62 protein-coding genes and 1 pseudogene (1 of these 63 cut by a window edge) are annotated in these 57454 nt (G+C 39.0%); 30 read left to right on the top strand and 33 right to left on the bottom strand.

Annotated features, from left to right (window positions below):
- Positions 1-1316: the 3' portion of a DEAD/DEAH box helicase gene (locus tag O5635_RS05165; RefSeq protein WP_036900550.1), read on the top strand. Its footprint begins 1471 nt before the window's first position; only the last 1316 of its 2787 coding nucleotides appear in the window; its start codon lies off the left edge, out of view; its stop codon occupies positions 1314-1316.
- Between the two features lie 5 nt (positions 1317-1321).
- Here the strand turns inward: O5635_RS05165 and O5635_RS05160 are convergent, their stop codons facing one another.
- From O5635_RS05160 to O5635_RS05150, 3 genes are all read right to left on the bottom strand, one after another.
- On the bottom strand, positions 1322-2722 hold the full coding sequence (locus O5635_RS05160; RefSeq protein ID WP_036900548.1) for a class II fumarate hydratase: 1401 nt from the start codon (positions 2720-2722) through the stop codon (positions 1322-1324).
- Between the two features lie 65 nt (positions 2723-2787).
- Positions 2788-4083 carry an adenylosuccinate lyase gene (gene purB, locus O5635_RS05155; protein ID WP_036900546.1) on the bottom strand — a complete coding sequence of 432 codons (1296 nt, stop codon included), beginning with the start codon at positions 4081-4083 and terminating at the stop codon, positions 2788-2790.
- 44 nt (positions 4084-4127) lie between these two features.
- Positions 4128-4388 (bottom strand): hypothetical protein, encoded by a 261-nt coding sequence (locus O5635_RS05150; RefSeq protein ID WP_332299659.1) that lies wholly within the window; start codon positions 4386-4388, stop codon positions 4128-4130.
- 97 nt (positions 4389-4485) lie between these two features.
- Between O5635_RS05150 and O5635_RS05145 the strand changes: the two genes are divergently transcribed.
- Positions 4486-5289: a TlyA family RNA methyltransferase gene (locus O5635_RS05145; protein WP_036900545.1), complete on the top strand. Its 804-nt coding sequence runs from the start codon at positions 4486-4488 to the stop codon at positions 5287-5289.
- On the opposite strand, the gene O5635_RS05140 is transcribed toward O5635_RS05145, so the two are convergent.
- Both O5635_RS05140 and O5635_RS05135 read right to left on the bottom strand, forming a co-directional pair.
- Positions 5286-5624 carry a P-II family nitrogen regulator gene (locus O5635_RS05140; RefSeq protein ID WP_036900543.1) on the bottom strand — a complete coding sequence of 113 codons (339 nt, stop codon included), beginning with the start codon at positions 5622-5624 and terminating at the stop codon, positions 5286-5288. The genes O5635_RS05145 and O5635_RS05140 overlap by 4 nt on opposite strands.
- 41 nt (positions 5625-5665) lie before the next feature.
- The gene (locus tag O5635_RS05135) at positions 5666-5893 is read right to left on the bottom strand and encodes a hypothetical protein (RefSeq protein ID WP_036900542.1); all 228 of its coding nucleotides are present in this window, start codon (positions 5891-5893) and stop codon (positions 5666-5668) included.
- Positions 5894-6034: 141 nt separating this feature from the next.
- On the opposite strand from O5635_RS05135, the gene queF reads away from it, so the two are divergent.
- Positions 6035-6421 carry a preQ(1) synthase gene (queF, locus tag O5635_RS05130; RefSeq protein ID WP_036901032.1) on the top strand — a complete coding sequence of 129 codons (387 nt, stop codon included), beginning with the start codon at positions 6035-6037 and terminating at the stop codon, positions 6419-6421.
- Position 6422: 1 nt separating this feature from the next.
- Here the strand turns inward: queF and O5635_RS05125 are convergent, their stop codons facing one another.
- From O5635_RS05125 to O5635_RS05115, 3 genes are all read right to left on the bottom strand, one after another.
- A complete protein-coding gene (locus tag O5635_RS05125) occupies positions 6423-7712 on the bottom strand; it encodes a cytochrome c biogenesis protein ResB (protein ID WP_036900540.1) in 1290 nt (429 codons plus the stop codon).
- A 4-nt stretch (positions 7713-7716) separates the two neighbouring features.
- Positions 7717-8385 (bottom strand): cytochrome c biogenesis CcdA family protein, encoded by a 669-nt coding sequence (locus O5635_RS05120; RefSeq protein ID WP_420063649.1) that lies wholly within the window; start codon positions 8383-8385, stop codon positions 7717-7719.
- Between the two features lie 99 nt (positions 8386-8484).
- On the bottom strand, positions 8485-9657 hold the full coding sequence (locus O5635_RS05115) for an FtsW/RodA/SpoVE family cell cycle protein (protein WP_241462923.1): 1173 nt from the start codon (positions 9655-9657) through the stop codon (positions 8485-8487).
- 446 nt (positions 9658-10103) lie between these two features.
- On the opposite strand from O5635_RS05115, the gene O5635_RS05110 reads away from it, so the two are divergent.
- The 10 genes from O5635_RS05110 (at position 10104) to O5635_RS05065 (ending at position 17350) form a co-directional block, all read left to right on the top strand.
- The gene (locus tag O5635_RS05110) at positions 10104-10586 is read left to right on the top strand and encodes an ATP synthase subunit I (RefSeq protein WP_241462916.1); all 483 of its coding nucleotides are present in this window, start codon (positions 10104-10106) and stop codon (positions 10584-10586) included.
- An 86-nt stretch (positions 10587-10672) separates the two neighbouring features.
- Positions 10673-11398, top strand: a complete 726-nt coding sequence (atpB, locus tag O5635_RS05105) for a F0F1 ATP synthase subunit A (RefSeq protein ID WP_036900534.1) — start codon at positions 10673-10675, stop codon at positions 11396-11398.
- 164 nt (positions 11399-11562) lie between these two features.
- The gene (atpE, locus tag O5635_RS05100) at positions 11563-11811 is read left to right on the top strand and encodes an ATP synthase F0 subunit C (protein WP_011125758.1); all 249 of its coding nucleotides are present in this window, start codon (positions 11563-11565) and stop codon (positions 11809-11811) included.
- An 87-nt stretch (positions 11812-11898) separates the two neighbouring features.
- Positions 11899-12360 (top strand): F0F1 ATP synthase subunit B', encoded by a 462-nt coding sequence (locus O5635_RS05095; protein WP_036900532.1) that lies wholly within the window; start codon positions 11899-11901, stop codon positions 12358-12360.
- Entirely contained in the window at positions 12357-12872 is a 516-nt protein-coding gene (locus O5635_RS05090) for a F0F1 ATP synthase subunit B (RefSeq protein WP_036900530.1), read from the top strand. Before O5635_RS05095 ends, O5635_RS05090 begins: the two co-directional genes overlap by 4 nt.
- Positions 12872-13420: an ATP synthase F1 subunit delta gene (gene atpH, locus O5635_RS05085; RefSeq protein WP_036900528.1), complete on the top strand. Its 549-nt coding sequence runs from the start codon at positions 12872-12874 to the stop codon at positions 13418-13420. The genes O5635_RS05090 and atpH overlap by 1 nt, the downstream gene beginning before the upstream one ends.
- Positions 13421-13490: 70 nt before the next feature.
- Positions 13491-15008 (top strand): F0F1 ATP synthase subunit alpha, encoded by a 1518-nt coding sequence (atpA, locus tag O5635_RS05080; protein WP_036900526.1) that lies wholly within the window; start codon positions 13491-13493, stop codon positions 15006-15008.
- Between the two features lie 30 nt (positions 15009-15038).
- Positions 15039-15989 carry a F0F1 ATP synthase subunit gamma gene (locus O5635_RS05075; protein ID WP_036900524.1) on the top strand — a complete coding sequence of 317 codons (951 nt, stop codon included), beginning with the start codon at positions 15039-15041 and terminating at the stop codon, positions 15987-15989.
- A gap of 33 nt (positions 15990-16022) precedes the next feature.
- The gene (locus tag O5635_RS05070; RefSeq protein WP_036900522.1) at positions 16023-16217 is read left to right on the top strand and encodes a hypothetical protein; all 195 of its coding nucleotides are present in this window, start codon (positions 16023-16025) and stop codon (positions 16215-16217) included.
- 20 nt (positions 16218-16237) lie between these two features.
- The gene (locus tag O5635_RS05065; protein ID WP_241462915.1) at positions 16238-17350 is read left to right on the top strand and encodes a DUF3326 domain-containing protein; all 1113 of its coding nucleotides are present in this window, start codon (positions 16238-16240) and stop codon (positions 17348-17350) included.
- Between the two features lie 10 nt (positions 17351-17360).
- On the opposite strand, the pseudogene O5635_RS05060 reads toward O5635_RS05065, so the two are convergent.
- The 5 genes and pseudogenes from O5635_RS05060 to O5635_RS05040 form a co-directional block, all read right to left on the bottom strand.
- A pseudogene (locus O5635_RS05060) lies at positions 17361-17702 on the bottom strand (alanine dehydrogenase); the annotation flags it as partial.
- Complete coding sequence (locus O5635_RS05055) at positions 17687-19399, bottom strand: NAD+ synthase (RefSeq protein ID WP_036900520.1); 1713 nt, start codon at positions 19397-19399, stop codon at positions 17687-17689. The pseudogene O5635_RS05060 and the gene O5635_RS05055, both read right to left, overlap by 16 nt.
- A gap of 9 nt (positions 19400-19408) precedes the next feature.
- The gene (locus tag O5635_RS05050; RefSeq protein ID WP_081934250.1) at positions 19409-19981 is read right to left on the bottom strand and encodes a nicotinate-nucleotide adenylyltransferase; all 573 of its coding nucleotides are present in this window, start codon (positions 19979-19981) and stop codon (positions 19409-19411) included.
- Positions 19978-21300 (bottom strand): GTP-binding protein, encoded by a 1323-nt coding sequence (locus tag O5635_RS05045; RefSeq protein WP_036900518.1) that lies wholly within the window; start codon positions 21298-21300, stop codon positions 19978-19980. The genes O5635_RS05050 and O5635_RS05045 overlap by 4 nt, the downstream gene beginning before the upstream one ends.
- Positions 21297-22283: a CNNM domain-containing protein gene (locus tag O5635_RS05040; protein ID WP_036900516.1), complete on the bottom strand. Its 987-nt coding sequence runs from the start codon at positions 22281-22283 to the stop codon at positions 21297-21299. The genes O5635_RS05045 and O5635_RS05040 overlap by 4 nt, the downstream gene beginning before the upstream one ends.
- Positions 22284-22386: 103 nt before the next feature.
- On the opposite strand from O5635_RS05040, the gene O5635_RS05035 reads away from it, so the two are divergent.
- Entirely contained in the window at positions 22387-23706 is a 1320-nt protein-coding gene (locus O5635_RS05035) for an aminopeptidase P N-terminal domain-containing protein (RefSeq protein WP_036900514.1), read from the top strand.
- A gap of 8 nt (positions 23707-23714) precedes the next feature.
- Here O5635_RS05035 and O5635_RS05030 read toward each other — a convergent pair whose 3' ends face one another.
- Positions 23715-24509: a TIGR01548 family HAD-type hydrolase gene (locus tag O5635_RS05030; protein WP_036900512.1), complete on the bottom strand. Its 795-nt coding sequence runs from the start codon at positions 24507-24509 to the stop codon at positions 23715-23717.
- Positions 24510-24574: 65 nt separating this feature from the next.
- On the opposite strand from O5635_RS05030, the gene O5635_RS05025 reads away from it, so the two are divergent.
- A complete protein-coding gene (locus O5635_RS05025) occupies positions 24575-25051 on the top strand; it encodes a 30S ribosomal protein PSRP-3 (RefSeq protein WP_036900509.1) in 477 nt (158 codons plus the stop codon).
- 55 nt (positions 25052-25106) lie between these two features.
- On the opposite strand, the gene atpC is transcribed toward O5635_RS05025, so the two are convergent.
- A complete protein-coding gene (gene atpC, locus O5635_RS05020; RefSeq protein WP_036900507.1) occupies positions 25107-25514 on the bottom strand; it encodes an ATP synthase F1 subunit epsilon in 408 nt (135 codons plus the stop codon).
- Between the two features lie 101 nt (positions 25515-25615).
- Positions 25616-27082 carry a F0F1 ATP synthase subunit beta gene (gene atpD / locus O5635_RS05015; protein WP_036900504.1) on the bottom strand — a complete coding sequence of 489 codons (1467 nt, stop codon included), beginning with the start codon at positions 27080-27082 and terminating at the stop codon, positions 25616-25618.
- 229 nt (positions 27083-27311) lie between these two features.
- On the opposite strand from atpD, the gene groES reads away from it, so the two are divergent.
- Complete coding sequence (gene groES / locus O5635_RS05010; protein WP_036900502.1) at positions 27312-27623, top strand: co-chaperone GroES; 312 nt, start codon at positions 27312-27314, stop codon at positions 27621-27623.
- Positions 27624-27691: 68 nt separating this feature from the next.
- On the top strand, positions 27692-29323 hold the full coding sequence (gene groL, locus O5635_RS05005; RefSeq protein ID WP_036900500.1) for a chaperonin GroEL: 1632 nt from the start codon (positions 27692-27694) through the stop codon (positions 29321-29323).
- A 569-nt stretch (positions 29324-29892) separates the two neighbouring features.
- Here groL and secG read toward each other — a convergent pair.
- Positions 29893-30123, bottom strand: coding sequence for a preprotein translocase subunit SecG (gene secG / locus O5635_RS05000; RefSeq protein ID WP_036900493.1), 231 nt, complete (start codon positions 30121-30123; stop codon positions 29893-29895).
- A 10-nt stretch (positions 30124-30133) separates the two neighbouring features.
- Entirely contained in the window at positions 30134-31756 is a 1623-nt protein-coding gene (gpmI, locus tag O5635_RS04995; RefSeq protein ID WP_036900491.1) for a 2,3-bisphosphoglycerate-independent phosphoglycerate mutase, read from the bottom strand.
- 160 nt (positions 31757-31916) lie between these two features.
- On the opposite strand from gpmI, the gene pyrR reads away from it, so the two are divergent.
- On the top strand, positions 31917-32474 hold the full coding sequence (pyrR, locus tag O5635_RS04990; RefSeq protein WP_036900488.1) for a bifunctional pyr operon transcriptional regulator/uracil phosphoribosyltransferase PyrR: 558 nt from the start codon (positions 31917-31919) through the stop codon (positions 32472-32474).
- A gap of 19 nt (positions 32475-32493) precedes the next feature.
- Here the strand turns inward: pyrR and O5635_RS04985 are convergent, their stop codons facing one another.
- Positions 32494-34218 carry an Hsp70 family protein gene (locus tag O5635_RS04985; RefSeq protein ID WP_269607113.1) on the bottom strand — a complete coding sequence of 575 codons (1725 nt, stop codon included), beginning with the start codon at positions 34216-34218 and terminating at the stop codon, positions 32494-32496.
- Between O5635_RS04985 and O5635_RS04980 the strand changes: the two genes are divergently transcribed.
- The 3 genes from O5635_RS04980 (at position 34181) to O5635_RS04970 (ending at position 35383) form a co-directional block, all read left to right on the top strand.
- On the top strand, positions 34181-34408 hold the full coding sequence (locus O5635_RS04980) for a DNA-directed RNA polymerase subunit omega (protein WP_036900485.1): 228 nt from the start codon (positions 34181-34183) through the stop codon (positions 34406-34408). The two genes, O5635_RS04985 and O5635_RS04980, sit on opposite strands and share 38 nt — an antisense overlap.
- A complete protein-coding gene (locus O5635_RS04975; RefSeq protein WP_036900482.1) occupies positions 34405-34779 on the top strand; it encodes a DUF1818 family protein in 375 nt (124 codons plus the stop codon). The genes O5635_RS04980 and O5635_RS04975 overlap by 4 nt, the downstream gene beginning before the upstream one ends.
- Positions 34780-35137: 358 nt before the next feature.
- A complete protein-coding gene (locus O5635_RS04970; protein ID WP_052042624.1) occupies positions 35138-35383 on the top strand; it encodes a DUF2811 domain-containing protein in 246 nt (81 codons plus the stop codon).
- A gap of 20 nt (positions 35384-35403) precedes the next feature.
- On the opposite strand, the gene O5635_RS04965 is transcribed toward O5635_RS04970, so the two are convergent.
- Complete coding sequence (locus O5635_RS04965) at positions 35404-35865, bottom strand: EVE domain-containing protein (protein ID WP_036900479.1); 462 nt, start codon at positions 35863-35865, stop codon at positions 35404-35406.
- A gap of 118 nt (positions 35866-35983) precedes the next feature.
- Positions 35984-39274 carry a CHAT domain-containing tetratricopeptide repeat protein gene (locus tag O5635_RS04960; protein ID WP_269607109.1) on the bottom strand — a complete coding sequence of 1097 codons (3291 nt, stop codon included), beginning with the start codon at positions 39272-39274 and terminating at the stop codon, positions 35984-35986.
- 379 nt (positions 39275-39653) lie between these two features.
- Between O5635_RS04960 and O5635_RS04955 the strand changes: the two genes are divergently transcribed.
- Positions 39654-40136 (top strand): hypothetical protein, encoded by a 483-nt coding sequence (locus O5635_RS04955; RefSeq protein ID WP_036900261.1) that lies wholly within the window; start codon positions 39654-39656, stop codon positions 40134-40136.
- 241 nt (positions 40137-40377) lie between these two features.
- On the opposite strand, the gene O5635_RS04950 is transcribed toward O5635_RS04955, so the two are convergent.
- Positions 40378-40608, bottom strand: coding sequence for a hypothetical protein (locus O5635_RS04950; protein ID WP_152557234.1), 231 nt, complete (start codon positions 40606-40608; stop codon positions 40378-40380).
- 71 nt (positions 40609-40679) lie between these two features.
- On the opposite strand from O5635_RS04950, the gene O5635_RS04945 reads away from it, so the two are divergent.
- A complete protein-coding gene (locus O5635_RS04945; RefSeq protein WP_269607108.1) occupies positions 40680-44375 on the top strand; it encodes a CHAT domain-containing tetratricopeptide repeat protein in 3696 nt (1231 codons plus the stop codon).
- Between the two features lie 52 nt (positions 44376-44427).
- Complete coding sequence (locus O5635_RS04940) at positions 44428-45150, top strand: neutral zinc metallopeptidase (RefSeq protein WP_269607107.1); 723 nt, start codon at positions 44428-44430, stop codon at positions 45148-45150.
- Positions 45151-45168: 18 nt separating this feature from the next.
- Here O5635_RS04940 and O5635_RS04935 read toward each other — a convergent pair whose 3' ends face one another.
- Positions 45169-45570 carry a hypothetical protein gene (locus tag O5635_RS04935; protein ID WP_152557235.1) on the bottom strand — a complete coding sequence of 134 codons (402 nt, stop codon included), beginning with the start codon at positions 45568-45570 and terminating at the stop codon, positions 45169-45171.
- A gap of 164 nt (positions 45571-45734) precedes the next feature.
- Positions 45735-46022 carry a hypothetical protein gene (locus tag O5635_RS04930; RefSeq protein ID WP_269607105.1) on the bottom strand — a complete coding sequence of 96 codons (288 nt, stop codon included), beginning with the start codon at positions 46020-46022 and terminating at the stop codon, positions 45735-45737.
- Between the two features lie 119 nt (positions 46023-46141).
- Between O5635_RS04930 and O5635_RS04925 the strand changes: the two genes are divergently transcribed.
- A complete protein-coding gene (locus O5635_RS04925; protein ID WP_036900267.1) occupies positions 46142-47458 on the top strand; it encodes a hypothetical protein in 1317 nt (438 codons plus the stop codon).
- Positions 47451-48677 (top strand): hypothetical protein, encoded by a 1227-nt coding sequence (locus O5635_RS04920; RefSeq protein WP_036900270.1) that lies wholly within the window; start codon positions 47451-47453, stop codon positions 48675-48677. Before O5635_RS04925 ends, O5635_RS04920 begins: the two co-directional genes overlap by 8 nt.
- A gap of 240 nt (positions 48678-48917) precedes the next feature.
- On the opposite strand, the gene O5635_RS04915 is transcribed toward O5635_RS04920, so the two are convergent.
- Entirely contained in the window at positions 48918-49379 is a 462-nt protein-coding gene (locus tag O5635_RS04915; RefSeq protein ID WP_193741980.1) for a YbjN domain-containing protein, read from the bottom strand.
- A 142-nt stretch (positions 49380-49521) separates the two neighbouring features.
- Between O5635_RS04915 and O5635_RS04910 the strand changes: the two genes are divergently transcribed.
- The gene (locus O5635_RS04910) at positions 49522-49908 is read left to right on the top strand and encodes a hypothetical protein (RefSeq protein WP_269607102.1); all 387 of its coding nucleotides are present in this window, start codon (positions 49522-49524) and stop codon (positions 49906-49908) included.
- Between the two features lie 40 nt (positions 49909-49948).
- On the opposite strand, the gene O5635_RS04905 is transcribed toward O5635_RS04910, so the two are convergent.
- The 5 genes from O5635_RS04905 to O5635_RS04885 form a co-directional block, all read right to left on the bottom strand.
- Positions 49949-50542: a rhomboid family intramembrane serine protease gene (locus O5635_RS04905; RefSeq protein WP_036900279.1), complete on the bottom strand. Its 594-nt coding sequence runs from the start codon at positions 50540-50542 to the stop codon at positions 49949-49951.
- A 203-nt stretch (positions 50543-50745) separates the two neighbouring features.
- On the bottom strand, positions 50746-52512 hold the full coding sequence (locus O5635_RS04900) for a type IV pilin protein (RefSeq protein ID WP_269607099.1): 1767 nt from the start codon (positions 52510-52512) through the stop codon (positions 50746-50748).
- A gap of 294 nt (positions 52513-52806) precedes the next feature.
- Positions 52807-52998, bottom strand: a complete 192-nt coding sequence (locus O5635_RS04895) for a hypothetical protein (RefSeq protein ID WP_241462914.1) — start codon at positions 52996-52998, stop codon at positions 52807-52809.
- Between the two features lie 214 nt (positions 52999-53212).
- The gene (locus O5635_RS04890) at positions 53213-53662 is read right to left on the bottom strand and encodes a cupin domain-containing protein (RefSeq protein ID WP_332299658.1); all 450 of its coding nucleotides are present in this window, start codon (positions 53660-53662) and stop codon (positions 53213-53215) included.
- 195 nt (positions 53663-53857) lie between these two features.
- The gene (locus tag O5635_RS04885; protein ID WP_269607096.1) at positions 53858-54076 is read right to left on the bottom strand and encodes a hypothetical protein; all 219 of its coding nucleotides are present in this window, start codon (positions 54074-54076) and stop codon (positions 53858-53860) included.
- A 370-nt stretch (positions 54077-54446) separates the two neighbouring features.
- On the opposite strand from O5635_RS04885, the gene O5635_RS04880 reads away from it, so the two are divergent.
- Entirely contained in the window at positions 54447-54626 is a 180-nt protein-coding gene (locus tag O5635_RS04880) for a hypothetical protein (RefSeq protein WP_193741986.1), read from the top strand.
- A gap of 113 nt (positions 54627-54739) precedes the next feature.
- Here O5635_RS04880 and O5635_RS04875 read toward each other — a convergent pair whose 3' ends face one another.
- Positions 54740-55735 carry a class I SAM-dependent methyltransferase gene (locus O5635_RS04875; protein WP_036900422.1) on the bottom strand — a complete coding sequence of 332 codons (996 nt, stop codon included), beginning with the start codon at positions 55733-55735 and terminating at the stop codon, positions 54740-54742.
- Between the two features lie 30 nt (positions 55736-55765).
- Positions 55766-56065, bottom strand: coding sequence for a hypothetical protein (locus O5635_RS04870; protein ID WP_193741985.1), 300 nt, complete (start codon positions 56063-56065; stop codon positions 55766-55768).
- Between the two features lie 228 nt (positions 56066-56293).
- On the opposite strand from O5635_RS04870, the gene O5635_RS04865 reads away from it, so the two are divergent.
- Positions 56294-56485, top strand: coding sequence for a hypothetical protein (locus O5635_RS04865; RefSeq protein WP_036900410.1), 192 nt, complete (start codon positions 56294-56296; stop codon positions 56483-56485).
- Between the two features lie 7 nt (positions 56486-56492).
- Entirely contained in the window at positions 56493-56696 is a 204-nt protein-coding gene (locus O5635_RS04860) for a hypothetical protein (protein WP_036900407.1), read from the top strand.
- A gap of 194 nt (positions 56697-56890) precedes the next feature.
- Here the strand turns inward: O5635_RS04860 and O5635_RS04855 are convergent, their stop codons facing one another.
- The gene (locus O5635_RS04855; RefSeq protein ID WP_036900404.1) at positions 56891-57214 is read right to left on the bottom strand and encodes a hypothetical protein; all 324 of its coding nucleotides are present in this window, start codon (positions 57212-57214) and stop codon (positions 56891-56893) included.
- Positions 57215-57454: the final 240 nt, after the last annotated feature.

Here is a 57454-nt window from a genome sequence, read left to right as displayed (position 1 = left end):
AGTTGAAAAAGCAGTTAGAAAAATTACAAGAAATTGCTGGAGAGATTCCTTGGAATGACTTCGAAACTTATGAGAAAAGAAAAGGTCACCTTAAGGAAGAAAGGCGACTCCTGCGCATTCTTCAGAAGCAAGCAGCAGAAATTCTAGCTAATGAGCTTACGTTGGCTTTGCAATTTGCAAGTATAGGCTCACTTGTAACTTTGAAAGCACCTCCTTTTCATGGACGTATTACACCTGCTGTGATCGTTAAAAAACAAAATGGACCTGGTCAATTTCCATTGCTTTTATGCCTCACAGATGAAAATGTTTGGACTTTAATCTCCTGTAAATCTGTAGTGAGCCTGCATGCAGAATTAACTTGTCTAGAAGTGAGTACCTGTGATTGCCCTAGTCTTTGGAAGTTAAATGAAATCACTCATGGGAATCAAGAGAGTTCTCAATTGGCATTCGCAATCAAAACGGTTTCCAAGTCTCATGATATGAGAACCCCTCAGTATGATTTAGCTGGTGAGGTTCTTTCCCAAGCAAAGCTTGTTAAAACATTAGAAGAAGAATTGGAATTGCTCCCAGCACATAAATGGGGAGATCGTAAAAAATTAAAAAAACATCGCAAACGTATGAATGAGTTGGAATTGGAGATAAACAATCGACAACAATTAATAGCACATCGTGCTAGTAGGCATTGGAATACTTTTCTTGCTTTAATGGAGATTCTTCAGCATTTTGGATGTTTAGATGAATATGACTCTACTGAAATAGGCAGAACAGTTGCCTCTTTAAGAGGGGATAATGAACTATGGCTAGGTCTATCTTTAATGAGTGGGCATTTAGATGAGTTGAAACCATCAGCTCTTGCAGCTGTTTTAGAAGCAATTAGTACAGATGTTAATCGCCCTGATTTGTGGAGTGGTTACTCTGCTTCGAGTCAATCTATAGAGGCTTTAAATGATCTGGCGGGAATACGTCGGGAATTAACTCTTCAACAGAAACAAAAGCACATTGATATACCGCTTTGGTGGGAGTCAACATTAATGGGCTTGATTGAAGCTTGGGCGAATGGAGTACATTGGACAGACTTAATTGCTAATACTTCTCTGGATGAAGGAGATATCGTACGAATTATTCGACGTACTATTGATTTATTGTCACAAGTGCCTCATTGTGAGGCTATTAGCAAGCAACTAAGAAATAATGCAAGACAAGCGTTAAAAGCAGTAAATCGTTTTCCTGTGTGTGATGCAGAAGATCTTCTAATAGATGGTGGGAACAAGGATGCGTACAACCCTGCTACTGAAAGAATTAGCTCATCAAAATAGTGCTTTTAATCAGAATGTGGATTTGCCATTAATTTTGGATTAACTAACTCGTCAAATTCATCTGCACTGACATATTTAAGTTCGATAGCTGCTTCCCTTAAACTTACGTTTTCCTTGTGTGCGAATTGTGCAATCTTGCAAGCTTTTTCATATCCAATCTTGGGGGACAAAGCTGTTACTAACATTAGTGATTGATTTAGATCATTGTCTATTCTTGATTCGTTTGCTTGAAGGCCTTCAAGCATGAATTTCCTGCAACTTTGGCAAGCATCGTTTAGTAATCGAATGCTTGTTAGAAGATTGAAGCCCAGCAATGGTTTGTAGACATTCATCTGTAGCTGACCACCACTACCACCCATAGTTACGGCAGAATCCAAACCCATGACTTGCATGCATACCATTGACATCGCTTCGCATTGGGTTGGATTGATTTTCCCAGGCATGATAGAACTTCCTGGTTCATTCTCAGGGAGCTTTAGCTCAGCCAAGCCCGCTCGAGGACCACAAGAAAGCAAACGAATGTCATTAACAATCTTTAAGAGTGATACTGCTAGCAGTTTTAGTTGACTCATTGTATTGACTAAGCCATCGTGACTAGCCATAATTGAGAACTTATTTTTTGCGGGCTTGAAGGGTAAATTAGTTAATAGTGAAACTTCAGATACAACTTCTTTATCAAAATACTTAGGAGCATTTAATCCAGTCCCTATTGCCGTACCACCCAATGGAAGGGAATAGAGTTCACTTAGGCTTGTTTCTATTCGATTCTTTGCAGTATCTAATTGATTTTGCCAGGCTGATACCTCTTGTCCCAGGGATAGAGGGACAGCATCTTGAAGGTGAGTACGACCAATTTTGATGATGTCACTCCAAGCAATACTTTTTTGGATTAGTACTTTGATTAGGCTCTCTAGTTCAGGTATTAAGCTGGCTTTAATCTCCTCAATAGTAGCTATATGAATAGCTGATGGGAATACATCATTAGTTGATTGTGAACAATTAACATCATCATTCGGATGCAGGGGTATATGGCTCCCTAAGGGGTTGCCGGTAGCCCTTGCACCAATATTGCTAATAACCTCATTTATGTTCATATTAGTTTGTGTGCCGCTACCTGTTTGCCAAACCTTTAAAGGGAATTGAGAATTATGCTTCCCTTTTAGTATTTCAGTACATGCTTGGATAATTAATGTTTTTTTCTTATCACTTATAAGACCGAGACGATTATTTACTATTGACGATGACAGCTTGATCTTTGCTAAGGCAAATATAAGATTTAAAGGGATTTTCTCTTGTCCAATAGCAAAATTTAGTAGACACCTTTGAGTTTGAGCTCCCCACAATGCATTCGTTGGGACTTCAATTGCCCCAATGCTGTCATGTTCTACTCGGGATGGCATGGACATATATTTTTTGAGTAGTAGATAGTCTTTTCAAAAAGGTACATAATTGCTGAATAGCATTGATGTTTTTAAACGTCTAGTCTATTCCAAATAGTATCAAGATTAGCCTGGTGCAATTTAGTGCTAAAACACTTATCTAATTCTTCTGTAGTAAGCATTTTTGTAATTGCATCATCATTTTCAAGATTAGCGCGAAAGTCACCTGACTCAGTATTCCAGGCAGAATGGGCGTGCTTTTGAACTAGTTGATAGGCTTTTTCTCTAGTGAGACCACTATTTATAAGTGCTAACAGAACCCGTTGACTAAATACCACACCTCCGTAAATATTCATATTCATACGCATGTTTGCAGGGTAAACGCCAAGTCCATCAATTACTTCAGTCATTTCCCTCAACATAAAATGAAGTGTTATTGAAACATCTGGAAGCATCATTCTTTCAGTAGAGCTATGAGTAATATCTCTTTCATGCCAAAGAACAACATTTTCTAATGCTGCTAAAACATAACTCCTAAGTACTCTAGCTAAACCACTAATACGTTCGCTACGTATGGGATTCCTTTTATGTGGCATAGCAGAGCTTCCTTTTTGGCCTTTTGCAAAACTTTCTTCTACTTCGAGTAAATCAGTCCGCTGTAAATTTCTTATTTCAGTTGCAAATCTATCTAATGAAGATCCTACTAGGGCAATAGTTTGAACGTAATCTGCATGCCTATCTCTTGAGATAACTTGTGTACTTGCTGTATCAGCTTTTAGACCTAGTGTCTCGCATGTAAGCTTTTCTATTTGAGGATTTGTATTTGCATAAGTACCCATCGCCCCACTGATTTGTCCTACAGAAATATCGTTTTCCAGTCTTTCCAGCCGTATTAAATTGCGGTTGGTTTCTGCTAACCAACCAGCCAGTTTAAATCCAAAAGTAATTGGTTCGCCATGGATGGCATGGGAGCGACCAATCATTGGAGTTTGCTTGTGACTTTTTAGTTTTAATTGAATTGCATTTTTTAGACTCTTTATTTCTTGGATCAATAACTTTGTTGAGCTTTTTAATTGCAATGCTAAGCCAGTATCTAAAACATCACTACTTGTCATTCCAACATGAATAAATCGCCCTGAGTCTCCAACAAATTCATTTACGTTCGTTAGGAAAGCAATTACATCATGACGAACTTCTGATTCTATCTCAAGAATTCTTCTGCTATCAAAGCTTGCTTTCTCACGTATTTCTTTTATTGCAATATCAGGAATTTCCCCAAGCTTCCAATTTGCTTCGCAAGCGGCAAGCTCAACATCTAGCCATGTTTGATATTTGGCATCATCTGTCCAAATATTTCCCATTTCCGGCAGTGTGTAGCGATCAATCAAAGCTTTATAGAGTTTTAATAAGTACTGAATTTAGACCTTTTTGATCAAGCTGACTTCAGTCTGTGATGATCAACTTCCCAATGAACATATTTCCCCCATGATTGTTGTCTCACTAAGCACCTGCCTCCTTTGCAATTGATAATTTCAAAAGGAGGCAAATCATGTGGCTGATTTTTTAGTTTTACAAAACTACCAGGTGGAAGCAAGTCAAGTATCTTGGTACTTTGCTTTCCAGGCAGCAATCTGAGATGGTTGTATTTGGTACAACTCCTCAAATTTGATGGCTTGGTGCGATCTTTAGACACATTTTTCTCTATTGCATAAGTAGATCTTCTAGGCAATTTTGAAAATTCCCTTACTTCTACAGTTTTTATTCCGTTTCATGTTTGCTTTTATGAAGATATGGCTTCAAAAATCAGACTAGATCTTCACATGCTAACTCAAGGATATGTTGATTCACGTCAGCAAGCTCAAAGGTTAATTAGGGCTGGCAAAGTTCGTGATGTGTCTGGCAAGATATTAGATAAGCCTGGCTTTGAGGTCTCTAAAGATCTGAAATTAATAATTAAAGAGTCAAGACGATTTGTCTCTCGAGGTGGTGATAAACTTCTGGCTGCTTTAGATCGATTCCCAATAAATATTTCTGGGAGAATATGTCTTGATGGAGGTATCTCGACAGGCGGTTTTACGGATTGTTTGTTGAAGCATGGAGCTTCTTTGGTGTATGGGATAGATGTTGGATATGGTCAAACAGCCTGGAGTCTTAGGGAAGATCCAAGAGTTGTTTTAAAAGAACGAACAAATTTGCGTTATTTAAGACCCGAGGATTTATATAAAGAAAATGATGCATGGGCTAATTTTGTAGTAGCAGACTTATCCTTTATTTCTTTAAAACTTGTTCTTCCATCTATTAAAGCTTTGCTAATGCAGGAAGGAGCAGAGGCACTACTTTTGATTAAACCGCAATTTGAGGTTGGAAGAAGCAGAGTAGGGAAAGGTGGAGTTGTTAGAGATGCCAAAGCTCATTTGGATGCATTAAAAGAAGTAATTAATTTTTCATGTGAAGAAGGTTGGAAACGAAAAGGAATTTTGGCTTCTCCAATTACTGGACCTGCAGGGAACAATGAGTATTTACTTTGGTTAGGTATCGATGGAGAGGAAGAAGTTTTCGACTTAGAAGAACTTGTTAAGCAAACTCTTGCTTAAAGAGCAGAACTATCTTTCTCGCCTGTTCTAATTCTTACTACAGATTCCACAGGGGAAATAAAAATTTTCCCATCTCCAATCTCCCCAGTTTTAGCTGCCTCAGAAATAGCTTTTAAAACTGTTTCTACGCTTTCATCGGAAACAACTATTTCAATTTTTAGTTTTTGTAAAAATTCGACTGTAAATTCGGATCCCCTATATCTTTCAACTTGCCCTTTTTGCCTGCCAAAACCCCTTACTTCACTTACTGTCATTCCTACTATTCCAGAATTGACTAAAGCGACTTTGACATCTTCCAGCTTGAATGGTCGAATAATAGCTTCTATTTTTTTCATGAGATCGCTTAAGTTGCTTTTTAGATAATACTTATTTTTTGTTAGAAGTTCTTGGAAACTAAGATTGATGGAATGAAATTAATTGAAAGGCCTGCATCTGATGCATCATTTGCTAGCAATTCCGCCTGTTCTTGAGGTATTTGAACAAGGTCTGATGCAAGTGCTTCCCAGTGCGAATTTTCAAAATGAGTTTGTAGCCAAAGCATCCCATGAATGGTAGTTGGTCGAATATGAGTTAATTCTTGTGTGCGTGAAAGGCAGATGTCCATGCAGAAAAAAATTTATATCTCTATTAGGGGGGCTAATAGGATTTGTTTTTGTTATTGATGTTACCGATTTCTTTTTTAATATGAATCTATATTTGATTTATTAGCTTGACCAAACGAAAATTGCCCAATCAACAATCAGATATAGACAACCTTTTTTACGGTGAAAGGGCAATCAATAATGCAAATCTAATAACTTTTCCGAACCCTAGGAAAGGACGAACTTACAATATCTCCATTGAATTACCCGAATTCACCTGCAAATGTCCTTTCTCTGGCTACCCAGACTTTGCAATTTTAAGACTTGACTATCAACCAGATAGCAAGGTTATAGAACTTAAATCAATTAAACTCTATATTAATAGCTATCGTGACAAGAAAATCTCTCATGAAGAAGTTGCTAATAAAATTTTGGATGATTTAGTCTCTTCATGTGAGCCAACTTGGATGCATTTAGAAGCAGATTTCAGCCCTAGGGGTAACGTTCATACAACTATTAGAATTGGTCATGGTGTGAAGCAAGGGCAATAATTTATTGCCTTTGTATTGCTTCTATAAGTGTAATAAATTCATTTTCTAATCCAGAAATATTACGGTTACTGAGACCTCCAATATATAAATACCTATTACTTTCCTCAACTATTATCCAAAGTAATTTTGTTGATATTATGCTCATTATTGAGCCAATCATTGTTATTGCAAAACCTAAATATACCAATGGTATTCCAGGATCATATTTTATAAGTAACCCACTAGTTGGCAAAATATCTATTATATTTATATCTAGCCCATTAACCATTTCAGGCTTGCCACCTGGCGTCATTTGCTTTATAAGATTTCCCTCTTGGTCAAAAAAGCTTACGGGCCCTTTTTCATTTGAAACTGTCAGAAGTATTTGCTTGTTTGCATTGTCATTATCTGGCAAAGATAAACCCCATACTTGCTCTCCAATTTCTGGAATTGATTGTAAGGGAAGTTGTATCTTGGGGCTATTCCCAAATTGTGTATATACAGCTGCTAGCGACCAATCAGCTTGATATATTGTCAAACCTTTGTATCTCAAGGGATGATTAACACTTATTTGCTTGCTAAGAACATTATTTTCAAATTTATCATTTAACTCAAGCGAAGATAGAAATTGCTCTGGTTGCCCATTTGGTGATCTTTCAATTTCAAACTTCTTTAATTGAATCTTTAATTTGCTTTCTCCATCAGGGCTTATCAAATCTATTGATCTCCCAGGTATTACAAAGTTTTCTATGCGTTTACCTTGAATGGCTCCATAACTAGCTCCAATCATTAGAAATATTAATCCTAAATGAACTAAAGGAGGGCCAAACCTTCCTAAAACTCCTTTTCTAGCAGCAATTCTATTATTGTTGTCTTGAATATTCCACCCTTGACTAGTTAAATACTCTTTTAGATTTTTAAGTGAAGAAGAATTCTGATTAAGAGTTATTTTTCTTGAGATTGCTAATCTTTCTATTTGGTTAGGCTTTTTGTAGTCAACCCAATTCAAGGCTGCCTTGAGTGCTGGTAATTGTCTTCTTAAGCTGCATATGATTAAAGCAATTCCAAGCCAAGCAAGTAATACTAAGAACCAATAGCTTGAGTAGACATGATTTAATTGAAGTGATAGTAAAAGCTCCCCTTTGATCAATCCTAGCCAGGGAGTTTTATTATAATTTTCTATATAGCTTTGTGTTGACTCCCCTTGAGGGATTGCCGTTCCAATAGTGCTTGTTAATGCAATTGCAAATAAAAGTAAAATGGCAACTTTGAGGCTCGATAACCAATTAAGAGTTCTTATTAGTCCTTTCATCTATTTAGATCAACCTACTTGCCAGAGTCAAACACCCAGTAGTTAGAAAAATCACTCCACTGATTGCAGGGATCCATTGGCTTATAGGACGTAGTGCTAATAATTTTGGAATACTCCCAGCAACAGTACCTGCCAAAAGAAGTGGCATCACTTGGCCTGAACCAAAACATGCAAGGAAAATAATTCCTTTTAGAGGTGTTCCATTTTGAGCTATCCAAGTTAATAAAACAGCTAATACTGGAGTAGTGCATGGCGAGGCAGCTAATCCAAAGGCAATACCAGCAGCCATGGGAGCAAGAGGTGGAGGTATATGCTTCGCCCATTTATCTGGATTTGGCCCATTTGGAAGTCTTAATTTGACAACTCCTAGAAGATTTAAGCCCATAAAAATTGCCACTAGAGCAACTAAAACATTGAACCCCTCAGGTAGTTGCCCGTAAATTTTCCCAAAAAGACCACTAAGACTTCCAAGGATTACTAAAGAGAAAACAATTCCGCTAGAAAAAATTAAACTTCGTTGATATGGTTTTTGCTTACCTTTAAAACCAGCTAAATATGCAACTGTTATTGGTAATAGCGATAACGAGCAAGGCCCTAAGCTAGTTAAAAGACCACTGAAAAATATTATTACTAAAATTAGAGGTGTTGACTCATTTAAGCCATTTCGAATGATTAGCTCACTGTTCTGAGCAAGGTCAGAGATGGCAAGGTTTAGGAAATTAATAATTCTTTTTTGAGGTTTTTTTTTACATTAATAGATTTTGAATGCCCATTAGCTAAGTTTCTTCTTGATTTCCAACCCACCTATGAGCCCTGTGGATTCTAGGGCGCATCTAATTAATAAGCTGCTAATTAATAGACTTGAAATTAACGAATTGCCACCATAGCTAATCAGTGGGAGAGGAAGACCAGTTGTAGGCATGGAACCAGAAGCTACTGCTAAATGCATAATTGCTTGACCTATAAGCAGTGTGCTGCATCCACTTGCAATCAGCTTTGAATAATTGTTTCGGCAACGGAGCGATATTCGTAACCCTATAAATGCAATTAATAAGAAGAACAAAATCATCATCACTGAGCCAATAAAACCAAACTCTTCAGCAAAAACTGCAAAGATGAAATCTGTACTTAGGAATGGAAGATAAAGAAGCTTTTGTGTTGACAGTCCATACCCTTCTCCAAAGAATCCACCTGAGCCAATTGCTAAAAGACTTTGTATGAGTTGATATCCATTCCCCTCAGCGTCTTGCCATGGATTTAAGAAGGAAATGACTCTTAGTTTTTGATATTCATTTATAAAAATACTTAATGAACCCATTGCCCCACCTAGTAAGGCTGTTGTAAATAAGGACCTGAATTTTACCCCTGCTGAAAGAGCCATGAGCCAAATCAAAATTCCTATAAGTGCCGCTGTACTGAGATTTGGCTGTTTAAGTATTAATAAAATCAATCCTCCAAATATTCCAAAACTGAAGATTTTTTGATCTGTGTGAATTCTTTTCCATTGCGCAAAAATATTTGCAGCCTGAAGGATTACAAAAGGTTTAACTAATTCAGACGGTTGTAATCGGATTGGTCCAAGTATTAGCCACCTAGAGGAACCATTTACCGTACTTCCAAAGAAAAGTGTTGCAACTACTAAAAACAAGCAAATTAACAAACAGGTTCTTGAAAGTTTGAGCCATCTCCTTAGATTTATTGAAATTGCTACCCAAGCAATACCCCAACTTGTAAAGAGCCATATAATTTGGCGTTTTACAAAATAAGTTCCATCTCCCATTTCTTTATTTGCTACCCACCAACTTGCTGAACCAAGAATTAAAAGACCTGCAACACTCCAAAACCCAACTAATGCTAATAATAATCTTGCTTCAGCTGGCCAAATATCCCAAGGGATAGGTAGCAGTCTTTGCAATAGGGAAACTTTATTTCTTTTTGGCAATATTGCTCCATTTGAAGTCCTATATACGACTTGTTTAGGATTGACAGTTTTTATAGACTGACTTCTCAAAGGTTGAGAAAAATAGTTTTACCTATTGAGCCGTTTAATAGCCAATCTGCCAAGTCTTTTTATAAGGAAATGTGGCTTTACTCTGGATTCAAAAAATGTAAAAACTAATTTTGGGAAATTATTTTCGTTAACTTTTAGCTTGGAATGCCTAGCTTTCAATTGTAACGGTCAAGTTTATATTTTGCTTATAGGAATTTTTTCAGGGATTGAATTTTAGCAATTTATCCACTATCTAAATGCTCTTTGCAACTGGTTAAAAGCCTCCCATTCGGTAAAAACCATCTCATTGAAATAAAATTTTTGGATGATCTGGTACCTCAAAAGGCGTATTTATACCTGCTGCATGGTAGATTCCGCGGGCCTTTGAAGCATAAGAACCTTTGCTGGTATCTCCACTGCTTAAGACTTTAAATAAACCTCCATCAGGAGGGGCATCTGAAGTGCAAAAGCATATGGAAGTCAGCGAAACAAATGAGACAGTAACTAGTTCTGCACCTTCGAAGAACTCTTTAAAAGGTGCAACTAATGAGTATGTTCAGCTTCAACGCCGCGTATTCAAGTTAACTCTTGTCGCCACAGCCATTTCGGTTTGCTTGACGACCATTTTTGTTGGATTTCATAGCTCTATCAGCCTTTTGATAGGTGCATTGTCTGGATTGCTTTACTTGCGATTGCTTGCTCGCAGTATTGGCCGTCTCGGTGTGGGTTCAACTTCAGTTAGCAACTTTCAGTTACTTGTCCCAGTAATACTTTTCTTGGCAGTCACCAGATTGCCTCAGCTAGAGTTATTACCATCCTTGTTAGGTTTTTTGCTTTATAAGCCGTCTTTAATAATTCAATTTCTTCTCGAGCCTAGAGCTTGAGAGGTTTCTGATTCTTTATTTTTGTTGGCTTGAAGGCTTGATCAAGAGCACAAATTCCGCTGTAGCGGCTTTTAATTCCAATCGCAATGGGTTCCTCGATATTCTTTCTACCTTTTGCTGAATTAGAGGTGGGTCAACACCTCTATTGGCAACTGGGAAATCTCAGAATTCACGGCCAAGTTTTCATGACTTCTTGGCTCCTTATTGGTGCATTACTTACTCTTGTAGTTATTGGCACCAAGAAAATGGAACGTGATCCTAAAGGTGTTCAGAATCTTCTTGAGTTTCTATGGGATTACATACGTGATTTAGCAAGAACTCAGATAGGAGAAAAAGTTTATCGAGACTGGATGCCTTTTATTGGCACCCTATTTTTGTTCATTTTTGTGAGCAATTGGGGAGGAGCTTTAGTCCCTTGGAGACTTATTCGTCTTCCAAGCGGAGAACTAGGAGCCCCAACTGCTGATATAAATACCACTGTTGCATTGGCTCTTTTAGTTTCTCTTTCCTATTTCTATGCGGGATTGAGCAACAAAGGACTGCGTTACTTCGAGTATTACGTTCATCCAACTCCAATAATGCTGCCATTTAAGATTGTGGAAGACTTTACTAAGCCCCTTTCGCTTTCTTTCCGTTTATTTGGGAATATTTTGGCAGATGAATTAGTTGTTGCAGTACTAGTTTTTCTAGTACCACTTGTTCTACCAGTTCCTGTGATGTTCCTTGGCTTGTTTACAAGTGCTATACAAGCCCTGATCTTCGCAACTCTTGCTGCTTACTACATTGGTGAAGCAGTAGAAGAACACCATTAATTTTTATTGCCAGAACTTCATGAAAATTCTGGCAAACCCCTTGCAAGCAGGTCTGAATTCTTTCTGACCTATCAATATGAACTATGAGATTTACCCTCGCAGGTATAAACTCTCGGTTCAATTCTTTATGCGCTTAGTAAGCGTTTTTTTCCCTTAGTTCAATTATGGATTCCATTACCACCGCCGCTTCAGTTGTTGCCGCTGGTTTAGCTGTAGGACTTGGCGCTATCGGCCCTGGTATCGGTCAGGGTAGTGCTGCTCAAGGTGCAGTAGAAGGCATTGCCCGCCAACCTGAAGCTGAAGGCAAAATTAGAGGTACTTTGCTTCTTTCTTTCGCTTTCATGGAGTCACTAACTATTTATGGCCTTGTGGTTGCATTGGTACTTCTTTTTGCTAATCCATTCGCAGGTTGAAGAAAATCTAATTTGACTTTCTTCCCTTTTTAAAAAGTTTAACTACGTTTTCTGGCTCGCTGTAATAGCTAGCTAGCCCCCTGCTATATGACAAGTTTGCTTCTGTTTGGTGCTAGTGAGGGAGGTCTATTTGACTTCGATGCAACCCTCCCTCTGATGGCTGTTCAGGTTGTTCTCCTCACATTCATTCTCAATGCACTTTTCTTTAAGCCTGTAGGACAGGTTGTTGAAGAGAGGGAGGATTATGTGCTTTCTAGTTTGGCAGAGGCTAAAAACAAACTCTCTCAAGTAGAAAAGCTTGAGTCAGATTTGAAGAGTCAACTTAAAGAAGCTCGTCAAGCTGCCCAGGCAGTAATTAATGAGGCTGAAACTGATTCGGAAAATCTTTATAAAGAAGCACTTGCTTTGGCTACAGCAGAAGCCAATGCTTCAAGGGAAGAAGCAAGACGAGCAATAGATTCTCAAAGAGAATCTGCATTAAATCAACTTCAATCTGATTCAGAAAAGCTTGGAGATTTGATAGTTGAACGATTATTGGCATCAAAATGACTTCTTCTCTACTTCTCGCAACTGAAGGATTTGGTCTCAATCTTAATTTGTTTGAGACAAATATCCTTAATTTGGCAGTTGTTATTTTTGGACTTTATAAATTCCTTCCGGGTTTTTTAGGAGGGATTCTAGAAAGACGACGAGCAGGAATTTTGGCAGATATAAAAGATGCCGAAGAGCGTTTAACAAAAGCATCAAAAGCGCTTCTTAAAGCTAAGGAAGAACTTCAATCAGCTGAGCAAAAAGCTTCAAAGATTCGCAGTGATTGTCAATTGCGTGCAGAAGCCATTCGTTTGGACAGTGAAAAGCGAACTGTTGAAGAAATGGCTCGAATCAAACAAGGCGCAGCTTCTGACCTTAATTCTGAGGCAACAAGGGTTAGTGCTCAATTGAGAAAAGAAGCCGCAAAACTTGCTATTGAAAAGGCATTAGCATCTCTTCCTCAAAAGCTTGATGAAGATGCACAGGCAAAATTCATTAGCCAATCCATTCAAAATATAGGTAAGGGTTGATGCCTCTTCTAAATACGATCACTACTCCATATGCTGAGGCCTTTCTTCAAGTTGCAGAGAGCAGCAAAGAAGTTAAAAAGGTCATTTCTCAAGCTAAAGCTATCTTGCAAATATGGAATGATTCTCCCGAGTTAAGGGAGGCAATGGCTTCCCCAGTACTTGAAATTGAGTCTAAAAAAGTAGCTTTGGAGAAGATTTTCTCTGGCAAAGTCACATCGTCTTTCTTGAATTTCTTAAAATTATTAGCTGAACGTCAACGTATTGGTTTTTTGGATGCTGTTCTTGAAAGATTGTTAGAGCTCTATCGTGAACAACGCAACATAGCTCTTGCGACAGTTACTTCTGCAACTGCTCTGGATGAAGAGCAAGAGGCTGCAATTCTTAAAAAGGTTCAAGCTATTGCTGGTACTGATAACTTGGAACTCAATTTAAAAATCGATCCGGCGTTGATTGGTGGCTTTGTAGTAAGAGTTGGTTCAAAGGTTATTGATGCCAGCCTTTCTGGTCAGGTCCGTCGAATGGGCCTTTCACTAGCACGGGTAAGCTAGTGAACTAACTCTCTGTACCAGCTTTCAATTCTTTTCCCATTCCTTATTCCCCCTTCTTCATCTTCCAACCATGGTTTCAATACGCCCCGACGAGATCAGCTCAATCCTGAAGAAACAGATTGCTGATTACGATAAGTCTGTTTCTGTTAGTAATGTAGGAACAGTTCTGCAAATTGGAGACGGTATAGCAAGAATTTATGGCCTTGAACAGGTAATGGCTGGTGAATTAGTTGAATTTGAAGATGGGACTGAAGGTATTGCTCTGAATCTAGAAGATGACAATGTTGGAGCGGTCCTCATGGGTGAGGCTTTAGGTGTTCAAGAAGGAAGTACCGTCAAATCTACTGGCAAGATTGCATCAGTTCCAGTTGGACAAGCGATGCTGGGCAGAGTAGTCAACCCTCTTGGACAACCAGTTGATGGCAATGGTGATATAGCAACAAGTGACTCTCGGCTAATTGAGTCTTTGGCTCCTGGGATCATTAAAAGAAAGTCTGTTCATGAGCCAATGCAAACTGGAATAACTTCTATTGATGCAATGATTCCTATTGGTAGAGGTCAGCGTGAATTAATAATTGGAGATCGTCAAACAGGTAAAACAGCAATCGCTATAGACACTATTATCAACCAAAAAGGACAAGATGTTGTTTGTGTGTATGTAGCTGTTGGGCAGAAATCCGCTTCTGTAGCTCAAGTAGTTGAAGTTTTGCGTGAGAGGGGCGCACTTGACTACACAATTGTTGTTAATGCTAGTGCTTCGGAAGCTGCAGCATTGCAGTACTTAGCCCCTTATACAGGAGCTGCTATTGCTGAACATTTTATGTATCAAGGGAAAGCAACATTAGTAATCTATGACGACTTAACTAAACAGGCACAAGCTTATCGTCAAATGTCCTTGCTTTTGCGTCGCCCACCAGGTCGTGAGGCATATCCAGGAGATGTTTTCTATTGTCATAGTCGTTTGCTTGAGAGAGCTGCCAAGCTTTCTGATGACATGGGGAGTGGGTCGATGACTGCGCTTCCTATAATCGAAACACAAGCAGGGGACGTTTCGGCTTATATTCCAACCAATGTGATATCAATTACTGATGGTCAGATTTTCCTCAGTGCAGATTTGTTTAACTCGGGTTTAAGACCAGCAATTAATGTTGGCATTTCTGTTAGTAGGGTAGGCGGTGCAGCTCAGACAAAAGCTATCAAAAAGATTGCAGGTACTCTGAAGCTTGAGTTGGCTCAATTTGATGAATTGGCAGCTTTCTCTCAGTTTGCTTCTGATCTTGATGAAGCCACACAAAAACAATTAGGAAGAGGTAAGCGTTTAAGAGAGCTTTTGAAACAAGCTCAGTTTGCACCTCTTAACCTTGCAGAACAGGTTGCAGTTGTATATGCAGGTGTTAAAGGCTTGATTGATGAAGTGCCTGTTGAACAGGTAACACAGTTTGCAAGTGAGCTCCGTGAATACCTAAAAACCAGTAAGCCAGATTTTATAACCCAAGTGCTTAAAGAGAAAAAGCTGAATGAAGAAATCGAGGCTGTTCTTAAAGAATCCATCAACGAGGTTAAGTCCTCGATGTTGGCAACTGTTTAATCCTTTCGGTAATCAAGGAGATTCCTATTCATGGCAAACCTTAAGGAGATTAGAGACAGAATTGTTTCTGTCAAAAACACAAGGAAGATTACAGAGGCAATGCGCTTGGTTGCAGCTGCCAAGGTTAGAAGGGCCCAGGATCAGGTCTTGAAAAGTCGTCCTTTCGCTGATCGCTTGGCGAGGGTCCTTGAAAACATTCAATCTCGGATGCAGTTTGAAACAGCTGATTCCCCTCTCCTTCAAACTCGTGAGGTGAAAAAAATCACTTTACTTGCAGTTACTGGTGATCGAGGGTTATGTGGAGGCTATAATACAAATATAATTAAACGGACAGAACAACGTTATAACGAATTAAAAAATCAGGGTTATCTACCTGATTTGGTTCTCATTGGTAGAAAGGCAATTACTTACTTTCAAAACCGTAGTTCTCAGTATAAAGTACGCGCTTCATTTCAGGATCTAGAACAAGTACCTACATCTACAGATGCTGAATCTGTTACAAGTGAAGTTTTGGCTGAATTCCTCTCCGCAAGTACAGACAGAGTCGAGGTTATTTATACCAAGTTTGTAAGTTTAGTTAGTTGTAACCCTGTAGTTCAAACTCTTTTACCATTAGATCCTCAAGGTATAGCTGAGGAAGACGATGAGATTTTTAGATTGACTACCAAAGATAGTCGCTTGGTTATTGAGAAGGATGCAGCCCCTTCTAATGAACAGCCAAAGCTTCCTTCCGATGTGCTTTTCGAGCAAAGTCCAGATCAACTCTTAAATTCTTTGTTACCGCTTTATTTGCAAAATCAATTACTACGTGCACTTCAGGAATCTGCAGCTTCAGAGTTGGCTAGCAGGATGACTGCTATGAATAATGCAAGTGACAATGCTAAAGAGTTAGCAAAAACCCTAAACCTTACTTATAACAAGGCAAGACAGGCTGCTATTACTCAGGAAATCCTTGAGGTTGTTGGTGGTGCAAGTTCTTAAGGCTACATTTGTAACTTTCATAAACATCAGAAGGTGAGACTTCAAACTTTAGAATTCTCAGTTAAATGGCCAAATAATTTGCCAATCTCTGATTTGAGAGAGTATCTAATAAATTTAATCAATAAAGAAGGTGAGCCATTACGCTGGGCAATCACTAACGTTAAACATACACGTAATACCAAGGAGGGTTGTGAATTAGATATTGAAGCAGTAGTTATCATTATTTGATTTCTTGGTATCTAAAGGTAATGCAGAGACATTCTGAATTTCACATCTCATCGGTTACAGCTTCAATGCCTTCATTGTTACTCATCCCAACTGGGATAGGGTGCTCGATTGGTGGCTACGCTGGTGATGCAATCCCTTACGCTCGGTTATTAGCATCTGCGAGTGGCTGTCTAATAACGCATCCGAACGTTATGAATGGGGCTACTCTGTATTGGTCTGATAGACGGATCCAGTATGTAGAGGGATATGCAATAGATCGTTTTGCTACAGGAGAGGTACTTCTAAACCCTGTGCGAAAACAAAAGCTTGGTTTGATATTAGACAAAGGGATTGAAAAGGATTTGAGGGAACGTCATTTGCAAGTTGTCGATGCATGCAAAACTAGTTTGGGGATAGATATAGGACCTATATTAATTACTGATAATCCTTTAGGGATCTCTTTAACTCAAGGGACTAGTGGTTCAAGCTGGGGGGGGATAGAGAATCCTGACTCCTTGTTAAGAGCAGGAGACAAGTTAAAGAGTCAAGGCGCAACTGCAATAGCAGTCGTAACTCGATTCCCTGATGATTTAGACAGTGAAGATTTAGAGGCATATCGAAAAGGTAAAGGAGTAGACCCACTTGCGGGGGCGGAGGCAATTATTAGTCACTTGTTGGTTAAACATTTAAATCTCCCATGTGCTCATGCACCTGCTTTAAATGCATTGCCGTTGGAAAACTTTGTAGACCCTAGATCTGCTGCTGAAGAGTTGGGCCATACATTTTTGCCTTGTGTTTTAGTTGGTCTAAGTCGTGCACCTAGCCTGGTAGAGATTGATAGAACGCAAGGGATAGATAGTTGCCTTGGTAGAGATTTAATTAGTATTGATCATGTAGGTGCTGTTATTGCTCCTGACGGTGCCCTTGGTGGAGCTGCAGTTTTGGCATGTATTGAAAGAAATATTCCGCTGATAGTTGTTTCTAATCGAGGAGTCCTGAATGTGACTGCAAGCTCTTTAGGCTTGGATACCTTAAATCAAGTTGCGAATAATCCGATAATTTATACAGCAAATAATTATTTGGAAGCAGCTGGGTTGATAAGTGGTTTACGTGAAGGTATAGCTATTCAATCGTTAAGAAGGCCAATTAAATAGGACTTGATTTTCATTTTAAACATGACATCGGATGCCTAACGGGGATATTTAGAGCTTTTGCCACCCCAGGGTGACTCACTGAACCATTTATGGTGTTTAAGCCTGAGAGTAGTTCAGTATGCTCTGTCAGTGCACTCTCTAGCTCTCGACCTGCAATCCCTAGGATATAAGGAAGGGTAACGCTTTCAAGAGCTTTAGTGGAAGTGAAAGATACTGCGCCAGGCATATTCCCAACCGCATAATGTTCAACTCCATGAATACTGTTTGTAGGGTTTGTATGCGTAGTTTCTATACTTGTCTCTACACAACCGCCTTGGTCTATAGCTACATCTACGATTACAGATCCTTTTTTGAATATGTCGCGGCTATTGGCACTCTCCAACCACTGCCAAAAGCTTGACGGCTGACTTTTAACATTGGAGGCGCTTGACGTCTTTTGAATTCAGATTGTTTTAACAACTTTTGTATTTTTATTAATAAATCTTTTTTAAAGCCTTGCTTTAAAAGCTCTTTAAGACTGCAACGATCTTCGATTAAAGCTTTGAGAATTTGATCAAGAATTGTATAGTCGGGTAATGAATCACTGTCTAGTTGATCTGGTCTTAGCTCGGCGCTGGGGGGTTTTAAACGAATTGCCTTGCCAATTAGTTCCTTGCTGTTAGGAAGGCCCAAATTTTCTTTGCAAGCAGATGCAGCTTCACTATCAATCCACCTGCACAAATTAAATACACTTGTTTTATAAAGATCACCTATGACTGCAAGTCCACCATTCATATCTCCATAAAGTGTGCAGTAACCTACTGCAAGCTCTGACTTGTTTCCTGTTGCAAGAAGAAGGTGTTTTTGCTCATTAGCAATCGCCATAAGGATTGTTCCTCTAATACGAGCTTGTAGATTCTCTGCTGTTAAACCAGTTGGCTTTTCTCCTAATGATTCCTCTAGTGAATAGTCGTATCTTTTCATAATAGGTGTTATAGGAATTGTTGTTGTTTTTACCCCTAGTCTTTCTGCGAGATCAAGAGCATCTTTGATAGAATTATCTGAACTGAAGGGTGAAGGCATCAAGACTCCGTAAACGTTCTTGCTCCCTAATGCCGCTGTGGCAATTACTGCTACCAATGCTGAGTCTATACCTCCACTTAGTCCAATTAAGACACTGTTGAAATCACATTTTTGTGCATAATCTTTTACTCCTAGGACAAGCATCTTTAAGAGCATTTCCTGGGCATGTATTGGGTCTTCATATACACTTTTTTGATTTAAACTAGGTTCCCAAACCTCTGTACCCTCCTTACATCTGGGTAATGAGAAGATTACTTCCCCTTGAGGGCTCATTACAAAACTTGCTCCATCAAAAACAAGTTCATCATTACCACCAACTTGGTTGACATAAACAACTGGACAATGAAGTCTTTCAGCTGCTTTGGCCGCTAATTTATGACGCAGAAACTCTTTCTTGTGACTAAATGGCGATGCAGAAAGATTTAATAGCATGTCTACATTGGAGCTTATTAATTTAGTAATTGGGTCCGGTCCTTTAATTCGCTCGTTTTGAAGACTTTCTTCAACCCAAAGATCCTCACATATGGTTAGTCCTATATGCCAAATCTTATTTTTGACTGAGAGCTTGAAGGTCCCAGGTGTTGTTGATGATCGGAAGTATCTTCTTTCATCAAATACATCATATGAAGGAAGTAGTTGCTTCCTTGCAACAATTTCCCAACCTGTCCTTTGTAGAAGTGCGACTGAATTAAAAAGTTTTGGAAGTTGCATGTCGGGTGTTGGCTCAGCAATCCCAACGAGTAAAGATAAAGTAGGAACTTCTTTTGATATAACGTCAACGATTTTATCCAGTATGCACCATTGATCGTCCAAAAGCTGAGGGTTGAGGAGTAGATCTCTAGGTGGGTAACCCCATAATGAAAGTTCTGGTGTGGCTAAAAGGTTAATGTTTGATTGAGATGTCTTTAGGCATGCATCCAATATCATTTCGCTATTACCTTTTAAGTCACCTATGACCGGGTTGAGTTGTGCTATAGCAAGTCTCATATCCTGACCTTATAAGCCATAAAGTTTTTCTTGAAGAATAATAGGTAATATTGCTTGTGGAATTTGTGAAACATCTGGTTTGACCCTGATGTCCGAACTAGCTGTTGCTGGAATTTTTAGAGGTAATATATCAATTTCAGCTCCCATGCTTCTAAGTACCTTCAAGTCATCCTGATTAACAGGCCAACCTTCTCGTGGTGCAATCCCAAGACGAGCTTTGACAAGTAACTCTTTAGCCTTAAACCATTTTGGAATCTGGCCAACCAGGTCACTGCCGATAATGAAAACGAGGTCAGATTTTGGCCAAGACTCACTTGCGATTTCCAAAGTTTTGATTGTTTGAGGGCTACTTAATTCTTGTCTAATTTCTACTTGTGGTAACTTTAGCTCTTGGACTAGTATTTCTAGTAGATGATGTCTTGTATTTAGCGATGCATAATGTTCCTTCATTGGATTATCACTAGCCCAAGTCACAACTTTAGGGAATAAACAGCAAAGACTTTTTAAAAGGACTTCGTGTCCATATGTCGGTGGATCAGCACTTGTGCCAAGTAATGCAATCGGACTAATGCACAGATTCACGGTAGGAGAGTTCTTATAACCATCTGGTCTTTGTTTTGAATACCGGGCCAATTACTGATCCAGTTCCTTACTTGTGGGTCTTTTCTTATTAGACATCTTATGATTGAGCTGGGCTGAGCTTCTTTAGATTGACTTCCTCTTAGGAACTCTTTTGCTGCGAGACGTCCTGTTAATTGAGTTGTGTGAACGGCAATTACAGCTTGGGCTAAGGCTACTGGTGCTGTTGATATTAAGCTTAGTCCACCAGTAAGAGGTGCTCCTATTACAAGGAGATGGCGTATGATGCTTAGCGTGACTTGAATTCCTATCTGAGCCCCTCCTAAGAATGTATTTTGTATAGACAGATGCTGTAATAATTTTCTTGCTGAAGGACCTTTTAATTGCAATCCATATAATTTGCTGAGTTGGATGATAAGGGCAGTATCTAATGCGACACCAGTCGCTAGATCAGCCATTAATAGCGGGTTTGCTGCTACTCCAGATGCCTTAATTGTTGCAAATTTTCCAATCAAAGTTTGTGCGGCTTCTTTTCTCCTTTGTAGCCTTCCACTTTTTAGTGAATGATAGAAGCTTTCAGCCTGTCTAAGTGCATTAAGGGCTAATAGCAAGTCACCTTGCTTTTCTAGAATGCGAAGTAACGTATCTTTTAATGGTGCAACTTTGGGAGGACATTGTTTGCTCCTGATATGACCGTCAGACTGGATTTGAGCTTTGCGAGGTGCTGCTGCAACAACTTCAATAATTAGTTCTTTTGCATTCTTAGGTAGTCGACTTTTAATGCTATGAACAACTTGCTTTGCTTCATCCGACTTCCATTGATCACACCTGTTTAAAACTATTAAAAGTGGCTTACCACTTAGGAGGAGAGTCTCTATCGCATCCAACTCAATAATACTCAGGTCACTATCTAGCACTAAAACAACCAAGTCACTATTTAAGGCAACTCGGGAAGCCAAGCGCGCTCTCCCGTTGGCAGCTATTTCGTCAATACCAGGGGTATCTACTAATTCAATCGTTTTTAGGCTTTTAATATTTTGAGGCCATAGAGCACTCTTCATTGTTCTAGTACATCCATGCCCTACATCTGTGGGAAAAATATTATTTTCCAGTAATGCATTTAATAAGCTTGACTTGCCAACACCGACTCTCCCAAATGCTGAGATTCTAAGGTGTTTATTTGATAAGCGAATCAGCTGACGATCGAGAGCTTTTAATTCTCCTGCTAAGTGTGTTTTTTCAAAATTGTTCAAATTAATTTGATCTCTCCATTTCTTAAGGAGTAATTCGCAAAGTTGGACAGTGGATGGGGAAGGTCTCATGAACTTGACTCTCTCCACCAACCAGCCAAAACAGCCAAGACAGCCTCTGCTCCAATTAAGCCAACAAAACCACCGAATTCATCCACGACAACTCTTACTCCATTTTTATCTTTCGTGAAATTAGTAAGTAATCTATCCACGCGTATCATTTCAGGGACAAACTCTACTTTTTCAGAGATGTCTTTTGGTGTGAGTTGGCTATTTCCTTCTAATAATGCAGTTAGTAGACGTTCGCGACTTGCAACACCAACTACTTTATCCACTTCTTTCCCAAGCACTACCCACCACTCAGCATGATTTGTTATTAAAGTAGATCTTAACTCTCCTAAGTTCACTGAGGCATCGAGTGTTGGAGCAGCCACCCTGGGAGTCATTAGATCTCTTGCAGTTAAATCATTTAATTGGAATACTTTGGATATCATTGCAGCTTCGTCGGCTTCTATATATCCTTTTTGAGAGCCGATCCTGGCCATTTGTCTAATTTCTTCTTCGTCAGTACTGATTTCGCTCTCGGTTGTGATGACTGGCAATAATTGCTCTAGTGGAATGAGCACAGGGCGCATTAATACGCTTAGAAAATTAAGGAAAGGTGCACTTGCTAGAGACACTTGCAGGGCAAGTTTTGTTCCTATTGATTTTGGTAGTATTTCACCTAATAGCAATACTAGAATAGTTAAACTAAATGAAAATAATGGTAGAGCTAGACCACCCTTAAATACAAATGTTGCATAACTGCCTAGCATTAAGCTTCCAAAAATATTAAAACCATTGTTAGTAATTGTTAGAACAGTCAGTGTCCTTCCAAGTCGATAACGAAGCTTAGCTAATCTTTTGGCACCTCTCACTGGCTTGGCTCTCGCTGCAAGCTCATGAACTCGCAAAGGGTTGACAGCTAAAAAAGCAGCTTCTACTCCTGAGCACAATGCTGAGCCAATTATTATAACTACAACAAGAATTGCTAGTAATAGGATGTCAGGACTCATGCCTTGTGGTGACCTTCAAAAAGGTGAAGAATCTTTTGAACTTTATTTTTCCACTAAGTTCTATGTCCTGCCATCCTAGATAACTAATAATGAATACTTTCTCGTGACTAATCAGTTGGTTTTCAAGGAAAGACGGGATCGCTTTCTTGCAGAATTGGGTGACAGAGCGGCAATTATCCCAGCCGCTTCCACAGTTATTCATCATGCGGATTGTGAATATCCATTCAGGCAAGATAGTGATTTTTGGTATTTAACCGGTTTTGATGAGCCTAATGCTGTCGCATTATTTTTACCAAATAGACCTTTAGGAGAAAGATATGTTTTATTTGTTGAGCCCAAAGACCCTTCTATTGAAGTTTGGAATGGCATGCGATGGGGAGTGGAAGGGGTGCTGCAACATTTTGGTGTTGATGTTGCTCACTCATTAGAAGAGTTCCATAGCCTTTTGGAGCAATACCTTCAAGGGGCTAAATCGCTTGCTTTTCGTATAGGTAGGCATCACAAAACTGAACCTGTTGTGCTTAAGGCCTGGTCTGCGCTTTTAGATAAAGCACCTAGAAGTGGTTTTGCCCCGCAGTCAATTGCACCCCCTTGCGCCATACTTCACAGATTAAGGCTTCGTAAAGACCCTTGGGAACTGACAAGGATGCGCGAAGCAGCACAAATATCAAGTGATGCCCATGAATTAGCACGTCAATTTACTAAGCCTGGAATGAATGAACGAGAAATACAAGCCCTCATTGAACAATATTTTTTAAAGCTAGGAGCGCGAGGACCAGCGTATGGATCAATAGTTGCTGGAGGTGAAAATGCATGTATTTTGCATTACACCTCCAACAATTCACCACTTAGAGAAGGAGACCTTCTTTTAATAGATGCAGGATGTTCTTTGGTTGACTACTACAATGGTGATATAACGAGGACTTTCCCGGTTGGGAAAAAATTTAATGGTGAACAAAGAGCTTTATATGAAATAGTTTTAGCTGCTCAACAAACTGCTATTGATGCTGTTCTTGTCGGCAATGATACCGATAAAGTTCATTTGACTGCAGTAAGAGTTTTGGTTGAAGGACTAATTGAAATTGGTTTATTAAGAGGAAATGTAGATTCTATTATTGAACAAGGTTCATATAGGCATCTATATATGCATCGAACAGGGCATTGGCTTGGTCTTGATGTACATGATGTTGGTGCATATCGGCTTGGTGATTATGAAGTAGTCCTAGAGCAAGGCATGGTATTAACTGTGGAACCTGGATTGTATATAAGTGATCGAATCCCTGTCTCTGAGAATCAACCAATTATTGATGATCGTTGGAAGGGAATAGGTATTCGTATTGAAGATGATGTGTTGGTAACTAATACAGAGCCAGAGGTTTTAAGCTCCGGTGCTTTGAAATCAGTTGATGCAATGGAGCAATAAATTCTTTTTTATTCCTGCCATTGCTTTAAAAGACATTTTAAAATTTCTTGTGATGATTTAAGGATGATATCTGCCCCGGCTTGCTTTAATTGGCTTTCATATTGCAATCTAAAAGAAAGGTTTTCAGGTTGATGAAGGTGTGGTGGTGCTATAGCAATGCTCAGAAATGATTGAGTGGGAATTTCCTTACGTGCTCTTTTAACAGTTAAAACATCTGCAACTGTGTCACCAAGATAGCCAATCACAGGTGCGTTAGATCCTAAATTCATGCCATAAATCTCTTGCGACAGTTCAATTAATCCAGTTGGATCAGGCTTGTCAGGGACATCTCCCATAGCTCGCAGTGGTGCATTTTTGAGGCCAAGCCTACTTTCTAATACGTATTTTGCAGATGGAGGCTCCGCTCCACTGAAAAATCCCCACCCTATATTGTTTTTTGTTAGCCCCTTAAAAAGACTTGGTTCCACTAAGAGTGGTTCATCTTTAATAAATCCTTCCCACAAGAACGGGTCATCACCTTGATTTTTCCCAAAATAAAAATCACTGAATATTTTTATAATGCTTTGTCTTTCTGGCAGTTTTGTGGAGAGCTTTTTCTTTTGAACATATCGTTTAATAAGTTCTAAACTAGCGTCCCAATCATTATTCCAGCAGCCTTCTGACTTTAAAGAATCAATATCTTTATGGGATGGTTCCCAGCCGCAAAAACTATTTACAGTTTTCTTTAAAGCAAGGTGATAGCTGGAAGAAACATCACGGATTACACCATCAATGTCAAAGAGAATGAGTCCTTTTAAGTCCAAACAAAATGATTTATAGGATCTAATGCTGGTAGGTTAGTTGATTGTTAGACGTATAAACTTTTGAAATGACGGTTTCTGATGGAATTACTTCTGATCAAGATGGTCAGACAGCTTCTGCAACTGGGGGAAGTGATCAACAACCCAAAGCTGGTAGGCCAGGGATGCTAGGGGCTGCTGAAGCTCTTGCTTCAGCAACTTTTGATGCTGATGGCGTCCCTTCGGGCCAAACACCTAAAGCAGATGAAGGAAGATTTTTATTAAAGATTCTTTGGTTGCCAGATAATGTTGCATTAGCAGTAGATCAAATTGTTGGAGGTGGTCCTAGCCCTCTTACGGCTTACTTCTTCTGGCCTAGAGAAGACGCATGGGAAACATTAAAAACAGATCTTGAAGAAAAAGCTTGGATTACTGATAATGAGAGGGTAGAAATTTTAAATAAAGCAACTGAAGTAATTAATTATTGGCAAGAAGAAGGCAAAGGCAAAACACTTGAAGAAGCAAAAGTTAAATTTCCAGAAGTTACCTTCTGCGGAACTGCTTAAATTATTTTGATCTATTACTGCTTCTGGCAACAAAGGAAAGAAGAATTATATTTTTTTAGATTGATTTAGATGCCTGAACTCTTGCTCTAGCTCGATTTAGACTTTCCTTGGCCTTTACTTTTTCAGTTGAATTGTCTTGTCCTTCTAATTGATTAACTTTGCTTTGAGCTTGTTCAAATTCTTTTTCAGCGATGCTGGAATTGATTTCATCTCCAAGTTCTGCAGCATTAACTAAAACAGTTACTTCATCAGCTTCCACTTCTGCAAAACCACCCATTAGAGCAATAGAGTCCCAACCACCATCTTTTCGAACTCTCAGCACTCCAATATCTATGGCTGTAACCATAGATATGTGACCAGGCAATATGCCTAATAACCCTGTAGTGCTAGGAAGAATGACTTCTTCTGCAGTATCGTCAAAGACGCTTTTATCTGGGGCAAGCACTCGAACATTTAAAGACATCTGGATAGCAATTGGGGGAGAAGTTTCAGTGGTTTTGGACCTTAGAGAGGGGCTACTAAAAATAAGTAGCCTTTAACCTTGGCCTGTTTGGGCTTTATTTATCAACCCTTACTTTCCGAGCTGAGCTTTTCAGCTTTTGCTTTAACTTCTTCAATATTCCCAACAAGATAAAACGCTTGTTCTGGGAGATGATCTAGTTCTCCTGCGAGGATCATATTGAAACCTGCAATTGTTTCTTCGAGCTTTACATATTTACCTGACATACCTGTAAAGATTTCAGCTACGAAGAAAGGCTGAGATAAGAACTTTTCAATTTTACGAGCTCTATCAACAGTTCTTCTATCTTCTTCAGATAGTTCATCTAAACCAAGGATTGCAATAATATCTTGAAGTTCTTTATATCTCTGAAGAGTGGATTGAACTGCTCTTGCTGTTCTGTAATGCTCTTCACCAACAACAGAAGGTTGAAGCATAGTACTTGTTGAATCTAGAGGGTCAACAGCTGGATAAATCCCCTTTGCTGCTAAAGCCCTAGCTAGCACTGTAGTCGCATCAAGGTGAGCAAACGTTGTAGCTGGTGCTGGGTCTGTCAAGTCGTCTGCAGGCACATAAACGGCTTGGATAGATGTAATTGAACCTTCAAGAGTTGAAGTTATACGTTCTTGCAGTTCTCCAACGTCTGTTCCTAAAGTTGGCTGATATCCAACAGCTGATGGCATTCTGCCTAATAGAGCAGAAACTTCAGAACCTGCCTGAACAAATCTAAAAATATTATCAATAAATAAAAGAACATCTTGCTTATTAACATCTCTAAAATGTTCCGCCATTGTTAAAGCTGAAAGACCGACTCTCATCCTGGCGCCAGGTGGCTCATTCATTTGTCCAAAACAAAGAGCAACTTTTGATTCAGTTAGGTTCTCAGCATTTATAACCCCAGACTCTTTAAATTCTTCGTATAGATCATTGCCTTCTCTTGTACGTTCTCCTACTCCACCAAAAACTGAAACTCCGCCATGTTCTTTGGCGATATTGTTAATCAACTCTTGAATTAAAACTGTCTTTCCAACTCCAGCACCCCCAAAAAGGCCCACTTTGCCTCCCTGTCTATAAGGGGCAAGAAGGTCAATAACCTTAATTCCAGTTTCGAAAACTTTTGGCTTTGTTTCTAAGTCAGTCAGTTTAGGAGCCGGCCTATGGATTGGAGCACTGGCTGAACTTTTTACTGGACCTTGCTCATCAACGGGCTCACCTAATACATTAAAAATTCTTCCAAGTGTTGCTTCTCCCACTGGGACGGAAATAGGAGCTCCTGTATCAAGAGCTTCCATGCCTCTAACTAGACCGTCTGTTCCGCTCATAGCAACTGCTCGAACACGATGGTCCCCTAAAAGTTGTTGGACCTCTGCTGTCAGCCCAATGCTTTGTCCAGCTGGATTTTTCCCTTCTATTCGAAGAGCATTCAATATTTTTGGTAATTTTCCAGCGGGGAATTCAACATCTAAAACTGGTCCAATAACCTGTCGGACTATTCCCTTGGTTCCGGTTGAGGCGGTTGCGGCAGGGGCCATAAGAATTAAAAATAATCTGAGCAAAGATTCGCTTTAAGCAAATCTTCCTAAGCGGCGCAAGACTACCACTTCGCAGGGGCTATATGTTGTGCGGTTCGGTCAACCGCACAGAACAGTAGTAGTCGACTGGCCGCTTCAGTGAATATGTTGTTGACCATACCGTTTCGAGAAAAACTCGTTCCAGTATGTGTGCTTTGTGCACTGTTCTTGATCCTGAATTAATTAATTAATGGCCGCTGTATCTCTCAGCGTCTCCACTGTTAAGCCCCTTGGAGATCGTGTTTTTGTAAAAGTCTCTGAATCAGAAGAGAAAACTGCTGGTGGAATTTTGCTTCCCGATACGGCAAAAGAAAAACCACAAGTTGGGGAAGTTGCCCAAGTTGGACCAGGTAAACGTAATGAAGACGGTTCTCGACAGGCCCCTGAGGTTGGTGTTGGGGACAAAGTTCTTTATAGCAAATATGCTGGCACTGATATAAAAATCGGTGGTGATGAATATGTACTTTTGTCTGAGAAAGACATTCTTGCAGTCGTCAACTAACATTCACAGCTTCTAAAAGCTAACCATTTAATTTTCACTCCCAATCTTTTCTAGGAAAAACGCCTCCCATGGCTAAGCGAATTATTTACAACGAGCAAGCCCGCCGAGCACTCGAGCGTGGTATTGACATACTGGCCGAATCAGTGGCCGTTACTCTTGGTCCTAAAGGACGCAATGTAGTCCTGGAAAAGAAGTTTGGGGCTCCTCAAATTATTAACGATGGTGTAACCATTGCTAAAGAAATTGAGTTAGAAGACCACATTGAAAACACTGGTGTTGCACTAATTCGACAGGCTGCATCTAAAACTAATGATGCTGCAGGCGATGGCACTACTACAGCCACAGTTCTTGCACATGCAATGGTTAAAGCAGGTTTAAGGAATGTTGCTGCTGGTGCTAATGCAATCACTTTGAAAAAAGGTATTGATAAAGCAACAGATTTTCTTGTTAAGAAGATTCAAGAACAGGCTAAGCCAATTAGTGATAGTAATGCCATCGCACAGTGTGGAACTATCGCTGCTGGGAACGACGAAGAAGTTGGAGAGATGATTGCTAATGCTATGGATAAGGTTGGGAAAGAAGGGGTTATTTCCCTTGAAGAGGGCAAGTCCATGACTACCGAGTTGGAAGTCACGGAAGGTATGCGTTTTGATAAAGGGTATATTTCTCCTTATTTCGCTACAGATACTGAGCGAATGGAGGCAGTATTAGATGAACCTTATATCCTGCTGACTGACAAAAAAATAGGTTTGGTTCAGGATCTTGTGCCTGTCTTAGAACAGATTGCTAAGACTGGAAAACCTCTTTTAATTGTTGCTGAGGATATTGAGAAAGAAGCATTGGCAACTTTGGTTGTTAATCGTTTGCGCGGAGTGCTAAACGTTGCGGCAGTTAAGGCACCAGGATTTGGAGATCGAAGAAAAGCAATGCTAGAGGATATGGCTGTTTTAACCAATGGACAGCTAATTACCGAAGACGCTGGATTGAAGCTAGAAAATGCGACTTTGGAAATGCTTGGCACTTCCAGAAGAGTAACTATTAACAAGGACACTACAACAATTGTTGCAGAGGGGAATGAGGTCGCAGTGAAGGCGCGTTGTGAGCAGATAAAAAAACAAATGGAGGAAACTGACTCTACTTATGACAAAGAGAAGCTTCAGGAACGTTTAGCTAAGCTTGCTGGTGGGGTTGCTGTCGTGAAAGTAGGAGCTGCAACTGAAACTGAAATGAAAGATAAGAAGCTTCGCTTGGAAGATGCTATTAATGCAACAAAAGCTGCTGTAGAAGAAGGTATTGTGCCTGGAGGAGGTACAACTCTCGCTCATCTTGCTCCTGAATTGCAGTCTTGGGCTGATAAAAGTCTTTCAGGAGAAGAGCTAATCGGAGCAAACATTGTTGAAGCGGCTTTAACAGCCCCATTAATGCGTATTGCAGAGAATGCAGGTGCAAATGGCGCAGTTATTGCTGAGCATGTTAAAAGTAAGCCTGTAAATGATGGGTACAATGCGGCTTCAGGTGATTACGTAGATATGTTGTCCGCTGGAATTGTTGACCCCGCAAAAGTGACACGTTCTGGCTTGCAAAATGCATCTTCAATAGCTGGCATGGTTCTTACGACTGAATGTATTGTTGCAGATTTGCCAGAGAAGAAAGATGCTGCAGGTGCAGGTGCAGGAATGGGAGGAGACTTTGATTACTGATTGCAAAATCGTTTAATCAAAACATCAATTTCAATGAGGGACAGGGTTTTCACTCTGTCCCTTTTTCATTGCTTACCCATAAGATATTTGAAACATTCCATTTTCTTACGTTTGGATATCAATTCTTTAGTAATAGCAAGCTTTCTGCGTATACAGAGATATTTTTATTATTTATTGCCTCAACATCAATAATCAAGACTTTCTGGCTTTTAGGACTGGGTTTCCCCCAGTCCTCTTTAATAAATAGTGTTATATATTCTTTAATTAAAAATTTAAACAGCAAGCATAAATAGGCTTATTTAAAATAGGCTCCCTTTCTTTTGTATGCTCTACGCCTATCTGATAGCATTCTGGGATTCCTTTCTCTTTGACTAAGTTATTTATATTCTTTTCGAGAAATTTTTCATTTAAGCTTTTTAAACTATCTTCTTCACCATATTTGATTTCACATTTCCTTAAACTTGCATATAATTGGCTGTGATTTGTTACTCCTATTATGAGAAATATGATGAATACCCTTGACGTGTAAAATCGCATTTATTATTGATATTTAATCACAAATATGTTTTTTATTTAAGCCAACCTGCACTTAATGTAACTGCAAGACCTAAGAATATAATCAAACATGTCCAAGTAGCTTTGTTTAGAGTTGCTTCTGCACTGCTAGCACTTGAAAACATTGAGCTCCCGCTTGCAGCAAGGCCACCCATTCCATCACCTTTCGGACTATGTAATAAAACAAGGAAAACTAATAGAAGACCACTGGCAACCCACATCCAAGTAACAATTGAAATAAGCATGATTCAGATTTTAAGCATGTTGAGGTATACGAGAGGAAAACTTAGGGGTTTCTATTGTCTCAATTAACGATGATCCTGTCATAGCCTTTGGTTTAGGTAGAGACAATAATTGCAAGATAGTTGGAGCAATATCTGCCAACCCACCTCCTTTCCTTAATCTAATTTGGTTCCCTGCATCAGCTACTTTCCGTTTTTCTCCTTCGACAATAATTACCGGTACTGGATTAGTAGTATGGGCAGTCCAAGGTTGACCATCGGCCCCTTGCATGACTTCAGCATTACCATGATCTGCAGTTACTAGAAGCGTTCCACTCATTTTTCCTGTTGAATCAAGAATACGTCCCACACAGCTATCAACTTTGCTAATTGCTTCCTGGGCTGCTTTCATTACCCCAGTATGACCAACCATATCTGGATTTGCGTAATTAATTACTATCAGAGAGTAAAGGCCGCTTTCGATAGCTTTTGTACAGCTATCAGTTAATTGGTCTGCAGACATTGCAGGAGATAAATCATATGTTGCCACTCGCGGAGAAGGTACTAAATGTCGATCTTCACCAGGCAAGGGTTTCTCAATTCCTCCATTTAAAAAATATGTGACATGAGGGTATTTCTCGGTCTCAGCAGTTCTAAATTGTCGCAATCCATGATTTGAAACTACCTGCCCAAGAAGGTCATCAAGAGATTCAGGTGGGAAAGCTACTGATACTGGTAGTTCGGCTTCATATTGAGTGAAAGTAAGAACGTTTGCTTTGGGCTTGTCATTTCGCTCGAACAAATCGAAATCCGGAGTGCTAATTGCCTTGATTAATTGCCTTGCTCTGTCAGGACGAAAATTGAACATTATTACTCCGTCCCCATCTTGGATGTAAGAGGGTTTTAAACGTATTGGCTCAAGAAATTCATCGGTAATGCCATTTGAATAGCTTTGAGCAATTAATTCATCAGTTGATAAATCACTGACTGGAAGATTTGGGTTTGTTAGCAATTCATAAGCTTTCTGTGTCCTCTCCCAGCGATTATCTCGATCCATTGCCCAATAACGACCACATAGGCTTGTTAATTCACCGACCTCAGAGGATTCTATTTTTTGATTAATAGCTTTTAAATATTTTTGGGCACTTTTAGCGGGAGTATCTCTTCCATCTGTAAAAGCATGCACTGAAATTTTGGGGATTTTTTCATCATTTGCCCAATCTAAAAGGCCGCACAGGTGATTGATATGACTATGAACACCTCCATCAGAACAAAGGCCTATTACATGAAGTGTTTTGTTGTTTTCTCGTAAAACACTTGCAAGTTTTTGAAGAGTCTTTATTTGAGAAAGCTTTTTCGCTCGAACAATATTGCTAATTCTGACAAGTTCTTGCTGGATAATTCGTCCAGCACCAATTGTGAGATGACCTACCTCTGAGTTGCCCATTTGCGAATTTGGAAGGCCTACATCTGCACCACTTGCTTCTATTAATGTATGAGGATATGCATGCCATAAGGCATCCATGACTGGAGTAGCAGCATTTTGAATTGCATTATGCTTGTTTTCTTTGCTATATCCCCATCCATCAAGAATTGCCAGAACAACAGGTGCAACTGGTCCTGACCTGATATTTGAGGAGGAACTAATCTTCGGCATTGGCTAGGGCTTAGTGCCTGTCAGGGTGAGCCTTAGTATCAAATTACTTGTTTGTTGGCCAGAGGCTCTATTTCTATTAACTTCCGTCAGCTTTTGCGAATTCAATTAAATGCACTTTTCAATTTTTTGGGCATAAAATTATACTTACGACCTAGTCTCAATGGCTGATTCAGCAAAACAAGAGAAGATTGCAATTCTTTCTCAAGAAGAGTTGGCAAGAACACTATCCAGGCTTGCATCTGAAATTATTGAAAATATTTCAGATACTAAAGACCTTGTGCTTCTGGGAATTCCCACTAGGGGTGTTCAGTTGGCAAAAGTTCTTGGCAAGGAATTGAAAGCAAAAGTTGGGCATTCAATAGAGCAAGGGGTTATTGACCCAACTTTTCATCGTGATGATTTGGTTCGTATAGGTACAAGAATGGCACGATCAACTGACATATCTTCCAGCTTGCAAGATCGTCAGGTTGTTTTAATAGACGACGTGATTTTTACAGGCAGGACTGTCAGGGCTTCTCTGGAGGCTCTTCAGGCCTGGGGAAGGCCTCAAAAAGTCATGCTTTTAGTTATGGTTGATAGAGGGCATAGAGAACTCCCTATTCAGCCAGATTTTTGTGGGAGAAAGGTGCCAACTCGTCGAAAGGAATCTATTGAATTGAAATTAATGGAAGTTGATGGAGAAGAAGGTGTCTTTTTGACTAAGGAAATCTCTAAATAGTGATTTTTGGCCAATTCTTTTATCTTAATACTCCAAGATTTTCTTTTACTATTAGCTCTCCATCTTTGATATCAATGACTTCAACCAATAAATTGCAATTATAATCAATACTAAAATTTAATTTTATACAGTCTTCACCACTATTAATTGGAGAACGTAATTGAATTAACAAAGGAGTTGATTCCCAGGGCACCTGGCTTACTTCACTAGACGTTTCCTTTATCGTGGGCATTCCATTTATATAAACAATCTCATTGCTGCCATCCGAATCATAGTCCGCAATTCTCAACTCTATTTCCTCTTGATTCTCTTTACTTGATGCAAGAATAATTTCTAGTGGTTTGGATGTGGGCCAGGGTTGCCCTGGAAGAAAAAGAGGGTGCCAGATATGTTTCTTGGACTTCTGTTCCCAGCATCTTAAACAAACACCTTTAGTTAGGATATCCTTAATGCTTACACCAGGAGTAAGGCTTAATGCGCCTATTGCAACAGCTTCTATAGGCGGTGGCGTTAGTAATTGAGCTGGGAGTATTTTTTTTTGAAACCAACGTTTAATAAGTGGCATCTTTGCACCTCCACCTACAATAATTACTCCTGATAAATCTTCAAGTTCACAACCATTTGAACGTCCTTTAGCGAGGGTCTTTTCTAAAACATTGTCTAGAACTTTTAGAAGTCCTTTACTGATAATTAGATCTTCTAATTCAACCCTGCTCAGACTCATTTCCTTACAATCATCCTGTTCACTTAGCATAACTTTTTCAGTAATAGTTTTTGTATCTGATAAGCTTTCATCGCTTAATTTGCATTTTAATATTTCTGCAGCATTTAGAAAAATTTCATTGTTTTGACAGTCAGGGTGAAGATGATTTGTAATCCATCTGTCTAAGTCTCTTCCTCCTAATCGAACTCCAGCTTTACCAATAACTTTTGCACAGCGAAGGACTTGTTTACTTTCTTCTCCTAAATCTTTGCCATCAAAACGAAGAAGTTGGGCAATTGGTTCAGAATAGCCTTCGCCCCCTTCTAGCAAAACCATTGATATATCAATAGTACTTCCTCCAATATCCATTACTAACAACTTTGCACCTCCAGTTTGCCCAGCTCCAATAGCTGCTGCAGTTGGTTCATCAACTAATGCGATTTCCTTAACTTTTAATTGCCTGCAAACTTTGTAAAGCCATTTCCTATAATTTTTGTAGGTCTCTATAGGTGCTGTTAAAACAAGCCTTTCAATATCAAATTGATTAGGTATCCTCGACCATATTTCTTTTAAAAATAATTCACCGGCTTCTTCTGGTAATAAATGACAATTCCAATTATTTGGTTTGATTGGGGCTCCAATCCAACGCTTAAAGTCACAAATAAAGTAAGGGTTTATTTTTTCATGGATACTTACTTGTTGAAGCTGATGACCAAATAAAACTTGTTTTTCTATTTTTGGTGACATCCAAATCAGGGTTGGCACTTCCCCAGGGATTCGACTTATAGGGTTGAGATCAACTAGCTTTATGGCTTGGTCGTTTTTCCCTTGAAAAGCTACAACAGTTGTAGAGCTTCCAAGATCTATGGCAAGGGTTCCTCTCTCTCGGGATGTACTTTCAATTGATGAAAGAGATTGATTGTTTTCTAATGCCATTGAAATAATTAATTTTTGATTAGGAGGTTCGTTCTCGCTTAAACTAAATTTAGTATTAAAAACATTTGTGATTAGATCAGGAATCGATTCGAAAGATCTTGCCAAGCGAGGAGAGAGCTTGATCCGTCAGGCTAGCAATAGATATTTAACTACCGTTCGTATAGCTTTTAGGGCTAAGCAGCGTCGTTTTGATGATTTTGACGGCCTTCTTGAGGAATCAGCTGTAAAGCCTGTCCAAAGAGCAATTGTTGAATTAAGTGATGAACAAGATCAGCCCGATTTATTGCCAGGATGATTCGTCGGGAAGGATTTGGCTGGAGATTGGCTTGGGATACTTCTAGGGAAATTTATTCTTTTTTAATAGCTGGTGAAAATTGGGCTTTTGAACTTTCCCAAGAAGAGTGGGATTCTCTGCAATCAATAATTACTGACTTGCTTGATCAATTTAAGGCGTTAGAAATTCAGTTGATGGCTGAAGAGTTTATTTCATTGGAGTTAGAACGTTGTCATTGGTGGGTCTGCCTTAATGGAACAAAAGAGGCTTGGAGCTTGAAATTCATTCTCCAGCAGGATCACCCAACTTTCAGATCTCTTGAAGGTGGCTGGCCTAATCCAATAGCGGAAGTTGTTACATCGGCCATGAGAAAAATGTGGGACTCCCAGTAAAAATTACATTAGTAAATGATTAATTTTTATCTCCCCTTGCCACAGGGCAATTGGTTAATTACACATTATTTCCACAGATTAATAGCAAACTTTATTGATACAGCTCAAAACTGTGGAAAAAAGAATTATTAGTAGTTTTTCTTGATTCCATATAGCTACCGGCTAACGAATCGACCCATTGGATCTTAAGTTGAGCTTAAACTCCTGTCCTAGAATAAAGTCTTGTATTGAGACAGAGGGAGACTTTCCTGTGAAGCCACCTATTGACGTTTTAGTAACTTTGTGAGGAACTAGTTGCATTAGTCAAAACTGTGAAATGCAAAACGATCGCTTCAACACCTGCCCACCCCAAAATTGTATGGACGAGCCTTGCGCAATAGATGACTCGATCATTAGTTTTCAGTCAGAAATACCTTTGCCTTTGAAAAATGCCATGAACAAATTCATTGAAAAATATCCTAATTGGGATCAATATCGATTAATTCAAGCTGCCCTTGCTGGATTTCTTGTGCAAAATGGTATTAATTCAAGACCAGTAACTCGTTTATATATTGATAATATGTTTGCTGTAAATTCTTTCTCTTCAGAAGGAAGTGCTCATTAAGTATCCGAAGAAATACTTGATCAAGTCAATAATTTTAATAGCTTTTTAGCGATTTGTTTCTCTACTGGCATAATTGACAATCTATTCCCTTTCCTAACAAGAAGTATTTCTTCTGAACTAAACCTTTCGCCAATTTCTTTAAGTGTTAACTTTTCGTTAAATGTACAAGAATATTTCAACTTTACGCAATCCCATCGAGGGTTTTCAGGCGAAGACTTTGGGTCAAAGTATTTTGAACTTTTATCAAATTGTGTGGGGTCAATTAATTTTATTTTTGTAACTTCCATTAACCCAACAATCCCAGGTGGCTTGCAGTTTGAGTGATAGAAGAAAGCAATATCTCCAGCTTTCATCTTTCTCATAAAGTTTCTTGCCTGGTAGTTCCTAATCCCATCCCACAATGTTTCGCGTTCTTCTTTCAAGTTTTGGATGCTGTAAGCATCAGGCTCGCTTTTCATTAGCCAGTAGCTAGGTTCAGTCATAGTCTGTAATCTTAGCGATACTCGATGGTTGGAATGGAGTTGGAATGAAACCTCATTCTTCCATCTCTTTTCTTTAATCTATCTAATCAGGATTAGAAGAGGAAAGGTGATTCCACAATCACCATTTAATTGGCCTCCAGTCACCACTGAGCTGGAATGCTGCCCAGACATAAGGATGTCTATAACCAGGGATGGGGTGATTCCTAAATTCTTGTTGGGTTGCAGCTAAAGCATCTGCTCTGCCTTCTCCTGCTTTGAGTTTTTGATAGAACTTTTTCATAAAGGATGCTGTCGCTCGATCATCTACTTTCCATAACGAGAGAAGACTTGATCTTGCACCTGCTACAGCGATTGCACGTTTAAGACCATAAACACCTTCCCCAGATTGGATATCACCTTTACCTGATTCACAACCAGAGATCACTGCTAATTCAGTACCTTGCCAATCAAGCTTGGTGACTTCTAAGGCAGTGAGATAACCATCATCATCAGGGTTCGATTCTGGTTCGTTTGCACCAGCTAAAACAATGCCGCTTCTTAGCAATGGGTTTTCTCCTTTCTCTTGATCTGGTAAGAAGTAAGCATGACTAGCAATATGTAAGACCTTAGGTGCTTCTTGTTCTTGCACGGCTAAAGCTGTTGCTTTGTTCTTAGTTAATAGTTGGGCTTTGGTGAGTTTGGCAATGGCTTTTCCTTCTTTAGAAGTTCCAGGCAATGGAGACCAAGTCAACGAACCAAGGTCACCGGAACGTTGTTGGGATGAACTATTAGCAATCAGTTCAGATTCTTGTTTGCGTGGAAAGTCTTTAATTAAATTGAATGCCGGATTAGCCACAACCAGTGGTTTTTGTTTTGTTGCTTTTGATGCTTTAGCGAGATCTAGTAGTTCACGGCCAGTTGTTAGTAGACGTATGTTGACAGCATCAGCGAGTAATTGATCATCTTTATGAGAACTGAGTGCTGCAAAAGGAACACGGTTGAGTTCTGCATCTGGAGAAATAAATAATGTCTCAGCATCACCGATTGCTTCTGCTAAAGGCTTGATAACTAATTCTCCAACTTCCTTCCATAACTCCTGAGCATTTGCTAAAGCTTGTTCTGAAGCTGTTAATGCTTGTTGGGTCTTTTCTTCTATAGGTTCGGCAAGGCCTAAATCAATAGCTTCTATCTCCCCTTTACGATTCAGGATTAAACCTAGATAGCGAGCTTCTTCCCATTCCTCACCATCAGGTTTTGTGCCATCAAATGGCTCATATCGTTGATATTCGACTAACAAATTATTGCGAGGAATCGCTTTAGCGATCTGGTTAACTCCAACAATACGGGGTTTTAGCTCTGGCAGTAAACGATAAAGTTTGCGTTCTAAATCCTCTTTCCTTTTGCTGAGAGTTTGACGTAACTCATCATTTAAATTCCTCGATGCAAGTTGTTGTGTGACGAGCCGTAATTCTTGAGCAATGGCTTGTTGAGGTCCTGGCAAACTAGCTAATTGAGATTGACGTCTTTCGAGTTCTTCTAATAAACCTTGTCGGTTGAGCCTTGAGAATAAGGCCAGCTTTAAGCCAGCTTTTGTCTTCTTAGCTAATGAAGGCGAGAGTTTAAAGGGATTGTGATTAGACTCAAGAAAAGCTTGTCGTTCGGAAAGAATCAAATAAGGAGCTTCTCGTTGAATCAATGTGAGACTTGCTTTTAGGCTCCTTTTAAGAAGTGATTCTGCTTTGTTATACAGGCCTTGACTCACATAAAGCACAGCCAAGTTATTGAGGCTGGTTGCTGTATCTGGATGTTCTGGACCGAGTGCTTTTTCTTTGATCGCTAAAGCTCTCAAATAAAGCGGTTCTGCTTTGCTATACAAACCTTGGTTGCCATAAAGAGAAGCCAAGTTATTGAGGCTCCTTGCTGTATCTGGATGTTCTGGACCGAGGGTTTTCTCTCTAGTCGCTAAAGCTCTCAAGAAAAGCGGTTCTGCTTTGCTATATAGACCTTGACTCACATAAAGATTCGCCAAGTTACTGAGGCTCGTTGCTGTAGATGGATGATCTGGGCCGAGGGTTTTTTCATCGATCGCTAAAGCTCTCAAGAAAAGCGGTTCTGCTTTGCTATACAAACCTTGACTCTTATAAAGCGAAGCTAAGTTATTGAGGCTCCTTGCTGTAGATGGATGTTCTGGACCGAGGGTTTTCTCTCTAATCGCTAAAGCTCTTAGGTACAGCGGTTCTGCTTTGCTATACAGGCCTTGTCTCTTATAAAGCAAAGCCAAGTTATTGAGGCTGGTTGCTGTATCTGGATGTTCTGGACCGAGTGCTTTTTCTTTGATCGCTAAAGCTCTCAAGAAAAGCGGTTCTGCTTTGCTATACAAACCTTGGTTGCCATAAAGAGAAGCCAAGTTATTGAGGCTCGTTGTTGTATATGGATGTTCTGGACCGAGTACTTTTTCATAGATCGCTAAAGCTCTCAAATACAGCGGTTCTGCTTTGCTATACAAACCTTGATTCTCATAAAGCAAAGCCAAGCTACTGAGGCTCCTTGCTGTATCTGGATGATCTGGGCCGAGGGTTTTTTCATCGATCGCTAAAGCTCTCAAGAAAAGCGGTTCTGCTTTGCTATACAAACCTTGACTCTTATAAAGCGAAGCTAAGTTATTGAGGCTCCTTGCTGTAGATGGATGTTCTGGACCGAGGGTTTTCTCTCTAATCGCTAAAGCTCTTAGGTACAGCGGTTCTGCTTTGTTATACAGGCCTTGCTCCTGATAAAGCGCAGCCAAGTTATTGAGGCTCGTTGCTGTATATGGATGTTCTGGACCGAGTACTTTTTCATAGATCGCTAAAGCTCGGAGATAAAGCGGTTCTGCTTTGCTATACAAACCTTGACTCTTATAAAGCGAAGCTAAGTTATTGAGGCTCCTTGCTGTATCTGGATGTTCTGGACCGAGGGTTTTCTCAGCAATCGCTAAAGCTCTCAAATAAAGCGGTTCTGCTTTGCTATACAGGCCTTGGTTGTTATAAAGCAAAGCCAAGTTAATTAGTGTAGTTGCTGTATATGGATGTTCTGGACCGAGGGTTTTTTCGGTAATCTCTAAACCTCGCAATAAAAGAGGCTTGGCCTTGTCGTATTTACCTTGCTCAAGGTAGATCCACCCTTGCCAAGTAAGTGTTCCACCTACATCTGCATGTTCAACCCCCAACTCCTTTTTCTCTATGGCAAGAATCTTCTCCAAAATATCTAAGGCTTTTTGATAGTTACCAGCTTCTTCTGCTTCCTCAGCTTCTTTTGTAAGTCGATCAAGGTCATCAAGACCTAACTCTTCTTTCTTCTCAGCAATCAGTACTTCAGGAACAACATCAGCTAATAATGCACCATCGATTGCCACTGGCATTAGCAAAGCTAGAGCTAGGGCAAAAGGGCGCATCAGGTATTGAGATCTTTGCAGTTATTTCTTTAATTTAGTGATTTTTGCCTTGGACGTTTTATTGAATGCATCAGTGCAATTTTGGGTTAGAGAAAATGTGTGAATAGATTTTTGAGATTTCTTCTAATACCTTGCTATTAATCAAGGTTCACACTTCATTAGCCAGTAGTTAGGTTCATTCATATCAAGGGATCTACAGGAATTGCGGTGTGTGAATAATGTGTGAATGAGATCGCTACTGGCTTTTAAAGAGATCAGTTAGCGAGGGCTTTTCCCCATTAGGAGGTTTTGACCATTTTAAGTTTGATAGCTCATAAAACATAGGCTTCTCCTCTAAATCCGACTAGTTTCTTTTGGAGAAAGACGCAATCGCATTTAGATGATGAAGGTTTTTAGTTACGTTGCTATAGCAGTTCTGCTTTTGTTTATTCAATTAACGCCTAAATCTGTGATGGCTTGTGTTGAAGGTTTGTCGTGGGGGATGGATCTCTCAAGTGTAGAGAGCCATCTTGGAGTTTCCTTGACTCCTGTTCAAGAAGATTTAAATAGGGGTCTTTTTGAAGTTAGAGATTTTCAGATGAGCGGGTTACCTGTGAATAGTCTTCGTGTTCGTGTTGAAGACAAGGATGGGTTAAAACAGCTTGCTTATGAAATGGACTATGAAAACATGACGGAAGTATTGGCGGGCTTAAGACATCGTTTTGGTCCTCCTGTTGGAACAAGCGTTGATGTTGACGGAAGATCGCCTCAACAACAATGGATTTGGCACACAGGAGAAGATGTAATTACTGCAGTTAAGAGTGAACAAAGACCTTTCTTACTTTCTTATAGACCATCACTTTTAGACCCTTCTTTCCTTTGAAAATGTGTGAATAGTGTGTGAATGGATTTTGCAAATTCCTTGCAATCGTTTTCCCTCACTCAAATGCATTTGTTCATTAGCCAGTAGTTAGGTTCAGTCATAGTCTGTAATCTTAGCGATACTCGATGGTTGGAATGGAGTTGGAATGAAACCTCATTCTTCCATCTCTTTTCTTTAATCTATCTAATCAGTATTGGAAGAGGAAAGGTGATTCCACAATCACCACTTAATTGGTCTCTAATCACCACTGAATATATGTTTCTCTAGTTGAATTGCCTTTGGAATCGGTCCCATAATAGTTATAGACACCTGGACTTGTTTCAATAGTAGTAGAAGAGCCACCGTTGCTGGACCAGCACTTCGTTATTCCAGGAGAAGTTTCAATGCAAGTACCTGCATAAGAAGGTGTTGCTAGGCCTATTAGACAAGCAACTGAAAGACTGGAAGAGAGAAATGATTTGAGTAATTTCAAAATCAAAAATGCAAATTTTTATTTGAATACCTTCTTGTAGTTCCAGTTTTTTGAACTGATTCCAAGTATCGATGCCACACTTCAATAAGACATTTTCCGGTATGCGTCGCTTAGTACTGATTGCAGCTTTGCTAGTTCCAGTGGCAATGGATGGCGCCTTTGTAGCAGAGGTAATCCCTGAAGTGTTTATTTCTTCAGAAAGCCCGAAAGAAAGTGCAGATTATTACCTGCATCAAGGACTAGAACAATTAAATTCAGGGGATTATCCTGGCGCCCTAGAGAATTTCAACAAAACAATTGAGCTTGATCCTAGCGTTTGGCAGGCATATCATAACCGTGCAATCATCAAGTTTGATCAGAAAAACTTTTTAGGCGCTTTAGCTGATTACACTAAGTCAATTGAACTTAATGCTGATTCTTTCTATTGGAGTTTCTTTAATCGTGGAAAAACTAGGCAAAAACTTGGAGACTCGAAAGGTGCAATAGATGATTACTCAAAAGCTATAGAAATAAATCCCAAAAATTATGCACCCTACAATAATCGTGGATATATCAAATCACTTCTAAATGATCATCAAGGTGCTATTGATGATCATTCTAAAGCAATTGAAATTAACCCAAATCAATCTTATTCTTATTATGCTCGAGGAACGAACAAGGCAGAGCTAAAGGATGATAAAGATGCTATAGACGACTATTCGAAAGCGATTGAATTAAAACCTGAAGAAGCTAATTATTATTCAGCTCGTGGCTATAGCAAGTTGAGTTTGGGATATCACCATGGATCAATAGAGGATTACTCTAAAGCTATTAAATTAAAACCTAAAGAAGCTTATTACTACTCAGTTCGTGGATACAACAAGCAGCAACTAGGAGATCATCAAGGAGCAATAGAAGACTATTCTGAAGCGATTGAATTAAAACCTGAAGAAACTTCTTACTATTCTAGTCGTGCAAGTAATAAAGCAAGCCTAGGAGATCATCAAGGGGCAATAAGTGATTACTCTAAAGCAATCGATTTGGACCCTAATGAAGATCAATTGTATCAATTTAGAGGACATGAAAAAGGTATTTTAGGAAACTTTAAAGGAGCAATAGAAGACTATTCTAAAGCGATTAAATTAAATCCAAATGATCCTAACTCATACTGGAATCGTGGGCATACAAAGAATATTATCGAAGATTTTGAAGGAGCAATAGATGATTTTTCTAAAGCGATTGAATTAAATCCAAATAATCCTTTCCTCTACAACAATCGTGGACATTCAAAAATAAGTTTAGAAGACTTCGTAGGTTGCATTGAGGATCAATCTAATGCTATTTTGATTGACCCCACATTCACCAATTCTTTTCAGAATCGAGCCTATTGTAAGCAAGCATTGGGAGATTTTGATGGAGCTATTATTGATTATAAAAAAGTTCTGGAAATAGGTAATTCAGACGAAATAGTACATACGACAGGAGCTATTCTATATTTATACTTTTATAATGATAATTATGTAGAAATACCAAATTTAATAAATCAATTAAAGCTTCAAGCAAATTACAATGAAAAAAAGCATACATATGCTGCAGCGATTATTCTTTATAGTCAGGCTAGATTGAATTTATTTTATGGGAATGACTTGAAAGCAGTTGAAGGACTTCAGGAATCAATAAGAATTTTGTCTGCAATAAAAAAAGATAATGATTACTATTATGCAAACGCCATAAACCTATTAATTAATACATATATAGATTTAAAAGAATTTAAAAAGGCAAAGGAACTTATCAAGCCCATGACCTTAAATGGTCAAATTTCATTGGCATCTATTGCTTTTAAGCAGAATGATTTTCTTAAGGCAGAGAAAATACTAAAACGTCTATATAATAGACAAAAAAATCAATCTGGGGCTCAAAATACTGATCCATATTTGATTGGAGGCTTGGGTTCAGCATATTGGTGGCAAGGTAAGAACGAAAAAGCACTCCCACTGCTTAGAGAGTCAGTTAAGCGTTATGAAAAATTATACGGAAAATCAGCCTCAATCTTGATTCAACCAATAATAAATCTTGCAATGGCTCATTTTAATAATAAAGATTATGAGCAAGCTGATCATTATTTACGTAGAAGTTTAAGAATGCAATTTATCCAAATACAAGAACAAGCGCCATATATTCCATTGTCGAAAAGGAATAGTTTTGTAGATACTTTAGGAATATCTTATGCGGCTATTTTTTCAGCCTCGAATATTCATCCAAATGGAAAGGACTTGGCATTTTTTGCACGGATTAATAGGCATGGATTACTTGAAGAAATAGAAAGAAGACAAAGTCGGTTCGCTTCTTTAGATGGACCACATCTCCCACTTGCAGAAAGAATAAAAAGGGTAACAAATATACTTGCTTCTAAAAGGGTGAAGGATGCTCAGATGATCAAGGAACTTAACAATGAAAAAGAGAGGATTGAACTCAAGCTTTATAACTTATTGCCAGAAATGAAAGCGCGAATCATAGAAACATCAGAGGTTGCAAAGGTAATGCCTTCTAATTCAGTGTTAATTGAATATCAAAAGTTTAGACCTTTTAAATTTGATAATCATGATGACGCCATAGAGGTTAAGAATTGGGGCGAGGCACGTTATCAGGCATTTCTTCTTAAACCAAATGGAGAGATTGAAAGTGTTGATTTAGGCCTGGCTACTCCAATAGAACAAAAAATTCAACAAGCTTTGGTTGGATCAGAACAAGGTCTAGCAGATGCACAAGAGTTATGGAACGAAGTTGGTGCTTTAGTTGTCAAACCTTTGACCAAAGCGATGGGCGATGCAGAGACGTTATTTCTTTCACCTGATGCAGAACTCAACCGTATTCCTTTTGCTGCACTGAGTTCTCATAAAAATGATCAACTCCTCGGCGAGGCTATTGATATACGTCTACTCACGACTGGCCGTGAACTACTAGATCTAGCGAAAGCCTCAAAACCAACAAAACAAAAACCACTGGTTGTGGCTAATCCAGCATTCAATTTAAGTAAAGACTTTCCACGTAAACAAGAGTCTGAGCTGATTGCTAGTGGTCCATCTCAACAACGCTCTGGTGATTTAGGTTCTTTAATTTGGTCTCCATTGCCTGGAACTGCTAAAGAAGGCAAAACAATTGCCAAGCTCACCAAGGCTCAACTATTAACCAAGAACAAAGCAACAGCTTTAGCAGTACAAGAACAACAACAAGCACCCAAGATCTTACATATTGCTAGTCATGCTTATTTCCGAGCTGATCAAGAAAAAGGAGAAAATGAAATCGCATCTGTTTTATTGGGCGCTAGTGAAGTTAGAAGAATTCCGGAAAATGAAAATCCATTACTAAGAAGTGGCGTTGTTTTAGCTGGTGCCAATGAACCAGAAGCCAACCCTAAAGACGATGGGTATTTAACAGCGTTAGAAGTTACCAAGCTTGATTGGCAAGGGACTGAATTAGTAGTCATCTCAGGATGTGAATCAGGTCAAGGTGATATCCAATCTGGAGAAGGTGTTTATGGTCTCAAACGTGCCATTGCTGTAGCAGGTGCAAGGTCTAGTTTGTTGTCTCTATGGAAAGTAGATGATCGAGCAACAGCATCCTTTATGAAAAAGTTTTATCAAAAGCTCAAAGCAGGAGAGGGACGAGCAGATGCTTTGGCGGCAACTCAAAAAGAATTTAGAAATCACTCCATTCCTGGTTATAGGCATCCTTATGTTTGGGCAGCGTTTCAATTAAGTGGAGACTGGAGACCAATTAAATGGTAGGAAAAATATTATTATTGGAGAAATCTAGATTTGTTTTATGATTAAGCCATTAATGATCTCAATATTTTTAATATGTTCTTTCCCTCTGGAGATCTCTGCAAACACTTTTGACAAAATAAAAAACGCAAAGGTATATGAGCAAATAGAAAAGACCACATCATTTCTTATACAAGCTTGGGAAGCAAATGAGGGGATTACAAGCAACCCTCCTCAAGTAATCTCAATTTCAGCAAATAGAATAGTTTATGGTGGATGTGGTTCGTATCTCAGTGGCGAAGAAGTAGGAGGGAGCTCCTATTGCGGGAGTACAAATACGATATTTTTAGTTCCATCCCAACTTAAAGGTTTTGAAGAAGAGTTTGGCCCTTCTGCTGTTGCATATGTAGTTGCTCATGAATTTGCTCATGCAGTTCAAAATGCTTATGGCATTAGACTGCCAGTACCTAACCATGAATTACAGGCTGATTGTTTAGCAGGTGTGTTTATTAAAGAAGGAAGTGAGGAGCTTGGTATTACTAGAGAAGATACAATTGCAATGGCAAAAGTGGCATATTCAATTGGAGATGATACTCATGGGACTGGGGAGCAAAGAGCTTATGCATTAACGACTGGAATGGGCGTTATTGATGGTTCGTGCAAGGCTGAACAAATTAAATTGCTAGCAGAAGGAAAGCTTGACACCTCAAATTTTTCGAATACAAGATCAGCTTCTAAAAATGTTAATTTAAAAATTACTCCCTATCCACAAACAATAATAAGTTCTTTGGGTTTATAAATTATTTTCAAAGCTTAACTAGTAGCCCACTTTATAAAAATACTCATAGTCTTTTTTGCCACTTGTTAGAGAACTAAAACCAGTTGGTTTCCTAGCCAAGCTTTCTTTTACTGTGCTTGCAATCTTTTGGCATCCACCAACCTTATCTATAAAATCATCAGTATCTTTTCCAAAACCTTTCTTCTGCATAAGATTATAAATTTGATATGGTTCAAGATCATGATCATCTTGAACCCAAGCGACTATATATCTATAGGCTTGCTTCTCAGTAATTAATCCATATTCCATGCTGCAATAATTAATAGCACTTGCCAAAACTATTGATTGATATGGGGTGAGATCACTTTTTGCTTTTAGTGCTTGCCCGCCAAAGAAAACCATGGTGATAACCATAGAAAATAATCCAAGATACCTTTTCATTGCTATTTGCTTGGGGAATTATTTCTGATTTCTAAATCATAGTATCTAGTTAAGTTAAATTCACATACTTCAGAGGGATTCTTGAAAAACTGCAAAAGAGTTTATGTTGAAGACAAAGCCCAGGAATATCCCGATTTTGTCTTCAACATGATTATTGAAATGATTTATCTGTAATAGGTTTTGTATGTATATGTTTTGTATGGATTGCCACTCCTGTAATAAGTAGTCCTTCCATTGGCGCCTCGAGAGGAATAGGTTGCATTTGGCCCTCCACGCCCATCACAGCGTCGACTATAACCAGTCCCATAGCATGAAGCAGCTGCAGGTTGAGGAGGAATGAAGGTCAGGCCTGCTAGTGAAATAACAGCTGTGGCGAGCATCGCTTTTGTTCGCATGGCTCTTTTCTTCTTTGCTTGAGAAGATGAGTTGAGCGCGAGAGATGAGGTGATCATTAGCTTGGATTGATAGTGAAGGGTTGCATTAAGACGCCTTCTTCTTGTTCTGAACCTTTTAAGGTGATTCCAAAATCGATTTTTTCAGCTAGAACATAGCTTGAGACTAGTAATATTTCTTGGACAGTCCATACAACAATTTATGCTTACTGGATCCTTCAAAAGAAGGGTTCTCATTGAAGTTTCTAGATTCAGTTAAAGAATTCCTAACAAAAAATAATTTTCCAATAAAAGAAGAATCTTGTTCATTAGATAAGGCTCTTTTAGAATTAAGTCAGTCCCAAGTGGAACAAACAGAACCTTTGCTTGCTCTTAGATGCAGAGTCAGTCATACAATTGCTGAAAAAGTAGTCTTGATGTTTTCGGAAAAGAGAGCCTTCTATGACTTAGAGATAAACGATATGCTTATTTGTGTTTTAGATGATGTTGGTGATCTGTTCCTAAGGGTCCCTCAAAATGATGAGAAAGGAAGTATTCAATATCAAAGACAACGATTTAACTGGTCAACAATATCTTCTTTATCTTTTAAACAAATTAAACCTTATGGAGCAGATATAATTTTTCACTTTAAGCCTGGCCTATCAAATCTCTCTTCATGGACCAAAAGAAAAGTTAATAGTAATTCAGAGCTGAAATCTTATTTACGACACAAAGGTTGCCTTTTAATTAGTGATTGGGCATTGCTCGCAGACAGTTCATCTAGGAGAATAAAAGAATCGTGGCAATTGTATTGTTCTGGTTCCACAAACCTTTCAATTAATGATGTAGAAAAACTTCATCAGTCTTATCTGATGAATTACAAGCAGGCAAAAGCAAACTACCGAAAAGTCACTGGTAGGCAATCTGGATGGGAACCTGATAAAGATTTCCTCGCATCTCTGGAGCCTACGCAAAATAATGTAGAACAGTTAATTGCTATGGCGACTGCTATTCGTCGATATTTGGGCGGTGTAGATATAAGGACCAATCGGACTCAATTAAATGAAGAACTAATTTATGAAGCTCAGCCTTCTAATGATTATTTACCCAGCGAGGATCTCCTAAAGCAAATAGAAGAATCACTAGAACAATTTGGCCTACCTCTAGCCAAAGAAGCAATAGAAGCAGATTGCTCTAAATGGGAGAAAGATCCTAGCCGAAAACTTGCATGGGAGCTCTATGGTCAAGGCTTAGGGCAAAGAGATATTGCTGCACGCTGTAACCACAAGCAGGGATGGGTAAGTAAACTTTTGGAAGAAAAGTTCTTGTCTGAATCAATCGCACAAGAAGCGGCCATTGCACTTGTTAGACGTCCTGAGTTTCATCAGATTAAAAAAGATCCTGAGGGACTCGATAGGATGATTGAACAATTAAGGAATCACTTGGTCTCATCAGAACAAGAGGGTGATATACCACCTCTAAGGCAAATGATTCAAACAGCTTTGAAATATGCCTGAAAACACTTTTCCTCCTGAACCTATTGAAGCTTTTACGATTCCAGAAGGGTCAGTTTTATTAGACGATGACGATATTGTCGACCAAAGAAGTTTTGCGATAGCTGGCCTTGTAAAAATTGTTAAAGAGCGCAATTTAGATTTACCTCTAGGATCAGAGTCAGATCTAGAAAATCCAAACAGACTTGTTAGCTTTAATAGCTTCGCAGTTCAAATTGTTACTGCTGGAATTAATGCAGATGAAATAACGATTCCTTTAAATCATTGGTATCAGCATGGTGCAGCACCTCAACTTTTATTGGCCTGTCATGTAGATGACGAAAATAATTTAGTGTGGTTTTCAGGTGTGTTGACAGGACCTGAATTTAAAGAAGTTATTTCTAATCAGATAAGGAATAAAAATGAGATCACTATTTCTAGCAACGAGTTTCAAGGAGGCGTGGATCGCTTATTGAGATTTGTACGAATCCTTGAAAAATCAACAATTCCAAGAGTTGCTCTCGACGAACAAACTCAATCTCAATGGTCAGTTGAATCAATTAAAAAGACACTTCAATCAGGGATTTCAATTACTGTTGTAGCTGCAGGTTCGGTAATCTTTGGTTCAGAGATTTTTAGGCCGAGATTAATTGGGAATATAGCCATGCTTTCAGGGGATCCTGTTGAAGTAACTTCTTATAGCAACCGTAGCCTTCTTTCTTTCGAATCAAGCTTTACAAGAAAATTTTGTCTACTATCACCAAACATCTTGAATACTAAGGGAAATCTTGTTGCAACAATTTCAATTGATCGCCCCCTTATTTTCTCTTTAGAACCATTAAATGAAATCAAAGTTTCTAGGAATGGTGTAATTCTTTGGAGAAAACTGAGAAATACAGGGGAAAAACTGATAGGACCAATTTCATGGCCTTCTGAAGTTACACCAATAAGAGCAAATGAAAAGTTAAGTTTAATCATTCGGCCAAGGGGGAGTTCCCCTGGAGAAGAAGCAACAATCCTTTTAGAAGGAAACTCCCAAGAGTCTTTTCAGCAAGTTAATGACTTGGTGAACTCTCTAGGCAATAAAAAATCAAAATGGATTAGAGCTATTAATCAACAACTGAAAAAAGATAAAACCATTGCTTTGACATTATTGTTCTCTCCAAAGGCCCCTGACTCTAAAGTTTTAGAGCAAGCAAGGTCATCTATTTTAAGTAAGGGAAGTTGCCAGAAGAGTGAATAGCTAAAATTACGAGACGTCTAGTACTCCCTAGGTCCTGATTGATTCCAGTGAGATAGATGAGTGTTGAATTGTTTGAAGTCGGTAGATAGATAGCGTACTGATTGAAGGGAAGCCCCGCATGATGCGAGGCTTTTGTGTGAGGAGGTCGGGGGTTGGATCGCCACAATCAGGCGCCCTGTTTTTCTCATTCGAGTCTTGTATAACTTTCATCCATTTGGAATCAGGATCCCCGACTAAGTCTTATTTCTGAGCCTGTACCGGATGAAATTGATTATAAATTGAGCCAGAACTTTGAACCCAATTCTCAAACACTCGGCTTAATTGAATCAGAGTTTTGGCACTTATGGTGTCTTGCTTAGGAATGAAATAGTCATATTCAAAGTCAATGATCAAATCGCCATGATCATCCTTCCTTAAAGATGCTTTTATAAGAGTAAGTTGAGCATTGATGGCATTGATTAATTTGTTGACTTCTTCTTCTTTGAGATCTTTTGGAGCTTTTGTTTTATTGAGGAAATGAATCATGTTTTGTTCTTCTGCGACGCAAATGAACTGGGTAATTTCCCCTTTGACCACGCAGACATCGCAGTCTTCTAGGGCCTCTGCATCGATGTAGGCAGCATTGAAAAGGCTTGAAAGGTTTGATGCTGAAAGCTGGTGCGGCTTGAAGTCCATTGTTTTGAGAGTGGATTGTGGGGTCATTCCCCATGACACCCTCTCCTTGTTCTGACCCTTTAGGGTGATTCCACATTCACTATCTAATCCTCTCAAATTTTTGTTGAACTGGGATGCAGAACAAAAATAAGGATTTGGAATCAATTTTCAAACCAAGAACAAGTAGGAATTGTCACTCAAGATCACCAAAATGAATTCCGGTTATTTCTTTTTAGGACTACTTCTAGCGACATTTGTCTGGCAAATAGTTGCTCAATCTTTAGGGCCAGTTGTTGGAGGTTGGTTTTACGGCTTACAAGTAGAGAACCTAAAAAAGTCGGGGTATACATTTTGTTGTGACGAAGAAGTTCAAGAATGGAGAGATAAAGCTATTGCTAGTTCTATGAATTGGGGGCTCATCCTCCTTGCCGTTTTATGCGGTGGGCTTGCCGGAACTTTTGGCTTCCCTCTTATTGGATTTAGTAGGAGCACCAACCCATGGAGTTGGGCCCGAATGATTGCACTGTGTGGTGCTAGCTGGTTTGTTCTATCTGTCGCACATCCTGAAATTCTCTAACGTATATAGAAATAATCCATTCCTTCAAATGCAGCTTCTCCTAAAGCAGGAACAAAAGGACTCCTGCGATAAAGCCTGCTAAATGTCCAAGCAGACTGATGCCAGGTAGAAGAGACCAAGCAATGCCTATACCTGTTAGAACGATCATTGTTTGGCGTATCTGTTGATTTTTTTTGAGATCAATCTTCAACCCGATAAAACGTTGTTTCTCATAAATTGAGGCGAGGAGAATAAATGCGTTAACTCCGTATAAGATTCCACTGAATCCAATAGCTAAAGACATCGGGTTTCTAAAAAAGAAAATATCAAGGAACCAAAAGATTAGTGTTTGGAGAGGTATTAATAAGCCGACAATTAAAAGGAAGAAGGAGTTCCCTTTTAGTCTTAAGCCTTTTAGACAATATCTGGCAACAACAATCCCAAAAGTATTTGCTAGTAAATGTTTTGCATCTCCGTGAATGAAGTGCGTCGTAATGATTCTGTATGGCTCAACTAGTAAACCTCCAGACCAATAGGCAAATTTTGTCTTCTCGATAATTCCAAAGAGATCTGTTGCTACAAAACAAATTGAGCAAGCTAAGAAAGGTAAGAGATACTGCCAATCATCTTTGGAAACCCTATAGCTAAAAATCATAAAGTTCCGAAAATAGTTTGAACAGAGTTTGAACAGGATTTATTGATTCCTTATAAGACTCTTTTATTAGGAAAGCTAGTGAAGCAAACAGATCTGAGTTTTTTGTATTTTTTCTATCCACACAATATTCAAACCCTATCCACACATCGCCCCTTAATGGAGTGACTTTCTTTTCCTAATTGAGAGCAAGTTTTCTTTGCACCTTATCTGGCACTTTCTTCTTCAGCTTTAGCTTTGTCTAATTCACTTGGGGATACCCAACCCAAGCCAAAAACCCATACATCATCAGCTTTTGCGGCATTTCTCTCTTCAATAGCGTATCTTTCAAGTGGGGATAATAAGCTATTTCTTAATTGTTGATCAAGAGGGACGCCCATAGCGGCTGCTACTTTTTTCGCATAAACTTCAGCGCGCTTTAATTCACATGGGGAGATTTCCTTTGAGCTAGTAGGCCATCTGTCGAGACCAACGCAATTTTTAACTTCTTCTTTAGCTTGGGCAATTGCTTCTTTTTTAATTTTAGTCAATTGTTCTGCTTCGGCTTTCGCTTTGGCTAACGCTTCTGCTTCTGCTTTAGCTACCGCTTCAGCTTTTGTTTTTGCTTTAGCTACCGCTTCAGCTTTTGCTTTTGCTTTAGCTACCGCTTCAGCTTCTGCTTTTGCTTTAGCTACCGCTTCAGCTTTTGCTTTTGCTTTAGCTACCGCTTCAGCTTCTGCTTTTGCTTTAGCTACCGCTTCAGCTTCTGCTTTTGCTTTAGCTACCGCTTCAGCTTTTGCTTTAGCTACCGCTTCAGCTTCAGCTTCTGCTTTTGCTTTAGCTACCGCTTCAGCTTTTGCTTCTGCTACTGCTTCGGGTTTAATTTCTTCAAGAGGCTCTTGTCGTAGTACGTCAATGCCTGCAACAAGTGTTTTGCCTAGTGCGTCAATGCCTGCAACAAGTGTTTGGCCTAGCGTTTCAACTCTTGCATTAATTGTTTGGCCTATTGTTTGAATTCCTTCAACAAGTGTTTGACCGAGAATTTTTATTCCTTCAAGAAGTGTTTGAGCTAGTGGTTTAGTTTCTGCTTTTTCATTAGCTAATGCTTTCGCTTCAGCTTCGGCGAGTGCAAGTGCTTTCGCTTCAGCTTCGGCGAGTGCTTTCGCTTCAGCTTCGGCGAGTGCAAGTGCTTTCGCTTCAGCTTCGGCGAGTGCTTTCGCTTCAGCTTCGGCGAGTGCAAGTGCTTTCGCTTCAGCTTCGGCGAGTGCAAGTGCTTTCGCTTCAGCTTCGGCTTCGGCTTTTTCTTCCGCTTCTGCTTTAGCTTTTGCCTCTGCTTTAGCAAGTGCTTCGGCTTCGGCTTTTTCTTCCGCTTCTGCTTTAGCTTTTGCCTCTGCTTTAGCTTTTGCCTCTGCTTTAGCAAGTGCTTCCGCTTCTGCTTTAGCTTTTGCTTTAGCTTTTGCTTTTGCTTCTGCTTCTGCTTCAGCTTTAGCTTTTGCCTCAGCCTTTGCTTTGGCTTCTTCTTCAGCTTGAATCTGAGCCACTAAAGCGGCCCTCTCTTCAGCAGCACGTTTAGCTTCTTCAGCAGCTCGTTCAGCTTCTGGGTCAATCTTTTTGCATTCAGGGAATGGAGTTGTTGCGTATCCTGCAAACTCACATTTCAATGTCTCTGCACGTAAGTCATAGGTATAAGTCGGCCAACGTTTGGGATCATTGGGGATCGCTTGAATTGTTTCACAGGTATTGGATGTACTTTGAATCCTGAAGTTCTTGACTTTGACGTTTGGGACTCCTTCTACATAACCCAGGGCATAACTTGCTTCACACTGAGACTTCATGCTTAAGAAAGCCTTTTGAGCAGATTCTTTCACTGCTCGAGTTTGTACATTCCTGTAGACGGGGTAACTCACTCCAGTCGCGATAGAAACTATCGCCATCACAACAGCCACCTCAACCCCAGTAAACCCTTTATTCTTCTGCTTTTGAAATTGAGTCATGACCCAACTTTCAACTTATAAATATGATCCTAAGTCGAACTGATTGATTTAAATTTTGTGGATTCAGTTTTGTAAGATTTTAAGCCTTAGAGAGAGATGAAAAGGAGATGTTATGACTTCTGCTTTCAAGGATTTGCATCCATTAATTTAGAGCCTCAAAAGCGTAAACAGAGTGCGAACGGATTTTGCAAATTCCTTGTAATCGCTTTCCCTCACTCAAATGCACTTGTTCATTAGCCAGTAGTTAATTTCAGTCATGGCAGTAGTTCTTGAGGGGTGATTGGAATGATTTGACTATTTAGATTCCTCTTTGATCCATTCTCTATACCACTGACGATCATCAAGCCATCGGATGACTGGCCAATTAATGAGTGCGGAGGCAATTAGGACTCCGAAAGCTGAAAACTTTTCAGAGCAAGTAGCAAAGAGAAGAGTTGGTACGACGGACATTGTTGCCGCAGTCAGTAAAGCTCTTCTAGGGGACATTTTTGTACGCATTTCTTGTCTTGCTTGAAAAGTGTGAACAGAGTTTGAACAGGATTTAGGGATTCCTTCTAACCCCTTGATCTTAGGGTTCTAGTCGTTTCTATATGGAACTAACAAGGGCTTGAATGAAGACTTGTTGGAGCAGGAGAAATAAAAGGACTCATACAAGTAAGTCCCTTTTGATTAGATCACCTGTCAAGTGTTCAATGAAGTCTTATTCGACCGGTATCAAAGTGGGTACGCCTTCAGCAGAAGCAACACTTACCCACATCACTGCTGATTTGTTCCCGGTGTTACCCATTGTGTGAGGAGGTGTGTTCACTCCTAAGACAAAAGAGTCGCCTTCACGAAAAGTTTGACTCTTACCTCTCTCCTTTTTCAGTGTTAATTGTCCTGTTTCGATGTGGCCAGTTAATGGAGCTGGGTGGGAGTGAAGAGGAATCTCTGCGCCTACTTGAACTTCAACTCTATAAAGGCGCATCTCAGCGTTGCCTTTTGGATAGGTGAATGCATCACCTTCAATTGTTTTGGTGCTTGTAAAAACTTCCTGAACGTCAACAGGAGATTCAGCTGCGAGGGCAATATTTGGCACACAAAGCATTAAGGCACAGGCTATAGTGATGAAAATATTTTTGAGCATAGATTTTTGGTGAGTTAGTGACATGTTATCTACTTTTCTTTGGTTAGTCGAAGCGTATTGATTTGCAAGTTTGAATAAAGTTTGAATAGAAATTTCTGATTCTCTGAGATCGCTTGATATTGCTCAAAAGGAACTTTTCATTAACCAGTAGTTAGGTCCCTGTTCTGCCATGGGCTCACAGCGATATTGCGATGTGTAAATGGATTAATATTCTTACCCTCATTTTTTCTTTGGCTTACAGGCGCGAAGTTGTTTAAAGTCTTCTGCTTTGGAAATACAAGTTCTCATTTTGTCTAATTTCTCAAGTCTTGATTTCTTCATTTCAGAAAAATCAATCTTTTTAGACTTCCCTTCAAGATCGTGAGCCAAAGCTGGGAAGGTGATCCCAGCAAGAAAGACAATAAAGAAAAAATGTCCCATGATTACTTCTTCAACCAATTTCATCTTAAGGGTGATCTTCATTGTCAGCATCAGATCAGTACATATTCCTCTTAGTTGAATTAATAAGAGCTTGAGTAAACTTTGCGTAAATCTTTTTGGTTCGCTGAGAACATAGACCAGGGCTAAAGTTGATGCTTTCATTGGCCAGTAACTAGGCTACTGTTGTGCCGTGGGAGCTCAGTAAAAATGAGTAGTTGGAATGAAGTTGGAATGAAACTTCAGTTTGGATTCTTCGTTATTCCTTAGATATTTAAGGATAGACAAAAACGTGATTGTGATTACTCCATAAGTCCAAATAGTACCGCTATTGTTAGCAAGCCTTTCCATCCATAAATGAAGACCTTTGTTTCCGATGATTAGAAGGTAGATGACTCCTGAAAGTAGTAGAGGGATAAGTAAGGCTAGAAAATACGGCATTAGACACTTTTACTTGCCATCACATATAGTAGTTGTTTTGTTATTGCTGTTGTTATTTTGCATTGCAGGGATGGCATATGGTCTGTTAATGACTGGAGTTGATTGCCACGAAGAGTTGTATCTTCTCTAGCAGAATAATTATTAATGGCGACAACTTTTGCTGAATAAATCTTGACTGTTTTTTTTATATAAAATTGATTGAAGATAATACAGAGAATATATTAAAGAGATATTAGGATTAATTTAGCTAGTCTTATATTTCTGAGCGAAAACCCACATATGGCCTGAATTATTCTCTGATGAGATCTTTTCTTGCAATTGATTTATTGAATTATTCTGTAATCCGAGTAAAGTTCTCAAATCTTTCTCACATTTAAAGGTGTCTGGGCTTTCATTAATTTGATCTAATACAATCTCTACGTCCATCTTCCCTGGAGTCTGTAAATTAATAACCTTAAAACCTGATCTCTTTAATATTATTTCGATTCCTGCAGGAGAAAACAAATTTACATGTTCATTGTCTACGCTAGGTGAAAAAGAACCAAGCATTTTTGTATCAAACCCAATACCATTAGGACAGCTAATGCATAATATTCCTTGTGGCTTCAGTAATTGATTGCATCTTTGTAGAAAATCAAAAGGATTGTAAATATGTTCTATAACTTCAAATGCACAAATAAAATTGTAAGCTTTGGCATTCGAAATAAAAGATTCAATATCTATTTGATGTACAGATAAGCCTAATTCTTTGCAATGTTTTGCCAATGGGGGAGTAGGCTCTATAACTTCAAATGATTTAAAAATATTTTCGTCACAACATTGCTTTGCAAAAAGACCAAAGCCTGGTCCTATCTCTAAAGCTTCTGTTTCTTGAAAGTTAAGATATGGATCAAGAACTTTTTGAATTCTTTTTATAGAAGGCTTGCAAATCTTATCAACTCTTGCTCTTGCTGATTGAGGAAAGATATTATCAACCCAATACTGATAATTTCGAGAAGTTCTATAGTAAATATCCATAGATTCCTTACTAGGTCGAGGATTCATATAGATAGTTTTACAATTTGTACATTGTTCAAATCTTAAATCATATTTAGAAAACTTAAATTTCTTTTCGTTGATTTCACAAGCTGGGCAATTAGGAGTATCTTCAAATGACCTTTTATGTAAATCTACAATATCTTGAAGAAGAAGCGATGCTTGAACAAACTTATGATGATGTGGCCTTATATCATTGAGCATATCTAATCAAGAAGGTTTTCAAAATCATTTCTATGATAACAGGAGATTCTGTTTTGAAGCTTTGTTATTCATTAGATAGAGAATTAATGAATGTGTAATTAATCTTGAATAAATTTCAATTCCACTCAAAAGTCTTGTTGCCCTCCTTTGTTTTCGATGATTAGAAGATAATCGGCTCCAAAAAGTAGTAGAGGGATAATTAAGGCTAGAAAGCATGGCATTAGGCACCCTTCGCTTTCCTTTTAGTAAGGTTCCTATGAGGGTTGGGACTTCAGTTTCTTCTTTGGCAAGTCTCTCAAACTCTTTTTTTGCATCTTCTTTGGAAAGCAAGTACAACTAAAAGCAAACCAATCACCGCGTCATAATATTTAGAAGTTCAACCTATTAAAATTATCTTTAGCATGAGTCAGTGCAGCTTTTAGCTGGCCACCTTGACATGTGAGTATTTTTACGAACTTGCGATTACTAAGTCAGCATCTATACATAAAGAGTATTTTATACAATTTCAAGATTGAAATTCTTAGCTATGGGTTTAGGAGAAGATATCTTCCTTGAGTAATGGATCCTGATTTACGTCTAAAAGAAATCTTGCACATGGCTGTAAAGAATGCTGTTTCAAGAATGGAAACATTAAAAGACCCTCTTGACCGGCGTTGCATATTCCTTGAATATAAGGAGTGGTTAGGTGAAGATATTAATGATGAAATTTGGGCGATTCCTAGAGAGGCAATTCAAAACGATAATGGGTAACTGAATTGTGCAAAAAGAAACTTTATATTTAAAGCTGAATGATTGGTATATAAAACGTTTACGATCGCAAATTGCTGACATGCTCAGATCTATTTCAGACAGGGTTGAAAATAAAAATGATGATGTTGATTTAATGGCAGATGTTGATGATCAAAGGGCTCATCATTTTTGGACCGAAGCAAACTTAGATGAGTGGGACGACTCCGCATGAAAAACTTGCTCAAGTTGTTGATGCTCTCTTAGATGGAGGAAAACTTTTTACTAGTCACTTGCCAGCGACTCTAGTCCTTAAAATCTCTTGATATCACTGATGGGACACTTTTCATTATCTAGTAGTTAGGTCCTCAGCAATTTTGCGATGTGTTGATGGGTTTATTGAAGCACTCTCTTTGTAATTTGCTTCCATCAAGCATCCTCTTTGGAGATAACTTCTGCATCAACTGTATCTTGTGATTCAACAAATTCATTTGCTTTGCGGTCAATCCAGCTATTGATTACAGCTACCAAAGGTAGAGACCCTCGGTATATAAAAATGGCAGTTGGGAGAATACTGATAATTCCAACTACGGGACTTCTGAAAAGTAATCGACCAGCTTTAACATTGAATATAATGATCAATGCTGATGGAATTAATATAGTGAGCATTTTCTTAAGAGCCTGCTGCCAGCCGACACGATAGGCCCACCAAATACAAGCTATGGAGGCAATGTATAACACCACATAAGTCATGTGATGATTATAGAAAGCTCATGAACTACTAGTGTCTATTCTTCAGGTTTTAAAAATGCTTTAATGTCGATAATATCGATGTAGGTATTCGACCCACCGATATTTAATGTCTGGAATCCTTTTTTTTATATTCAAGCCACTTTTGTTTTTAACTCTGAAAAGGTTTTTTAAGAAACAAATGAAAGCATGGATTATTTCAGCTTTGGAATGGTTAGCACTGCAAACAGACAATGATATTGA

This window comes from Prochlorococcus marinus str. MIT 0919 (genome assembly GCF_027359375.1).
Lineage (GTDB): Bacteria > Cyanobacteriota > Cyanobacteriia > PCC-6307 > Cyanobiaceae > Prochlorococcus_D.
This window is presented reverse-complemented; position numbering and strand designations above follow the sequence as displayed.

What these genes read in the sequence shown, in the direction of transcription:
- O5635_RS04945 (WP_269607108.1), top strand. Translation starts at nt 40,680, where the DNA reads ATGCCACACTTCAATAAGACATTTTCCGGTATGCGTCGCTTAGTACTG.
- O5635_RS04855 (WP_036900404.1), bottom strand. Translation starts at nt 57,214, where the DNA reads ATGACTTATGTGGTGTTATACATTGCCTCCATAGCTTGTATTTGGTGG.
- atpD (WP_036900504.1), bottom strand. Translation starts at nt 27,082, where the DNA reads ATGGCCCCTGCCGCAACCGCCTCAACCGGAACCAAGGGAATAGTCCGA.
- O5635_RS05075 (WP_036900524.1), top strand. Translation starts at nt 15,039, where the DNA reads ATGGCAAACCTTAAGGAGATTAGAGACAGAATTGTTTCTGTCAAAAAC.
- O5635_RS05025 (WP_036900509.1), top strand. Translation starts at nt 24,575, where the DNA reads ATGACGGTTTCTGATGGAATTACTTCTGATCAAGATGGTCAGACAGCT.
- atpH (WP_036900528.1), top strand. Translation starts at nt 12,872, where the DNA reads ATGCCTCTTCTAAATACGATCACTACTCCATATGCTGAGGCCTTTCTT.
- secG (WP_036900493.1), bottom strand. Translation starts at nt 30,123, where the DNA reads ATGCTTATTTCAATTGTTACTTGGATGTGGGTTGCCAGTGGTCTTCTA.
- O5635_RS04975 (WP_036900482.1), top strand. Translation starts at nt 34,405, where the DNA reads ATGATTCGTCGGGAAGGATTTGGCTGGAGATTGGCTTGGGATACTTCT.
- O5635_RS05160 (WP_036900548.1), bottom strand. Translation starts at nt 2,722, where the DNA reads ATGTCCATGCCATCCCGAGTAGAACATGACAGCATTGGGGCAATTGAA.
- O5635_RS05090 (WP_036900530.1), top strand. Translation starts at nt 12,357, where the DNA reads ATGACTTCTTCTCTACTTCTCGCAACTGAAGGATTTGGTCTCAATCTT.
- atpC (WP_036900507.1), bottom strand. Translation starts at nt 25,514, where the DNA reads ATGTCTTTAAATGTTCGAGTGCTTGCCCCAGATAAAAGCGTCTTTGAC.
- O5635_RS04920 (WP_036900270.1), top strand. Translation starts at nt 47,451, where the DNA reads ATGCCTGAAAACACTTTTCCTCCTGAACCTATTGAAGCTTTTACGATT.
- pyrR (WP_036900488.1), top strand. Translation starts at nt 31,917, where the DNA reads ATGGCTGATTCAGCAAAACAAGAGAAGATTGCAATTCTTTCTCAAGAA.
- O5635_RS04960 (WP_269607109.1), bottom strand. Translation starts at nt 39,274, where the DNA reads ATGCGCCCTTTTGCCCTAGCTCTAGCTTTGCTAATGCCAGTGGCAATC.
- O5635_RS05145 (WP_036900545.1), top strand. Translation starts at nt 4,486, where the DNA reads ATGGCTTCAAAAATCAGACTAGATCTTCACATGCTAACTCAAGGATAT.
- O5635_RS05125 (WP_036900540.1), bottom strand. Translation starts at nt 7,712, where the DNA reads ATGAAAGGACTAATAAGAACTCTTAATTGGTTATCGAGCCTCAAAGTT.
- O5635_RS04940 (WP_269607107.1), top strand. Translation starts at nt 44,428, where the DNA reads ATGATCTCAATATTTTTAATATGTTCTTTCCCTCTGGAGATCTCTGCA.
- gpmI (WP_036900491.1), bottom strand. Translation starts at nt 31,756, where the DNA reads ATGCCGAAGATTAGTTCCTCCTCAAATATCAGGTCAGGACCAGTTGCA.
- O5635_RS04970 (WP_052042624.1), top strand. Translation starts at nt 35,138, where the DNA reads ATGGACGAGCCTTGCGCAATAGATGACTCGATCATTAGTTTTCAGTCA.
- groES (WP_036900502.1), top strand. Translation starts at nt 27,312, where the DNA reads ATGGCCGCTGTATCTCTCAGCGTCTCCACTGTTAAGCCCCTTGGAGAT.
- O5635_RS04900 (WP_269607099.1), bottom strand. Translation starts at nt 52,512, where the DNA reads ATGACTCAATTTCAAAAGCAGAAGAATAAAGGGTTTACTGGGGTTGAG.
- O5635_RS05065 (WP_241462915.1), top strand. Translation starts at nt 16,238, where the DNA reads ATGCAGAGACATTCTGAATTTCACATCTCATCGGTTACAGCTTCAATG.
- O5635_RS04890 (WP_332299658.1), bottom strand. Translation starts at nt 53,662, where the DNA reads ATGTCACTAACTCACCAAAAATCTATGCTCAAAAATATTTTCATCACT.
- O5635_RS04935 (WP_152557235.1), bottom strand. Translation starts at nt 45,570, where the DNA reads ATGAAAAGGTATCTTGGATTATTTTCTATGGTTATCACCATGGTTTTC.
- O5635_RS05040 (WP_036900516.1), bottom strand. Translation starts at nt 22,283, where the DNA reads ATGAGTCCTGACATCCTATTACTAGCAATTCTTGTTGTAGTTATAATA.
- O5635_RS04880 (WP_193741986.1), top strand. Translation starts at nt 54,447, where the DNA reads ATGACTCCTGAAAGTAGTAGAGGGATAAGTAAGGCTAGAAAATACGGC.
- O5635_RS05055 (WP_036900520.1), bottom strand. Translation starts at nt 19,399, where the DNA reads ATGAGACTTGCTATAGCACAACTCAACCCGGTCATAGGTGACTTAAAA.
- atpB (WP_036900534.1), top strand. Translation starts at nt 10,673, where the DNA reads ATGGGTTCCTCGATATTCTTTCTACCTTTTGCTGAATTAGAGGTGGGT.
- O5635_RS04965 (WP_036900479.1), bottom strand. Translation starts at nt 35,865, where the DNA reads ATGACTGAACCTAGCTACTGGCTAATGAAAAGCGAGCCTGATGCTTAC.
- groL (WP_036900500.1), top strand. Translation starts at nt 27,692, where the DNA reads ATGGCTAAGCGAATTATTTACAACGAGCAAGCCCGCCGAGCACTCGAG.
- O5635_RS04895 (WP_241462914.1), bottom strand. Translation starts at nt 52,998, where the DNA reads ATGTCCCCTAGAAGAGCTTTACTGACTGCGGCAACAATGTCCGTCGTA.
- O5635_RS04875 (WP_036900422.1), bottom strand. Translation starts at nt 55,735, where the DNA reads ATGCTCAATGATATAAGGCCACATCATCATAAGTTTGTTCAAGCATCG.
- O5635_RS04955 (WP_036900261.1), top strand. Translation starts at nt 39,654, where the DNA reads ATGATGAAGGTTTTTAGTTACGTTGCTATAGCAGTTCTGCTTTTGTTT.
- O5635_RS04905 (WP_036900279.1), bottom strand. Translation starts at nt 50,542, where the DNA reads ATGATTTTTAGCTATAGGGTTTCCAAAGATGATTGGCAGTATCTCTTA.
- O5635_RS04930 (WP_269607105.1), bottom strand. Translation starts at nt 46,022, where the DNA reads ATGATCACCTCATCTCTCGCGCTCAACTCATCTTCTCAAGCAAAGAAG.
- O5635_RS05140 (WP_036900543.1), bottom strand. Translation starts at nt 5,624, where the DNA reads ATGAAAAAAATAGAAGCTATTATTCGACCATTCAAGCTGGAAGATGTC.
- O5635_RS04915 (WP_193741980.1), bottom strand. Translation starts at nt 49,379, where the DNA reads ATGACCCCACAATCCACTCTCAAAACAATGGACTTCAAGCCGCACCAG.
- atpA (WP_036900526.1), top strand. Translation starts at nt 13,491, where the DNA reads ATGGTTTCAATACGCCCCGACGAGATCAGCTCAATCCTGAAGAAACAG.
- O5635_RS05135 (WP_036900542.1), bottom strand. Translation starts at nt 5,893, where the DNA reads ATGGACATCTGCCTTTCACGCACACAAGAATTAACTCATATTCGACCA.
- O5635_RS05045 (WP_036900518.1), bottom strand. Translation starts at nt 21,300, where the DNA reads ATGAGACCTTCCCCATCCACTGTCCAACTTTGCGAATTACTCCTTAAG.
- atpE (WP_011125758.1), top strand. Translation starts at nt 11,563, where the DNA reads ATGGATTCCATTACCACCGCCGCTTCAGTTGTTGCCGCTGGTTTAGCT.
- O5635_RS05095 (WP_036900532.1), top strand. Translation starts at nt 11,899, where the DNA reads ATGACAAGTTTGCTTCTGTTTGGTGCTAGTGAGGGAGGTCTATTTGAC.
- O5635_RS04865 (WP_036900410.1), top strand. Translation starts at nt 56,294, where the DNA reads ATGGATCCTGATTTACGTCTAAAAGAAATCTTGCACATGGCTGTAAAG.